Genomic DNA, 57671 nt, shown 5'->3' with positions numbered 1-57671 from the left:
AAATCCTAACATTATGGTCCCAAGGAAGATTATAATCTTCATCTTCTGATAATACTAGCTTGTTTTTATAAGATTCTGTAATTTCTTACACAACATGTATCTTTTCATCGTATAAATATAGTATAGTAATCTTGTGTTACCCATTAGCTACCATCTGATGAACGGAAGGAATGAAGAATATGGCTAAATCGAAAGCAAAGAAAATGAGAGAAAGAGTTGTTCGTGAAGGTAAACGAGATCCTATCAATGACAGAAGCGCATTTGCTCAGCAAGACATGTATAATTTTATGACAACAAAGACGACAAAATCGAAAAGGGAAAAACTAAACAACATCAAACATAAAAAGCGGCTATCATCCACTGGTTACACTGAGGATCATAGCCGCTTTTTTGTTTATACCGCTTGCTTCTGACTTTGTTGCACCTTAGAAACGAGCACTTTTTTAGACTTTGTGTTAAATAATAAATTTAGTAGAACAGCCATCAAACTTCCAGCTACGATTCCGTTTTCTGTGAGGATCTGAATACTTTCAGGAAGTCTGCTGAAAAGTTCAGGTTCAACCGTTACGCCTAAACCCATTCCTACAGAACAGGCAATAATGAGAAGATTTTCTTGTTTAGCAAGGTTAACTTCACTGAGCATTTTGATACCAGAAGCAAATACCATTCCAAACATGGCAACCATCGCTCCCCCCATAACAGCTGTTGGGATTAAGGTCGTAAGTGCGGCAACTTTTGGTATTAAACCTAGGAAAATTAACATCCCCCCTGCCACATAGATCACCTGTTTTGCTTTAACTCCAGACAACTGAACAAGGCCAACGTTTTGTGAATAAGTCGTATAAGGAAATGCATTAAAGATTCCACCTAACATAATGGCAAGACCTTCTCCTCGGTATCCTTTTGTTAAATCTTCCGGTGTTAAATCTCTGTCGCATATCTTACCTAGAGCCATAAACACACCTGTTGACTCGATCAAGCTTACGATAGCAACTAAGATCATTGTGATGATCGCTCCGATTTCAAAGGTAGGAACCCCAAAATAAAAAGGCTTTGGCATGTGAACCCATGAAGCTTCCATAACTGGTGTGAAGTCCACTAAACCTAGAAATACAGAAACTACTGTTCCAGCTATCAGACCGATCAGGATGGAAACGGAACGAATGAAACCATTGGAAAAACGATATAAAAGAAGGATGAATGCTAAAACGCCAAAAGAAAGAAATAAATTTTGTGCTGAACCAAAGTTCTCGCTTCCCGCTCCCCCTGCCATATCTTTGATGGCAACGGGGATTAAAGTAATTCCTATAATCGTTACAACGGTTCCGGTAACGATGGGTGGGAACAGCTTAAGAATTTTTCCGAACGCTCCAGCAAAAATGACTACGAATATACCTGCTGCAATAATTGAACCGTAAATGGCGCTCATCCCATATTGTCCGCCAATCGCGATCATCGGTCCTACTGCAGTAAAAGTACAGCCTAGTACAACGGGTAGACCAACTCCGAAGAAACGGTTCTGCCAAACTTGGATAAGTGTTGCTAGACCACACGTTAGGAGATCGATGGCTACTAAGTAAGCTAATTGTTCAGGAGACAATTTTAAGGCACTTCCTACAATTAATGGTACGATTACTGCTCCAGCATACATCGCAAGAACGTGTTGAATACCTAGAGAAAACACTTTCCCTTTTTTCATGATGACATCACCTCAGATTGAATGAACGTTATCCCATTTGTATTCATTTCTTTTACTCTTGCGATCGATTCTACACGATATCCTTTTTCCTCAAGTTTTTGACGACCGACTTGAAATGATTTTTCGATTACGATGCCAAATCCAGCAATTGTAGCATCTGCTTGATCAACAATGTCCGCCAGACCAAGTGCTGCTTCACCGTGTGCTAAAAAGTCATCAATGATCAACACTTTATCACCAGGTTGAATAAATTTCTTGGCAACAGAAATTTCGTTTTGTTCTTGTTTTGTGAAAGAATAAACGCTCGATGTTAATAGTCCTTCTGTTAAGGTTAACGATTTCTTTTTACGGGCAAAAACGACAGGGACTTGAAGTTTTATTCCTGCGAATACAGCAGGTGCTATTCCAGACGATTCTATTGTTACGATTTTTGTTATTTCTTCATTTTTAAATCGTTCGGCAAATTCAATACCTATTTGCATCATGAGTTCAGGGTCAATCTGATGATTCAAAAACGAGTCTACTTTCAATACGGACGAAGACAATACGATACCTTCATCACAAATTTTCTTCTCTAAAAAATTCATTTCTCCACCCCATTATCTTATTTTACACACAAAAAACCGGAGAACGGCTTCTCTCTGAACGAGTGAAGCAATTCTCCGGTATAAAAAACGGAACATATAAATAGCCCAATACATCTTATAAGAAGATGCATGGAAAGTTTGCGTCACTCGTAGTCAAACCCTTAACGGGGGCTTGGTAGAAACTTGCAGGCCATATCCCTGCGATTATACGAGCTTTATGAAGTTAACTCACATTATACGATAAAGGTTCCAAAAAGAAAACCTCTTTAAGCGACTTTACGATCTTTACTATTCTTAGGAGTATACCTATGAAAGATCGGATAAACGAGAAAACCTAAGAAAAATAATCCAATTCCTAAAGTAAAGGTCTTAGCATCTGATGTTCCAGAAATGATCACCCAACTAGAGTAGATGAATGCTAACAAAGCAATCACACCATCTCTTACGCGTGATCCTTTTATTTCGTTATAAGTTTCTCCACTATAGACAAGCTTTAAAAAGTAAACCGCCGAAATCAAATACGGAATCAAATAAGCTAGCGTGGCAGAAGTAGTTAAGAACGTGTAAGCTTCACCAATCGTACCTGATATCGTAGAGAAGATAAAAATCTGAGACATAATATTTGTAACTGCTAATGCGTTTACTGGACTTCCGTTCTTATTTACTTTACCGAAGAAAGCGGGAAAAACACCTGATTTAGCAGCTTGATACGGTACTTCTGAGCTTAAAAGTATCCAGCCGATCGTTGAACCGAACAAAGAGATAACAGCTAACAATCCCATTAAAGAAGCTCCTGTATTCCCAATCAATACGGATAGTACATCAACGAATGGTTTATCTGAACTCATCAGAACTTCTCTAGGCAGAACGTTCATCGTGAGTAAAGTTGTGATCATGTAGATGCTTAATGCAATAAGTAGACCAACAATCGTAGCCTTTTTTACATCTCGTTGCGAAGAAGCTCTTCCGGATAAGACAACAGCTGATTCAATCCCAACAAATGCCCATAACGTTGCAATGGCAGCCATATTGATCTGACTTCCAAGACCATGAGAGATGCCAGCATCATCTACAATCGGGAAGTAAGCATCAGCAAAGATCGTTGACTCGACTGCGAAAAGTGCAGCGACAATAAACAACATAAATCCGATTACTTTTGAAGCAGTTGCCACAAAGTTAAGTTTCCCTGCTCCATTCATGCTCTTTATTAAAATAAAGTGCGTAAACCATAGCAATACCGTACACACTACAAATGTAATAAGCTTACCCAACTGAATATCTTGGTTGAGTATTGTTCCTATAACCTTTGAACTTCGCATCATTGGAAAGAACGTTGATAAATATCCGGCAAAACTAGTGATGATCGCGACGTTGCTGATCCAATTTGCAACCCAGTATCCCCATACCATACTAAACCCTGCTACATTTCCTGCTTTTGGGTTTGAGAACAAAGCTCTTGCATAGCTTTGAGGACCTGCGGTTAATTCAGGTTTTCTTATAGATAGAGATCCAAAGACCAACGCTATCATCAATACTCCAAATCCAGTAACTGCCCAAGCAGCTGTAACTCCTAGTGGACTTGCTGTTTGAGCTAATGTGTTCGGCAACATAAAGATTCCCGAACCTACCATGTTTCCAACAACAAATGCTGTTAGAAGCCACACGCTCCAATTGTTATTTTTCATGCTGAAAAACCTCCTGTTGATTTAATGCCAATAAAAAAAACACGTATGGAAACAGCCCATACGTGAATATAATCAGCTTCCCCCAAAAATCTCTCATAGCTCAACGCAGACAATTCTGCGACAGTTCTGCACTTATTCAATGCAGCCCCAATGGATTTTCAAGTGGATAAAAAACCATTTCGGCATCAATTCCTTTTAAACTGTTGTCAAAAGCACCACTTGCCTCTAACAGTTCTACTCATAATTAATGCGACCTCTACCTCACCGAGATTAATGTGAGGACTTTATATGAAATTTATAAGTTCATAACGTTTTGAAGAATAACAGATTTTTTCAGCTAGGTCAATGTTTTGTTTATTTAAAATCTGAGCTTTGTCGAATAGTTTCGTAAACTCTTTTTCCAATTAACGCATAACCTTTTTCGTTAGGATGAAGTTTGTCAGAGAAATAATCACGTTTATTTTTGTCAATGAACAGGTCATCTGTACGTATATATGCTGTATTTTTGTTTTTCTTCGTTACTTCTATTGTGGATTGATTCCAATTTGATACGGCTTTGTTGACGACAGACATATCACTCCATTTAGCTTTAGGGTTATAGATACCTAAGATATAAATGGTCTTCGGATTTTCTTTATTCTGTATATTTCGAATGATTTGGTTCAAATTCTCTTTGTAAATTTCCTCGTTTGCCGTTAGCTCTTCTTTATTGAATTTCGTCAATCGATCTGTACTTTTTAGAAAATCGTTCGTTCCTATGTTTATGAAAATCACATCAGAGCTTTTAGCTGTTTCTGCTATCTCAGGATTTTTTAACCGCTTAAGTAAATCTGTGCTTGTATCATTAGGAACTCCAAAGTCATGAACAACAAGCTGTTTGTCTAAGTCTTCTTCGTATCGTTTTTCAACATCTCCTATATACCCATTATCTTTGGTATCACCTAATCCATATGCAAGAGAATCACCAATAGCTGTTACTTCCATTTCTTCGGAGTTAATAGAGTACACTCCAAAAGCAACACCTAACAAAACAATGATACTGATTGCAACAATCAATGTGATTTTTTTCATGTTTTCACCACCGGCTTTCTAGTTGTTTATACTAAGTATGTATCAGGGGGAATGACTTTAGACCAACATACATTATTGGTATTCATACCTGTTTTGATTATCTTTTAAACAAGACAAATATACGCCCGTTGTAAATGGGGTCAAAAAAAAGACAACAGAAAAGTGTCTGTTGTCTTAATAGATTATGTTAATTTTTGTGATATCAAGTCTGCGACGAGAATATACCTTTGAGGTGATGCACCAATAAAATCAAAGGGATAACACGTTGAAACAGTTAATGTTGCTCTCGGTTTAGGTACGATGACAGTTCGGTCGTCTTTATCTACGATGCGCACCTGTCGAATCTTATAAGTAAAGGTTCCTGCTGATGTTTCTACGACCAACTTATCACCCTTTCCCACCTCACCAAGCTTGCGAAAAACAGTATCTCGGTGTCCAGAAAGAACAGAATTATCATGTTCTCCTGGTAAGACACTTTTCTCGTAATGACCCACACCTCTTTCTAATTCTTCTTCATCTGTTCCATGAAAAATAGGTAGTGTAGCATTTAACTTCGGTATGAGTAGGTTACCAATATTCTCACCTTTACCTGGTCGTATCGAATAGAGAATATCTTGATCAGAACTCTTTATGTGTGGTTTGGAGAGCATTTCCGAACTCTTTACTTTCTGGGTCTGACCTGTTTGAAAGAGCATGTACCCTTTTAAAAAGGTATAAGCATTTGTAGTACTAAACCAAAGACCAACCAAGATTAAAACAAATGAAAAAATAAGAAGTGTCGTTCGAATGCTACTTCTCGTTTTCATTAGATTCCTTTTACACGAAATCTTCTAAATAGGAATATTCCTGCCGCTAAAACACCTAAACCAATTAACGAGTTCTCTAAATGGTTTGTCGCGGTTGTTGGAAGTTTTCCGCCTTTCACTGTTTTTACAGGTGGACTTACTTTAGTCGGTGTTGCAGTAACAATTTTTTCAACTTTTTGAATATCTTTACCTGTTTCTTGAATTATTTCAGAGCCAAACATTTCAGCTGTGATACGAATATCAGCCAATAATTCACTATTTAAATTATAAATTTCCATGATAAGATCATTTCCATTTGTAGTTTCCATCTTCATCAATGAATCCATTGACACAGCTTGTTTTTGTCCATCAACAACTAAATAGTATTTTGTTTCAAGTTGTAATAGCTGCTTCATTTCAGAAAAGATAGAAAGTAGTTCGGCAACTTGTTCAGAAGAAAGTTCATCAGATGTTTCAAAATCTTCAAACGCCATCATTCTTTCTGCAAGAACCATCATTTGATCAAGAAAGGCTGGATCTTCCCAATTAAGAGTTTCCATATGAGTTAAAAGCTTTTCTATTTCTTCCTCTGTTAAAGCAATCTCTGTAAATAGATCCTCGATATCATCACCCATATAGTCATCGCCATTTATATAGAAATCAACGGCTCCTTCAAGATCTTCAATGTATTCATAGTTTTCTCTTGCATCATCATTTTCTTTTAATAAAGCGTCCAGTTCAGCAAGAGAAGCTAGGTTGTAATCTCTTAATAACTGTTGAAGGTTTTCATCATTAATAAGAGTTCCTTCCCAGTCATCTCCATTGATATAATAATCAACAGACCATTCTAGGTGTTCGATATATTCATAGTTGTCACGTGAATCATCGTTTTCTTTTAATAAAGCATCTAGTTCTTCAATGGATTTTAGATCGTAATCACTTAATAACTTTTGAAGGTTTTGATCGTCTATAGGTGTGCCAATCATAAAATCAACTTCCTCAAACAATTCCTCTTCAAAAATAATATAAGTTCCGTCGAGTACATCTTGTCCTTCTTCAATATTTCCATATTCCACAAGAAGTTCATTGAGTCTATCTCGACTGATGTCAAACTCTTTTAACACTGCTTGAACACCTTTTTCTGATAATGGTGTGCCTAGCTCATCGACCGATTCAAAATCTCTTAGTGCCCACTCTTTACTGTTCAAATACGCAACAAAATCCTTCGAGTTCCAACCGATCTCTTGTAAAAACGCTTTATACTCTTTGTCGTTTGCATTTATCGCAAACGCTGACAATGGCAAGATGCCGAGGCTAATCGTAATAGCCAATAAGAAAGTTACAACCTTTTTCATCCCTGACCCCCAAAAAACTAGTTTAGTATAATTTCTAGAAAATTATACTGCCAAAATCTACTTTTGCATACAAGTTTTTTTAGAATTTTTACCTTCAGGTAGGCTATCCATAATCAGAAAAGACATAAAAACATAATGTTCGATATTTCTTCATTGTAAATACTGTCAACTTTGTTTACGATAAAAGTAACTTCTTTTTATTTAGTAAAAATTCTACGAGGTGAACAATGGGTAAACAAAAAAAGAATAAGGCATATGTAAACAGCTCAAAAACAAAGAAAAACTCGTCTCCTGTCTGGCTTTTTTGGACGATTGGAATTTTGACTCTAGGACTGATCATTTTTCTATTTAGCGGTGCACTTGATAATAATGATACGTCCACAGCTGATATTTCCTATGAAAACCAGCCTTACTTAGGTGAGAAAGATGCAACTGTTAACATTATTGAATTTGGAGATTACAAGTGTCCTGCATGTAAGAACTTTAACGAGTCAACCTTCCCGCTTATTGACAAAGAACTTATTCAAACAGGTAAAGTGAAATTCTACTTCTTAAACTATCCATTTATTAATGTAGATTCAGAACGATCTGCTATATTTGGAGAAACCGTTTATAAAGAATTAGGAAATGAAACGTTTTGGAAGTTTCATAAGACACTATATGAAAAGCAGCCTGACGATCAGAGTCTAGAACGACAGGACATCTTTACCGAGAAGTTCTTAACAGAAACTCTTGGCGAGGTTACTTCAGAAGAAGATGTTAAGAAAGTGACCGAAACTTGGGAAAACAAAGAAAACGAAAAAGCATTAAAAACAGACGAAGCACTTGTAAGCGAACTTGGTGTAACTAGTACACCTACATTGTTTGTTAATGGTAAAAAATTTGAAGGTACTTCTATTCAAGATTTAGTGGAAATGGTTGATGATGCTGCGAAGGAGAGTAAATAAAGGTGGGTAATAAACCTTTGTTGATCGCTTGGATCGCATCGATCGTTTCCATGGTAGGAAGTCTGTTTTTTAGTGAAGTCATGAAGTTTGTGCCATGTAATTTTTGCTGGTATCAACGAATCTTGATGTATCCGTTAGTCATTCTGCTAGGTGTTGCCTTTTATAAGCAGGATTATAAAGTCACACGTTATGTCCTTCCTCTATCCATACTGGGCATCATCGTTTCTGGCTATCATTATGCTCTTCAAAAAATACCTGCATTAAAAGCATTTGAGGTGTGTACATCAGGTGTTCCATGTTCTGGCCAGTATATTAATTGGTTGGGATTCATCACGATCCCGCTACTTGCGTTCGTTGGATTTACGATCATTACAATTAGTATGTTATGGATGAGAAAGCAATCGAATTAATCGGTTGCTTTTTCTTTTTGCCTAACACATGCATAGAAAAAAGCAGGCTCACTAAATGGAACCTGCTCATCATATAAAGAATTAGTTCAAATCAACATTATGATACACTTGCTGCACGTCTTCTAGATCTTCTAAGGCATCGATCAATTTCTCGAACTGAACCTGTGATTCTTCAGAGAGTTCTACATCGTTTTGTGCAAGCATCGTCAGTTCTGCTACTGAAAACTCTGTAATCCCTGCGTTCTTAAACGCTTCTTGCACAGCATGAAACTGATCAGGTTCAGCGTAAACAATTACAGATTCATCCTCTTCGATCACATCTCGAACATCTAGATCCGCTTCCATCAACAGCTCCAATACATCATCAGCTGATTTTCCTTCTAGACCAATTACAGCTGTTGCATCGAACATGTATGAGACTGCACCAGATACACCCATGTTTCCATTATTTTTATTAAAAGCAGAACGAACTTCCGCTACTGTACGATTTACATTATTCGTCAAGGTATCCACAATAATCATCGAACCGTTCGGACCAAAGCCTTCATAACGAAGCTCGTCATAGTTCTCGTCAGAACCGCCTTTGGCTTTTTCGATTGCTCGGTCGATGATGTTTTTAGGTACACTATATGTTTTTGCTCGTTCTAGAACAACTTTTAACGACTGATTGGATTCTGGATCGGGCTCACCTTGTTTTGCGGCTACATAGATTTCACGACCGAATTTTGCATAAATTCGGCTCGTATTTGCGTCTTTTGATGCTTTTTTCTCTTTAATATTATTCCACTTACGTCCCATATTGTTCACTCTCTTTCAACTTTAAATCTATGTAGAACATTATACATCAACTGAACTAATTTTTAGTAGTATAAGAGTCGAAACAAAAGCAACCCATCATGTGGTTGCTTTGAACTAGAGTCCATATTTGTAGATTCTTTCTGGTCTGCCTACTCCTCCATAGGTGATGTCCGCTTTTGCTTTTTGTTCTGAAACAAGATATTCTAAGTATCGTCTTGCCGTCGTTCGACTAACTCCCGTACGATGTCCGAGGTCTTCTGCAGTAAAGCCCTTTTTGTGTTTCATCAAAATGGTCAATATTTTATCTAAAGTAATAGGATCTATACCTTTTGGTAGAAAGGATGGTTCAACCTCGACTTTTTCGCGTTTTAATAAAGAATCGATCATGTTTTGATTGATTTCTTTGTCAGCTGACAGTTGAGTCATTAATAATTTATGCTCTTTAAATTGTAATAAAGTATCTTTAAAACGCTGAAAGATTACAGGTTTGACAATATAATCAAAGATACCGTCCTCCAGAGCGTGCTTCAATGTTTTTACTTCAGTTGCAGCTGTTACCATGACAACCTCGATTCCTCTAAACTCACTTCGAATCCACCTAAGTAGATCAAGGCCATTCATGTCTGGAAAATATATATCTAATATGACTAAGTCAGGTTTTAATATTGAAATCTGTTCTTTTGCCTCTTCTTCGTTCAATGCGATCCCACATACCGAAAAGCCTTCTACTTTTTCAACAAATTTTCTGTTGATCTCGGCAATGCGAATGTCGTCTTCTACGATAAAAACTTCCCATGTACTCATGATGTCTTTCCTCTATTCTTTTGGGATGATAACAGTGAAAAGCGTTGTATCAGCTTTTGTTCTCTCATAAAAGATATGCCCGTCTAATACTTCTACAGCTTGTTTGATCAGAAATAAACCGTATCCACGGTCTTGACCTTTTGTAGAGAATCCCTTTTCATATAACATATTAGCGATATTTTTAGGAATTCCTTCTCCATTATCTTCAACTTCAATAATAAGCTGTTCTCCAAAATCAGAAAGACTGATTTTTACCATTGGGTCATGAGTTCTCGACTCCATTACAGCATCCATTGCATTGTCTACTAGATTTCCAATAATCGTAACAAGTAACTGTCTGTCAATTGAGTCAGGAATATCTTTTAATTGACTGGCAGAATCAATGGTAAATGCAACTCTCAGCTCATTTGAACGATTAAACTTGCCGATTAACAAACCACCTATATAAGGATCAGAAATATGATCCATGATAAATTGTGTAAAGTGCTGATGAACATTTGATTCTTTCGTTATAATATCTTGTGCCTCTTGATAAGAACCTAACTGAATGAGACCTGATATTAAATACAGTTTATTTGAAAACTCATGAGTTTGAGCTCTTAAACCTTCACTATAGCTTTTTACTTGCGCGAGCTCCTCATTTAATCGATAAAGCTCATCTCTGTTTCTAAATGTCGCAACCGCCCCAATTACTTGATTATGATTATCCACTATTGGAATACGATTCGCTATAACCTTCGTATTTCCTAATTTCATTTGTTCGTCAAATTCGTTTTGGCCAGAGGCGATGACGTCAAGTAATCTTGTGTTCGGAATTGCTTTTAACACATTCTTTCCTATTAGCTTCTCACTTCCTGTTTGGAGCATCTGAAGTGCCGTGTGATTGGCAAGTGTTATTTCACCTTCTCGATTAACAGCGATAACCCCTTCTCTTATCGCTTCTAAGATCGCGCTTTTTTCTTTGTATAACAGTCCGATCTCTTTAGGTTCCAATCCATGTGTCGCTCTTTTCACACCTTTAGCGATTAATACTGAGCCCAATATTCCTAACAACAGTGTCAAGATGCCTATGATAATAATTTTTAGTTTATAAGGCCAGATATCCTCTTTGATTTGATCGGTCAGAAAACCTACTGACACTAAGCCAATGATTTCGCCGTCATTACTTTTAACAGGGGATTTTCCTCGTACTGCTGGACCTAGAGAGCCTGTTGCTTCAGTTATACTCGGTTCACCAGATAAAGCTTTTTGGTTGTCTCCACCTACCATCTTCTTTCCAATTCGTTCTTTAATGGGGTGTGAATAACGAACACCTTCTCTGTTTCCCACTACGATGTAATGAGCTCCTGTTTTCTTTCTGATCTTCTCTGCGTAAGGCTGGATCGATTTAGAGGGATCATCACTTTTAAACGCCTCAACAACAAGTGGATTGTTACTTACGGCATAAGAAACACTTAACGCTCTCTCCCCAATTTGACTCTTCATCGTGTCTTCAAACATATTTTGAAAGATAACTGCTAAAATGGTGATCACTAAAAAGATTAGGGAACAGCTGATGAGAATTAATTTTGTTTGCAGTTTCATAGTTTCCCTCCGTAAAAATAGAAAAGACCTTCTCAGAATAGAAAGTCTTCTCTACTTATCATCTTTTATCCTTCAACGTTAACAACAACATTTTTTCCTTTTAACCGAAGAACAAAAGGTATTAGAATCCATAGAACGGCACAAATCAGGAAGAATGCTGAAATGGGTTGTTGAATAAATACTGTAAAATCACCATTTGATGTTGTTAATGCGCGTCTCATGTTGTTTTCAATCATTGGCCCTAATACTAAGCCGAGTACTAGAGGAGCTATAGGATAGTCATTTTGTGCTAATAGGTATCCTGCAAGTCCAAAGCCAATCAATAAAAACAGATCAAACGTCGTTACTTGTACCGCGTAAACACCAAAGACAGAAATAGCAATAATGATGGGCAGCAAGTATTTAGCAGGTGTTTCAATGATTTTTGCAAAAATCTTAACAAGAGGCATGTTAAGGATGAGTAGCATCAAGTTTCCTATAAACATTGAAGCTATTAGTCCCCATGCTACGTCGGGATGATCACTAAACAATAAAGGACCTGGCTGAACGTTATACATGATCAGAGCTCCCATTAGAATCGCAGTTGTTCCTGAACCTGGAATTCCGAGTGTTAATAAAGGAATCATCGCTCCACCTGAAGCTGCGTTATTTGCTGACTCTGGAGCTGCAACTCCCGCAATCGCTCCTTTTCCAAACTTTTCAGGATTTTTACTTATCTTTTTTTCAGCAATATATGAAAAGAAAGAAGCTAGTGTTGCACCTGCACCTGGTAAGACTCCAATAAAGAATCCTAGAAAAGACCCTCGTGCAATTGGTCCGGCACTCTCTTTAAGATCAGCTCTAGAAGGGATGACTCTCCCAACTTTCGCCACTTTTTCAGCCTCTTCTTCTTTATGCAGAACCGTCTTAAACACCTCACCTAATGCAAACAAACCAACAGCAACCGTTAGAAATTCTAGTCCGCCAAACAGTACAGGAATGTCATAAGTGAATCGTGCCACTCCAGAAACCGAATCGATTCCAATCGTGGCGATCAAGAGGCCTGTTACGGTCATCATCCACGCTTTCGTGATCGATCCACCCGCCAAACCGCTAACTGCAGCTAGTCCTAACAACATTAAAGAAAAATATTCTGCAGGTCCAAATTTCAATGCCATCTCTGAGAGTGGTTCAGCTAATAAGACCAATCCAATGATGGAAACAATACCGGCAAAAAATGAACCTATGGCTGCAATCGATAAAGCTGCTCCTGCTCTGCCTTGCCTTGCCATTTGATAACCATCAAGTGTTGTAACGACAGATGAAGATTCACCAGGTGTGTTTAATAGAATGGAAGTAGTTGATCCACCATACATGGCACCATAATACACACCGGCTAAAAGAATAATCGAGCTTGTAGCTGCTGCAGAAGGATCCATTCCACTCGTAAAGGTAGCTGTTACAGGGATCAAAAGTGCAACACCGCTCATCGGTCCAATACCCGGTAAAACGCCAACTGCTGTTCCAATTAAAACACCGATAAAAGCAAAGAAAATGTTTTGTGGCTGTAAAGCTGTTTGAAATCCCTGCATTAAAAAATCAATAACACCCATATTAATCCTCCTAACTAAACCATATTGGCATTCCAGGCAAAGAGCCTTCTAACACAACAACAAATAAATAGTAAACAAAGAATGAGAAAGCCAAAGCTACGATTCCGTTTTTTATCCAACTTCCTCTTTCCATCGCTTGAAAGGAAACATACAAAAATAAGAAAGTACTTAAGATATAACCCAGTATCTCAATGAAACCTGCGTATAGGAGGCTAGCTAGCAGGATAATGACAAACCTTTTAATCTGTAAGTTATTCTTGTCCGTCTTTTCTTTCTGCATGTTTTTGAATGATTCAAGAAAGAGTTTAACGCTAAGTAGTATAAGAATAAGTCCTAAGAGAAATGGAAAAACGTTTGGTCCGACTTCACTTCCATAAGCACTTTTTGAAATGTTCCGGCTTTCGATTAAGAAAGCTGCTCCTAGTAAAGCAAATAAGATGCTTGCATAACGATCAAATTTACCAGTTTGCAAAGTACTTCCCTCCTTATTTGAAAAATGGAGAAGTAGAAATACTTCTCCATGTCAGATCTATTTATTCATTCCTAATGATTTCAATAAGTCTTCTACTTGTTTTTCTTGATCTTTTAAGAAGGTTTCAAATTCTTTTCCATCCTTAAATTCTGCTTCCCATCCGTTACGTTCTAGCTCGTCTTGCCACTCTTTGCTTTCATTTAATTTCTTCAATGTTTTATCCCAATAAGCGACTGCACGATCAGACATCTCTTTTGGTCCGAATACACCTCTCCAAATCGTAAAATCTGCATCGATTCCAGCTTCCTTAAATGTCGGAATATCAGCAAGGTCACCTTTTAATCGTTCCGTTGAAGAAATACCAAGCACTTTTACTTTCCCAGCTTTTAAATATTCACCTACTGCAGAAGCATCAGTTGCGATATAATCTGCATTGCCTCCTAATAAGGCTGCAATCGCTTCACCACCGCCATCGTATGAAACATACTTTACTGTCTTAGGGTCAATGTCAGATTTGTAAGCAGGTAGAACAGCTACGAGATGGTCCATGGACCCAGGTGCAGATCCACCTGCTGCTGTAACAGACTTTGGATCTTTTTTAACAGCGTCCATTAGTTCTTTTAGATTGTTATATTTTGAATCTTCTTTAACAACGATTGCTCCAAAGTCTTTTGTTAATTGTGCAAGTGGTGTTGTATCTTTATAGCCGTACGGGCTGTTTCCTTCTTTTTTCAAGTTATTGATCAAGATTGGCGGAGAGTTTACATAAAGCTTATAATCATCTTTTTTATGTTGTGTCGCAAATTCTGCAAGATAGACAGCTCCGCCTCCTCCAGGTTTGTTCTCAACAGTCATTGTTTGATCAACCGTTTTTGTTTCTCCTAGAATTTTGGTTATTGAACGTGCCGTTAGATCCCAACCACCTCCAGCACCCGATGGAGCAACAACTGTAATTGGTTTTTTCGGATAATCAGAGTCACCAGCATTTGAGCCCGAGCCTGAGGTGCTGCAAGCAGTAAGTGAAGAAAGTATAACACCTGCTACAAGCCAATTTTTCCATTTCTTAGTTTTCATCTTTCACATCCCCCTCTTAAATGGTAGCGCTTTCATTAGCCTTTTCATTATCCTACCATTCACATTTTTAAATGGAAGTTTAACCGCATAAAATGCATTTTGTTCATATTGTTCACACAAAAAAGACCACTAAATATGATAGTGGCCCTTGTAACTATAAGGTATTAGCGTTTAGAAGAATTAATATTTCTTCCGTAAAATATCTCGTCCATCTCAGCATTTATCAACCCTGTGATATGTTTTTGAGTTTCGCTATCCATTTCATCCTTTGTATAACCGAAAAGATAGTTATTGAGTTCAAAATTCTTTAATTTGCACTTCGTATGAAAAATATTCTCTTGATAAATATTTGTATCGATCATTGTATATGTCTCTTTAATATCTGAAGAAAGATAATTTTGTATCGAATTGATATCATGATCAATGAACAGCTTGTGACCTTTAATATCCCTCGTAAATCCTCTAACCCGATAATCCATCGTCACAATATCCATATCAAATGAGTTAATAAGATGATTAAGTGCTTTGAGCGGTGAAATTTCTCCGCATGTGGAAACATCTATATCCGCTCTAAACGTACTGATTCCTTCTTCTGGATGAAACTCAGGATATGTATGAACCGTTAAGTGACTCTTATCAAGTTGCATCACAACAGATTCTGGCATAGCAGTTGAATTCTTATCAAATGAATCTGTTGGTACTTCTACGATGGGTCCTTCTGAGACAAGTACAGTGACACTAGCGCCTTGAGGCACATAATCTTGTTTGGCTATATTTAGTACATGAGCTCCAATCGTATCGGAAACGGTTTGCAAAATGTTTGTAAGTCTTTCCGCGTTGTATTGTTCATCAATATATTCAAGATAAGCTTCACGCTCTTCTCTCGTTTTCGTATAACAAACGTCATACAGATTAAAGCTAAGTGACTTAGTTAGATTATTAAATCCGTGTAAGGTTATTCGTTGATCTGGTGAGATAGACATATGTTAGATTCCCCTTATATTCGATATTCATTTCAATGGTGGAAATATATCTATAATACCCATTTATACAATTTAAAAAACGGTTTGAGGATGAAATGAGGAAACAGCACTTTATGATGGTTGGTTTTCTGGCCGTAAATTAAATATTAAATTGGTGAATCCACAAATTTAGAACCCCAATCCACGAGATTTTGCTGTTTATCCACGAGTTTACAATCCTCGGCACTTATCGACACATACCCCATTGCGATTCAGCTAGAGCTAACACGATGAAATAAAAAAAACCCTCAAAAGCTATCCCAAGCTTTTGAGGATCTTTTCATTTAGGCTTTCTCAACCTCAGCCACTGAAACACCCTTCTGGCGGATAAGTGGCAGCATCGTTAATATACCGATTGCAAATAGAAGTGCTGCCCCTTCAAACATCAATACAAGTGAAAAAGTTTCTTTTAGCCAACCCGTAATGGACATCGTAAGCACCATCGCACCCATAAATAATGGATTTAATATACCGTTAACACGGCCGATGAATTTAGCCTCAGTATTCTGGAGAATGAGTGTATTGATACCGATATGAACGCATGGCATGAATAGACCACTTATAAACTCGGCCGATAAGGTTAACCAGAAATGTTCGGAGAATCCCATAATCATAAATCCGATCGCACTTGCTCCCATTCCTAGAGCCAATAATAATTGTGGTTTAACTTTGCTTGCGATTCCGATGGTCAAACCCCCACCTAGAATCATTCCAGTACCGAAAGCGGCCATGAGCCATTGAAGCTCTTCTTTCGGAAGACCTAGTTGTTCTGTTACTAAGAAGACGGTTAACGGCTGTGTTAAGCCTAAAGCTAATCCGGCTACAGCAAAACACGCACCTAGTAAGGTTAAAGAGCGTCTGTTTAGCACATAGCTGAAACCTTCTTTCATCTCTAACCAAATAGATGGTTTCTCTTCCGTTTTTTCTACTTCTTCATCAGGAGGAAGCAATAGAAGAATTACAGCAGACAATACGAACGCTATTCCCATGATTGCGATTGCAGCTGTAATCCCAAATTGCTGGTATACGTAAGTTCCGAGAATTGGACCTAGAATCATAAATACAGCAAAAAGTGTTTGATACATCGACATCCCTAACTGCACCATTTCCTCAGGTACATGAATCTTAAATAACTTCATACCTGATGGCTGAGAAAATTGAGACAAAATCGATGAAACGAGCGTTGCAAAGAATATTACCTTCCAGCTTCCAAAAAGCAGCGTTAATAATACGACAAAGATAGAAACAGCGCTTAATAAATCACACCAAATCATCGTCTTTTTTGGTTTCCATCTATCAGCAAACGTTCCACCGATAAATGAAAACAAGAATATGGGAGCAAACTCTGCTACTGATATTAAAGATACCGCGATAGGATTTTCGTTCGTTTTTTCTATCACGTACAATAGGATGGAATAGTTACGAACCCATATCCCAATCTGTAAAAAGAGTACCGAAAAAAGAATGGTACGAATTACTTTGTTTTGAAAAAGCATACCCATTGTGATCTTGGGTTTGTTTTGATCTTGTTCCACTTCATTAATCCCCCTTATTAGAAGAGAAGTTATTTCCACTCTCCAAACCAATGTTTCCATTTATTTAAAATTATATCCTTTAATGGTGGAGAATCAATTCCTTTTTGTTTCTTGAATTCATTATAACTAGCAAAACCTATGAGAAGGATACCTGTTAATAATAAGTATACCCACCATGGCATGTTCCCCCAATATGGACGTGTTTGAACCAAAACATTCAGAAGTAGTACGATCAATCCAGTAAAGAAATAACTTTTTTGTTTTGAGATAAATCCATAAATGATACTAGCGAATGATAAAGAACCTAGTATGATCGCATCCATGACTTGATAGCTATCTATCGCATCGATCATCAATGTTATCCCTATGATACCAAGCAACACATATTGAATCACATTAGCTATATGTTCCGAAATGTCCCACATTTTTCTTGTGATCACATAACTTAATAAAATCCAAGGAAGTACCATTAATTCAGTTTGAATAATCACTGGGATCTCGAATTGATCAAGAAGTGAGTAATAAGAAAACAGGACAAGTATGCTAGAACACGTTTGGAGTATTTTCTTTCCAATCAAAACATCCAACAACCGGTTTCCTTGTACATAAAAAAGAATAGCAAGTATGACTAGACCAATCGTTGTTAACACATTTTCTGATCGCACCAATCCTGTAAGTACATAAATCATTCCAAAAACTGCAAAGAAATCAAATTGAAGATAATCTGATTTTTTGTATAACGTTGTAAAGAAATACATACCAGCAAGTGAAATCGAAATTCCAGAAATGTACCAAGCGAGTGAATACATTTCTGTAGCCATATTATTCATCACTATCCAATCTTCTATATCTATCATTAAATAGATCAGCAATATTACAGATGCGTACGTCCAGTATCTCTTTAACGATTGATAGAACAAGATGAATCCGATTAAGACAAGAGCATGGATTATAAGATAGACCTCACTATACTCTCTAATCGTAATATATTCTCCCAAGAAAATGACGGAAAAAGGTACAATGAAGAGCCTTAATCGCTTTTTCCATTCATTGTTAAAAATAAAGTAGAAACCAGCTAGAAGTATACTGTAAATAACAGGACCTTCATTCGTCACCCATTCTCTAATAAAGTAATGGAAACCAATTGCTAAGAATATCAAGCTAGCATAAAGATTATATCTGATCTCTAACTCCTTGCGAGCAAGGAACACGTAAATTCCATACACGACCGCAAGTAGAATGAACGGAGCTGCTGAAGTTGTTACAAGTAAAGCATAAAAGCCTATGAGTAAGGTAATGAAGTGAGAAACTGCCTTCGTAGGATATTCACTGCTTGAGTCGATCTTTTGTAATACCTCGCTACTCATTAATAACAAATAGGAAATGATGATGAACGCATAAACGGATCCCTCAGTACCCAATGTAAATCCAAGGAGTTCCGCCACATGATTAAGTGCAAAGAATAATGCAATCTGTATACCAGAGAACCCAATCGCCCACTTAAAATGTTTAGTGAAAAACCATAATACTATCATTAGGAAAATAGACGAGAGAATCTTTAGCCATGTAAAATCAGTTTCGACTAAAGTAACCAGGAAATTTAAAGTCGTCGTTATGGTTGTTATAGAAATAAATGAAGTCGCAAGCTGCTTCTGCTTTCTTTTCCAAAGATAGACTACTAAAGTGACGACACTGGCCAAAAGTAAAGAGTAAGATAAAGTCGGTGATGGCAAGTACTTCATCCCCACAAGGCAGACAGTAAAAAAAGTAAAAATGGGTACAAGCCAGGTGGCTAATACTCTTTCTTTTCCATTTTCAATTAAGAAATGACGAACAGATAGTATGATTAAAATAACAGAAATCATACTTCCTTGACCATAATGATCGAACTCCAAGGATAATAGAAAACTAATAAATAATCCTCCACCGCCTACTATTAGGCTTGCTCTCTTCAGTGGTTTGAGATACTGTCCAATAGAATAAGATAATGCGCTTGAGATACCGATTGCTAGAGTCCAATAATCTTCAAAGCGATCACCGGTCACATGATACACTTCCATAAACGCACAGAATAGATAAAACGGTGCCAAATATTTAAAGAAGGAAAACGTAGAGTTGTAGCTTAAGAATATAAAGTTACCAGCTAAAACAAGATACCCTAATAACAACCACACACTGCCTTCTCCTACAGACAATAACACGCCTTCTACGGTTATATATAAGAAAGCAAGTATAGATATTACTCCATTAGCAAGCTGATAATATTTTTTTAATATTGTATCTGAAAAATTAGCAACCACCACTAATACGAGTGGTATAAGCACGATTAAGAACAAACGATATTCTATTAATAGAGAGTTTTGAATCAATTGATAAAGACCGTACGTGATAAAACCAATAAAGAAAAGTTCATATTCTTTTCTTTGATTTACCATTCTCATCGATAAATATAATACGGCAGTTAAGATTATATTGAAGCTTTGATAAAGTTGATTTTCAAATAGAATTAATATGAACAGCGTCGACAAAATCAAGTTAACTTGTATGAACAAAGGTATGATTTGAAGAAATATAGATTGCTTTGCTTTTTTGAAATGATATAAAAGAATAAACCCTACATTTCCTAATGCATAAACAAAGTAAAAAGCTTCCTTTGTTAAGCCAAACGAGAGGATTAAATACGCATACCCAATTGCAATAGCGACAAAAGTAAACCAGCTGAATAGTTTGGATTTAAAGTACATTCCAAAATAATAATAGATTGGGGCACAAACAACTGTCGTCATAACTCCTAATATATATCTTCCCTCGCCATAAAAACTGAGCCAACCCCCAAATAATTCAAAATAACCAGCTGAGAGTACGGTAATCGGGATAAAAAGAGCAAACAGAACAAAGAACGTAAAGGCAGTTTTTCTAATATGAAGTACTTTTTCCGAAAGTGCGCCTAGGCCACCAAATAATAAAGCGATACCTCCAACTAACATTGTTTTTGTAATGGAACTAAACACTTCCCAGTTGCTTGTAGCTAGAGTAAGTCCTCCTAATAAAAGCAGAATGACTCCCGCTGCCATAATGGTTGTAAGATTTCTTTCTCTTCTCTGTTCAGGTGTGATTTCCACTTTTGGCTTTGTTGGTGGAGGAGTTATTGTTTTTACTGTCTGTGGATTTTGTTTAGGTTCATCACTCGTAACTTCTGCTGTATGTACAATCGTATCGTTTATTTCTTTTCTTCTAACATCTTCTCTATATCTGTAATAACCATCAAGCACGTTTAAATAATCCTTCTTCTTTACATATCCTCCTTCTCTTAACTCGTTTAGATCTTTAATAAACCTGGACTGGTCCATCATACGGCCCCCTAATCTTCTCCTTTGTTGAATGTATGTAACAAAAATAAAAGAGATAACATGTAGTTACCTCTTTTCGTTATCGTACTTATAACAGTAATAATTTTACATTAATTACAATTCGGTGTCACTAAATACTGTTGATAACGTTCAGAGAATTTAACATAAAATGTTGGAACGTCAAAGAAATGTTCATACTGATAGTGGTGTATAAATTCTTAAAGGTGGCACAGAAATGGAACGTATTTATTCCATTGATTATATAAAATTTTTCGCGATTTTTGCTGTTGTTGTTATACATGTTTTTCCTCTGGATGGTTTTGCGGGTTATTTCATTATTGATAATGCAGCTAGGTTTGCTGTTCCCTTTTTCTTTGCAGCATCTGGTTACTTTTTTGCTCAAAAGATGAAACATGAAGATGTCCCTTTTCTCTATTTTAAAAGCTATTGTATAAAGCTGATTAAGCTCTATTTCGTATGGTTGATTTTTTACACCAGTTATGATGTTGTTCTTATCCTACAAGATAGAGTTCATATTGAGGAAAAACTGAGAGCATATTTTAAACAATTTACTTTATTAAATCTTCTTTATTATGGAAAAGGAACGAGCGGCTATCAGCTTTGGTTTTTGACAGCTTTAATTTGGTCAACGTTCGCTGTTTATATATTTTTTAGGTTTAAACAAATAACTGTACTCTTTATGATTAGTTTTTGTTTAAACTTGATCGGCCTATTAGGTCAGGCATATACAATGTTTGTTAAATTACCTATTAACAGCACTCGTGATGCAATGTTCTTTGGGTTGTTTTACACGACACTTGGGGCATTGTTCGCATTAAATAGTAGACTGAGCGGCTTAAATAAAGTAAGTGGTCAGACGTTTTTGGGTTTAGCTCTTATCGGTGTAGTTGTTCAAGCAATGGAGGGTTATATATTAGATAAAGTATTGTCAGGTAGCCATGGCGAATACTTTTTCTCAACGATTCTTTTAACAGCGTTTTTATTTTTATTTGCCCTTAATTATAAATCGCTAGGAAAAGGTTTATATGTAACAAAAGTAGGAGCTAATGCTTTAGGCATATATATCATTCACGTGTTTTTATTAGATGTGTTTAATAAATTTATTAAATTTGTAAATTTAGATCATATATCGGAGAACTTTTTCTGGAATTTGTGCTATACCCTTTTTATCTTTATAAGCTCATATTTCACTTATGATTATCTTCAAAAAATAAAACGCAACATAAAGCAGTAAAAGTTCCCTTCACCCCTTTTCCTCCCCATCATATTCTGTATTACATTACGAAAGGGCTAATCACCCATTTCACAGGGGAGGAATACAGATGGGCGTTGAACTTACAGCGCTGCATTGGATTTATGTTGTGTTTATCGGTTTAATTATCGGCTTTATGGTGAAAAGACGGGATACGACTCTGATCTGTATTGTTGGTATTTTTTTAATTGCTATAACAGCAACAGGTTCATTAAGTGGTTCGGTCAGCAGTATATTTAATAGTTTCATTTATGCGATCACCGAACTTCTACCTACGATTCTCGTTATCTCCATTATCGTTGCCATGAGTAGAACCCTCACCACAACAGGAATTAATGATGTGATGATCTCACCGTTTTCTAAACTTATACGTACACCGGCACTTGCTTATTGGACGATAGGTATTCTGATGATGATCATTTCGTGGTTTTTCTGGCCTTCCCCAGCGGTCGCACTTATGGGAGCAGTACTTCTTCCTGTAGCCATTCGTGTTGGTCTTCCTGCTCTAGGAGTAGCCATGGCCATGAACTTGTTTGGTCACGGTATAGCTCTTTCAGGTGATTTTATCATTCAAGCTGCTCCAAAATTAACGGCTGATGCTGCTGGTCTTCCGGTCAGTGAAGTAATAGATGCGAGTATTCCGCTCGTATTTGTAATGGGACTGGTTACTACAATAGCGGCATTTTATTTTCTAAAGCGAGATTTGAAGTCAGGTAAATTGAATAGCACGACGGGGGTAACAGCTGAAACGGTAAAGGAAACAACTGCTCAAGAGTTAAGTTTATTGTCACAGAGACAGAAGCGGTTCTTTGCTCTGTTTATTCCGTTAATGTTTGCTCTTGATGTCGCAGCCATGTCAATTCTCAATTTACAAGGCGGAGATGCAACAGCGCTGATCGGTGGGACCTCAGTCTTTATCCTTCTTTTAATTACGATGGTGAGTCATAAGAATAAGGGTTTAGAAAAAACAACTTCTTATTTAATTGATGGTTTTCAATTTGGATTTAAAGTTTTTGGTCCTGTAATCCCAATTGCAGCGTTCTTTTATCTTGGTGACTCAGGTTTTGCTAAAATTATAGGTGATTTTCTTCCAAAGACGTCTCATGGAATTGTGAACGATCTTGGTGTAGCACTTGCATCTATTGTTCCGTTAAGCAAGGAGATTGGTGCCATAACTTTAACAGCTGTAGGAGCCATTACAGGTCTAGACGGTTCTGGTTTTTCAGGAATTTCGTTAGCAGGCTCGGTTGCGAACATATTTGGAACAGCAATTGGTGCAGGTGCCGCTACACTGACAGCATTAGGTCAGATCGCAGCCATTTGGGTTGGTGGCGGAACTTTGGTGCCTTGGGCATTAATTCCTGCCGCGGCGATTTGTGGAGTCGATCCGTTTGAACTGGCTAGAAGAAACTTAAAGCCGGTTACCATTGGCTTAGTTGTTACAACGATTGTTGCGATTTTCTTAATATAAGAAAAAGAGGAGTGTGGCGATGTGCCTCACTCCTTTTCTGCTGTAACATCTTTTGTTTGATCATAAATCCTTAGAAAGTTTCTCCCGAGCAAATTCAACAAAACGTTGCATGTCTTCTTTTGAAGAAAAACCAGCTTGAGCGGATGTATCGCTTCCGCCCCCCTTACCGTTGAATGAGCTAAGGTTTTCTTTGAAAAATTTGCCGCACTGAATTTCGTTTGTTCCATTATGCATTAATATAATACGATTATCTTGTATTGAAGCAAATAAAACGAATAACTCATTTTCATTTACTATTTTATTTGCAAGCTCTTTTGTATCATCAAACGATTTTCCTTCAAATACATACGTAAGGAAATCATTTGTTACATGTGTAAGAAGTTCTTTTGCTAAATAACTATTATTCTCTTCTTTAAGTCGCTTCATTTCCGTTTCCATATCTAGCTGATCAGCTTCCCATTTTTCTATACGATTTAAGACATCATTTCGGCCGGTGTTAAATTTAGCAGATATCAATCCAAGGATCTTCAAACTCTCATTATAATCAACAAGTGCTCGTCGTCCGCATTTAAAATATAAACGTGTGGCACCTTTTTGTTTCTCAGCTTTGAATAGTTTTACGATTCCAATTTCAGCTGTTGAACGAACATGCGTGCCTCCGCAAGCATTGTGTTCAATGCCTTCAATTTCAACAATTCGTATGTGCTCTGTAACTTTGGGCATTTTCAATAATGGTAATTGTTGAAGCTCTTCATCGGTAACAAAGTAAGTATGTACCGTTCTGTTTTTATAAATTTCTTCATTAACTGCTTGTTCGAGCCTATCCATTTGATTCTGATTCAGCGTATCAATCTCGATATCAATCGTTGCATATTCTGTTCCCAGATGAAAACTGAATGTGCGTGCCTTAAATAAGGAATAACAAACAGCTGATAACAGATGCTGTCCGCTATGATGCTGCATGTGGCCAAACCTTCTTTCCCAATTCAACTTACAATTTACCGAAGATGTTTCTGGCAGCCTGTCCAATTGGTGAATCACTTCATCCTTTTCAATAAAAACGTCCAAGACATTTATACCATTGATATTCCCAGTATCATTCGGCTGGCCGCCACCTGTAGGATAAAAAGCGGTACCCTCTAAAACAACAAAAAAATTTCCGTCTTTTTCAAATGATTTCTTTATGGATGTTTCCCATTCGGTTTTATACGGTGAAGAATAAAATAGTTTTTCAGTCATGTCATGTCATCCCTTCTTACACTCTTCTCTTAGTTTAAACGAACCTGGGTAATGAATAAAACAAAAAGAAGATAACCTTAGATGGTTATCTCCTTTACTGGTCTTGCTAAATCGCTAATTTCTCTTCCCTGTATAAATGTGGATCGCATCTCTTAAAAATTTCGCCGTCCCTGGCTGCTCTTTATCATAATATGCCGTGAAACGATTGTCATCCACATACATCTGTGCAAGACCCGCATGTGCTTCTTCGCTGTATTCGTTCCAGTACAACATCAGCCATTGTTTATGAAGATCAGCTGCTTTTTGAGCCAGTTCTCCTGCAGGATCACTTGTTTCAAAGGCTTTAGCAAGTGTCGTGTGAATTTCTTCAGCAAGTTTCGTAGCTTTTTCATGCTCACTTTGAGTCATATTTAATACTTTTTTATTTGATTGATCGACAACTTGATCACCATATTTCTCACGAATCTCTTTACCATATTTTTGTTCGTTCTCTTCAACCATTTGCTTTTTAAATCCTTCAAATTTCTCTTTATCTGTCATCGTTATTCTCCCTTCGTTAGCTGCGATTGTCTGTTCCACATTCTCGATTAGACGGTCTAACTGTTCTCGTTTGTTCAGGAGTTTTTCACGGTGTTCTTGGAGCGCTTCAGCTGCATTGAATGCTGGTGATGTTATGATTTCCTTTATTTGATCTAATGGAAGCCCGAGTTCTTTGTAAAATAAAATTTGCTGTAGTCTATTCACTTCAGCCTCACCATATATGCGGTATCCTGACGAGTTGATTCTTGCCGGCTTAAGAATTTCAATCTCATCATAATAACGTAATGTTCTTGTGCTGACTCCCGCTAATAAACCAAGCTTCTGAATGGTGTATTCCATGTGATCACCTCCTGACAATTCTCACTTTACACCTTTACGCAACGTGAAGGTCAATAGGAATTCTAAAAAATTTTTTAAACAAATTCTTAAAATAAAAAAACGCATATTCATCTGTAATATGCGTAAAATGTTTTTTTGTGTGGTTGTTTGTTTAAGACATCTTAAATCTTTTTTTTGTTTTCACTGCTGCAATAGCTGCTATAACGATTGATCCTGCCGTATCGGCAATTAAATCAACCATCGTATCAAAGTTTCCTCCGCCTTGTAAGGTCATATTAAAAAATTGATCCATGCTGAATTCATAAATCTCCCACACAACCCCGCCAAAAACGGAAAAGGCAAGTACGAATAAGAATACGAGCCAATAAGAAATATCATTCCTACTATGTTGATGTGTCATTCGTTCATAAAGAGCGATTGCCACAAATGCCAATAATGCACCACTTAATAGGTGTAAGAAGGTATCCCACCAGCCTAAATGGTAAAAGCCTAATATGGACCCTAAATATTGTGAAGCAAATAAAAAGGCAAAATAAGAAATCATAATCGGCATATTAAACTTTATTTTCGTAAAAAGGATTAAGCATAACGGAATAAGTCCGCAAAATATTGCCCCAAATGCAACTTGATAACTATGTGTTTCATCTTTCGTAAAATAATAAAAACATAGGTAAGCCATAAATATGACGTACGCAGCACTTAGTATTAGGAGAAATTTACGTTTCACGACATGGTCACCTCGTTTTATTAAAAACCAAATATTTCTGTCCGAAATAATTCATTAGGGTATATAGACAAGCTCCGAACAATACGGAAGCTTCTTTATTCGTAACTAGTCTGAAGCTTGTATCGTTAAGTATTCCAGACCATAGTAAATTGCTCATACCATAAGCGCCAAAATAGGAAATTAAAATAACCGCTGTAAAGCGTATACCACTTACTCCCAATGAAGTGTTGCTTTTAAATGTGAAATTGCGGTTTAATATATAACTAACAACAGCACCACAAGTGTTGCCAATAAATGTAGACAACCAATAGCTCATTCCAATTCCGTTCATTAAGAGAAAAATGATAGAGAGCCCAATGCACGTATTTACGATGCCAACTAATAAAAAGCGGATAAAGGTGTTAGTTGGTTTCAGGAAGTTTTCGAAGGTTGATATTATATGATTCATCTTTTACTCTCTGTGTATTTGTTAGTGGAAGTGGGTGTGTAAATGTTTTTGAATCGATTTCAACAATGTACTTTGGCCGGCGCTTTGACTCTTTATATATCTTTCCTATATATTCTCCAATAAGCCCTATCCCTATGAGTTGAAGCCCCCCAATCAGCCATATGGATGTAATGAGCGAAGTCCATCCTGTTTCGGTGTCTCCGATCCATTTTAAGGAGATGAAATATATTCCGAATAATAAGCTGACAAAGAAAGAAACAAGACCTGTAATTAAGACGAATCTAATGGGAGTTACAGAAAAAGAAGTAATTCCATCGAATGCAAAATATAGCATCTTTTTTAACGGATATTTTGTCTCACCTGCTAGGCGCTCTTTTCGATCATAGAATACAGAGGTTGATTTATAACCAATTAAAGGCACAATACCTCGTAAAAACATATTAACTTCCTCGAATTTTTCAAGTTCTTGTAGGGCTCTTTTACTCATTAAACGGAAGTCCGCATGATTATAGACAAGGTTGACACCCATTTTGTTCATCAATTTATAAAAGAATTCTGCAGTACTGCGCTTAAAAAATGTGTCACAATCTCTTTTTTTCCTTACACCATATACGATGTCATGCCCTTTTTTAAACATATCAACAAATGTCGGAATTACATGAATATCATCTTGAAGATCAGCATCAATGGATAAAACACAATCAGAAGTATCCTTTGCAGTAAAAAGGCCAGCTAGTAAAGCATTCTGATGTCCAACATTGCGAGAAAGTTTTAAGCCTCTAATATGACTTTCTTTTAAACTTCCTTTATGGATGATCGACCAAGTTAGGTCCTTGCTGCCATCATCTACAAACAACAAGTTACTTTCACTTGATATCTGTTCCTCCGCTATCATTGTCATCAAAAGTTTATGCAAAGAATCAATCGTTGTAGATAATACCTCTTCCTCGTTGTAACAAGGAACAACAATCGTCAAAACCGGTTGTTTCATATGTGCACCTCCTGGCTGTTTACTTCGCTTTGTATAAATGAATTTTCCACGCTGCTGTATCAGATTGAAACACCTTTTCTAGCTGCAACCCTATATTCGCAGCATGATCGATTGGGAGAGCTGAAAATATATATTCCCCGCCTAATTGTTTAAAAGGCTCGATATTAAGCTGGAGATTGTTCAATCTTTCTGTCGAATCCTTTTTAAACATATAATGTTTCCCAAGTTGATCGGTAAAAATATAGCAGCGTCCACCCCATTCATCAAAATACGTACGAAGTCTTTTGTTTTTTTGGAGTTCCTTCTCCATTATTTCCCGAAAGGCGTATTTGTATGTTAATGGGTAAAAATTGTTATACGTATCAAGCGTATAAAAACCGTTATATTGTGCAATTGCAGGATGAATTCCAATACTAGCAACACTGTAACTTGCCAATGGTTTTGCTATGTATTCTTCAATCTCCTGAAACAAGTCTTCCGCATAAAATTCTTTAACACTCGGCTTTTTTCTATAAATAATTTCATCGTTAAACAGACAAAGGATGATAATTTGCCCTATGATAAAGTAAGGAATCGTGTTTTTTAGTACCTTGCCATGATTCATAATTATCTTCAGACCGAGAGCGAATCCCATATATATAACTAAGGGGCGTAAAAAGTGAAACCTTGCAAAATTAAACGTGTCCATAAAATGAAAACGTTCTGTTAATGGCAGCCAGCCTTTATAGAACCAAAAGGCGTACCAAGCTGATAATGCAAAATTAAAAACAAATAAAAAAACAAAAACTTTCTCCTGCTTCCATAGTCTCTTAAACAAGACTAAAAATAACGCAAGTATAGTTGCGAAAAGTATAAACAAACCATGAACTGTCATTACATGTGTATGTCCAAGCACAAAGTTTTTAAACGTGAGTCTCGTCACCCACCAAAAAGGTAATCGCGCATGAAAATATTCATCTCTTGTATTTGGTTCATCATCAAAGATAAACGAATAGACAAGCCGATATTCAATCACGAGAAAAACGGAAGTCATAAAGACAATGGAGAAGAAAAAACGCCAATTCCACCCTTTTCCTCGAATAACATCCACAAACCAAAAAATTCCTAAGGCAAATAAAAAGAAGAAAAAACCGAGCACAAAACTTGAGTAAAACGGAAGCAGTGAGAGAACTAGATAGTTTCTCCATGCTTTTTCTCCATTACGAATATTAAGAAATGCCCATAATGCTAAAGGCATACCAAGTGTACTTAGCATTCCAGACGGCCAGAATGGAGTAAGCGCAAATGCAAGTGCTGTACCGATCGTAATCAAGGTGTATTTTTGTTCAGGTAAATAATGTTTTTTTAATAGTAAATACATGCCGATAAATGCGAAAACCCGAGTGATCGCTTGGCTGATAATATAAGCGGTCATAGTTGGGAAAATGGCATGCAACCAAACAATTCCGCTAAACTCTGTTCCTAGTGCGTTTCTTTGGAGACCGTTAATAATTTGCGGAATCGTTGAATTTACATTTCCAAACAACATGCCGCTCTCTTTAAGTACCTTATACCAAGCAATGTTGGAATCAAGATTATCATGGACACGAATGTGTGCATTTTCACCCAATATGAGTAGGGGAGATAAATATAAAAGGATAACGAAAAATGCAAAATATAAACATTTACGTTCGAAAGGATTAACGTTTTTAAAAAACACTCATAACACCCCATCATTTAAATAGAGTCGATTAACAGGTTTCACATATTAAAAACTTTGTATACTCTAAATTTATCCATTAAAAAAAGACACTATGATGTGCCTTTAATGCTTCCCGCAATTCTGTGTATTCTTTTAATTAGCTGTTATCGCAACTTGTTAAGTGTCTCACCTATCTAGTTATAGTGGCTAGCCCCTCGAGTCCAAAACCAATGGTCTGTGATGAGTAAAGTGCACCTTCCTAACCGATTCACTTATTTTATATCTTTAATGAATGCGATCAAACGATTTGCTTCTTTAAAACCCACGCTCGTATGAAAGTGATAACTTGTATCATTGGATAACTCAATATCAGAACCTATTTGTTTGCATCCTTTAGTTTTTAACCAACTCTCCCCTTTAGTAATCAGTTTGTTGGATATTCCTTTCCTTCTATGATCAGGTTTTACATAAATTCCTTCCACAAAACCTGTAGGACTGGATAGGGATCCTTCCACATAGTCACTTCTAATCGAAACATGAATAAATGCAATAGGTTCAGCGTGAATTAAATATACGATCACTTTATCTTTTTTTGAGTTTAGAAGTTGTTTGAACTCTTTTCTCAATTCACTGAATGTATTGTCAGGCCATAATGCTAAAGCCAATTCCGTCAATGAATCAAGATTGTGTTCACTTGCTTCCCTAATCGATTCCATGGTCCACACTCCTGTTTTAATTGGTAGATATTTTATTTCGACAAACGCTCATGTAAAATCCTTCATAACAAAGTGTCTTTATGTCACTAAAATAGTAAGCAACTTCTTTCCATTTTTACTCATATTGCTTTATAGTCAAAGATAATTATAGGGTTATTTTGGAAAAGAGGAGTTATTGGTGAAGTTTACTATTAAGCTAATCTTCCTTTTTGTAGGATTAATAATCTTTAGTTATGGAATTGCCATGAGCGTTCAAGTGAAATTGTATGTGTAGATTTAAATTTTTAAAAAAAGGAAGTTTGTTAATTAACGAAAGCAAACATAAGAAGAAGGTTATACAATGAAATTTAAAAGTTTAAAGCAATATAAAAGTTTTCAACTCTTCATCACTATGACAATTGCCTTTTTAGGAGGTTTATTATTCAATGTGTTTAATTGGCCGATTCCTTGGCTCTTAGGTACAATGGCTGCCGTATTGATTGTAAATCAACTAAGTTGGATCCCTTTATATTGGCCAGTTTTTTTAAGAAATACGGGTTTGATCATAGTTGGTTATTCAATCGGTTTAACGTTTACAAAAGATACGTTAAAGCTTATGATCACTCACTTGCCTTCTATGGCATTTATGACGGTCTTATTATTATTAATCTGTTCAGGGATGGCCTTTATAATATCTCGTACTACATCCATCAATTTCCCGACTGCACTTACCAGTTCAATTCCTGGTGGTCTATCACAAATTATTACTTTTGCAGAAGAGACTAAGGGGATTGATATTACAACCGTTACGTTTTTTCAAGTGACACGTCTCATCGTTATCATATTCGCTGTTCCCTTTCTGATTTTCAGTCCGATTTTTTCCTCAGGAAGTTCCGCTATTATTCCTGATGTGATTTCGGAAGGAACCTCTTCTGCCTTTTTTCCACAGATTATTCTATTTGGACTATTTTCTGTTGGGATGGCGCTTGTAGGAAAAAAAATAAAACTTCCTACTGCTTTTTTACTCGGACCTATTCTTGGGATTGCAGCTTTAAATATAGTTGATTTAACTGGCCCTCCCCTTCCTGGTTCAATACTTGATGTTTCTCAATTTTTAATCGGAGGCTATATAGGATTATTATTAAAGCCTGAAAAGCTTAGAAAAAAAGCCAGTATGATCCCAATAGCGTTGATCAGCGGATTCATGTTGGTAAGTATCGCACTTCTTTTGAGTCTTTTGCTGACCTATCAATTTAACTTTTCTTTCATAACTAGTTTCTTGAGCATGGCACCTGGTGGAGCAGATCAGATGGGGATTATCGGACACGAATTAGAAGCGGATGTTACGATGATTACAGGTTATCAACTTTTCCGCATTCTATTTATCTTTTTTGCAGTACCTCCTCTCTTAAAATGGGTCTTGCGCGCTCAAATGCATAAAATGATTTCAAAAAATGATTAATACTTCACTTTGTTAGATACTAAAACATCCCATCATTCTTCAATGGGATGTTTTTTTGGAGTACTATTAAGTTTTTATTTTCTAATTCTGACGACTTGTCCACTGTTTGCTTGTAACATACTAATTGTTTCGATCCTTATCAAAGAACATGGTGAGCCACCGCCTGTGTATATGTATGGAAGCTGTGTTACATTCGGATCAACTAAAAATGTGGCTTTGAAACCAAAAGACGGAACACCTCCGGCAGGAAATCCTGTAAGAGCTAAAATTTCATCCTCAGTTGCTAGACGAGGGCGTTCAATATTCAAAGCTTTTCCAACACGTGTGGTGCTCACCCGGTCTTCTCCTTTAACAATCGCTAAGATAAGCTGTTCATTAGTATCTAAAAGGCATATATTTTTCACAAAATCATTTTCAGAACCATTTATAGCTTTGGCAGCATCCTGTACAGAATGGCATGATTCCATTAAAACTATATGATTTGCATCTAAATGATTCTCAATTATAAAACTATTAATTGCACGATGATAATGTTCCACATTTACACCCCCTTTTACTGACGAGGTAATGCTGAAATTACGGCACCGACTGCCTGAATCCAACTTCCTGCAAATATTAAGGATTCACTATAACTTTTATCTTCATTCGGATGGTCAAGTTCATATTTTCCACCTAGTGCCTGTAAGGAGTTTCCAGCTACTTGCAGTAAATTTGAAATAATGGTTATCCCTTGATTAGAGGCTGAATCGCCTAGTTCGTTTTCGAATTCAACACCTAGGACAACCCCTGCCCCAAATGCTTGTAATAGGTTCCCTTTAATATTCAAGACTTGAGAAGTATCATCTTCTAATGGTAAGACCATACCTGCGATTACCGTCGTATTTCCAATGGCTTGGACTTCATTTCCGATTCTCTTGAGGCTAAACGGGATTTGTCCATCTGCAATTAAACCATTTCCAGTAGCTTGGAGAACATTTCCTATTAAATCAAGATCTTCCTGAAACTGATCGCTCAAGACCGAAATCGGCGTGTTGGCAATTGCTGATATGACCGTTCCAATTGCCTGTATAACACCGCCAATTTGTTGTTTTTGTTGATTATCCATTCGGCAACCGTCCATTTAATGAGATGTTTTAATGTATTCGTGGACGAGAAGAAACGTTATTTTCGCTGAGACGCTAAGTTTAACTGTTTCCATATTTCAGCCAAATCATCACCAATGGCATGAATGACTTCATTCGTTTTAAAGTAATGGTTATGAGAAAGAGGTGTTGAACTGCTTATTAATCCGCCGCTATTAATTTCTTTATCAACTGCAATTGCTCCATTATAAGAGTCGTTGATTGTTTTTAATGGATAGCCGAATACGTCATCTTTATCGTACATATTTACCCACTTCCCTTGAAGATCAGGATGATGATTCCTTAAATATGGTGACGGAACCTGAATGGGCTTATCAAAATCTGCATATCGAAGACTCCACAAAGCTAGAGGGCTTCCTAACGAATAAAAGCTTGTTAGAGTCTCACCTTTTTCTAAAGGAGTCGCCTGCATATTTGGCATAACACTTTCAGAGATTCGTTCAGGAATGAATTGAAGATCATAAAAATAATTACTTGTAATAACGGTACCTAAACTATGAGCAATTACAAAGAGTGGAGCATCTTCACCAGCAACTTCACCTAATTTCCGAAGACCTCTTGCATAAACCTCATGCACTCTAATATAGTTCGGATTGTGATTAACTGCAGGCTGATAGGCGATTGCATCTCCAAAAAAGTGGATAACAAATTGTCTTAATTGCTTATAATCTAAATCGCCTTCTTTATTAAGGTTTTTCCATAAAAGTGATTCCCTTTCGTTGAATACACTTCCCCAATAAATAGGTTGGATAATTAGCTCTTCTTCAGGTGTTGCATAAAAGGGTTTAATCATCTGAGAGAATCTCTTTGTAAGGGTCTCAATAAACAAATCCGAAAATTCCTCGCTTTGATTTCCAATGCCATGAAGAATGGCCACTGCGATTTTTTTAGTCACGATCAATCACATCCTCCTATAAATGTCTTCAAGCGCTCAGAACAGAATATGTTTCTAACTTATTATAAATACTAATGTTAGATTGTGAGGGATTGCTTATGAAAGTTAACAAAATCCATGTGTTTCTATTAATTATCGTTTCCTTCTTTTTTCTATGGTCACTAATTAAACCTGCACATTATCCAATATGGATATTGGAAGTTGCTCCATCTGTTTTAGCCCTGATTATTATTTTCTTCCTATACAAAAAGCTAAAATTCACTACTCTTACATATTGCATCATTGCTTTATTAACGATTTTAACTTTCATAGGTGGACACTATACGTATGACGATGTGCCCTTATTTGATTGGCTGCAGAACCATTATGATTTGAAACGTAATCACTATGATCGCTTCGGTCATTTTATGAAAGGATTGTTGGCGATTGTTATACGAGAGGTGCTTCTTATAAACACACCTTTGTCTATTGGAAAATGGGTTCAATTTATTGCCATTAGCATAACGTTGGCAATTGCTGCTCTCTATGAAATTGTTGAATGGAGCGCGGGCAAGATTGCAAATCGCGAAACAAAAGATTTTGTAGGTGCTCAAGGAGATATTTGGGACGCTCAATGGGACATGTCACTTACATTACTTGGATCGATCATCGCCTTGCTATTGCTCACTTCATGGCATAACAAATTTATTCAAAAAAGATAAGGGTTTTGATGGTGTTGTTTCATTAGTATTAGATCAATAGGTAACAAATCCTTCTAATGTTTTCCCTTTTATTGTCCTATACAAAACTGAGGTGAGTAGATGCTGAAGCTATATTCGATCTTTTGTACATTTATTGCGGGTTTTCTGCTTTTTTTTCTTGGTCTGGTTATTTAAAAGAAGAATTTAATAGTAAAGAATTTCGCGGAAACATTGTTAAAAAAGAAAGAACTGAGAAAGTAATAAGTATTGGGAGTTCATTTGTAACAGAACCACAATACACTCTTTTTTTTGAGAATGGCAAGAAGTTACATGTACCGAACGCTATATATATAAAGGCTAAAGAAGGCAGCCATATCGTGCTGATGAAACAGAAAGATAACATCACTTTAAAACAAATAAGAGACTGAAATCTAAGTTTCAGTCTCTCATTCGGGTAAGAATCTAACATCAGTATTTGGAAGAAACGGATTATGGATAGAAAGAAAATAAGCTAGTCCTAACATGATGATAAAATAACTTATGAAAAATAGATCATTTCTCGAAAAACCGATCTCATAATAATAAGTTCTCTTTCGATCCGTCTGAAATCGTTTTGCTTCCATTGAAACGGCAATGCGATAAGCTCTGCGAATACTCTGCGATAATAATGGAATCGCGAGCCTCTGCATTCTTTTTAGGAAGTGATTCTTTTGTTCTAATCCTCTCACTCTTTGAGCATTTATAATGATTTGGTATTCCTCAATCATAATAGGAATTAATCGTATGGCCGCCATAAAACTATAAGCAAACTTGGGAGGTAGTTTAAGCTGTTGCATGAGAGAATAAAACAATCTGACTGGTTTAGTAGTTAAAGCGAATAGTAAGCCAAGCATTGCAAATGACAAAGCTCTAAATCCTAAATGAATTCCTCTTATCAAACTCTCTTCTGATACTTGTACATATGCCCATTTATAAAGAATCGTTTCTCCCTTTCCAAATAAGATCATGGAAGAAGAAGTTGAAAGAAAAACAAGCAAGAAAGGCAGAGATAGAAAAAGTAATTGCTTGTAAGAATATCCTGTGGCAAAGATAAACAGAAATAAGATCACAAATGAAAAACCAACCATATAATTCAGATCATGAATGGTGATGGCAAATACGAACAAACCCAATATCGTTAATAGTTTTAAAGAAGGATTTATGCTGTGTAACCAGGTGTGTTTGCCATTAAATAATGAGTTCATGCAGAATCTCCTTCTCGACTTTTGTGCTTTTGTTGAGTTGATGATCAGTTACAATTTTACCGTTCTGTACCTCCCATAAGCGTGTTGCAAACTGATCTGTAATATGGCGATCATGTGTGACCATTAGAATGATCGTTCCTTTTTGACGCTCTTTCTCAATCCATTCTAAAATTTCGAACGTGTTTATGGAGTCTTGACCAAAAGTTGGTTCATCAAGAAGTAAAATGATTGGTTTTTGCAAAAAAGCGGTTGCCACACTTAGACGTCTCTTCTGACCGACAGAGAGGTGGTAAGGATGTTGGTCCTTCTTACTCATCAATTCAAGAGAAGAGAGTATCTCTTTTGCATTTGTTTCAATTTCCGGCTCGTTTTGTAAACCATAGGTAACTTCGTCGAATACCGAATGAGTTAAAAATTGATATTCTGGATTCTGAAATACGAGGTAAACCTGTCCAGATATATCTTTCGTTTTTTGAATACGTTTCTCATTCAAAAGATAGATTCCAGATGTTTTAATGAGCTGCATTAAAGCTAACAATAATGAACTCTTTCCTGCCCCATTTTCACCCATTATCGTAATCCATTCTCCTGATTGAACTACAATATCATCTACCTCTATTTTTATTTCTCTATTTTGATACCCTTTAAAATTTTGTAGCTTCAGAGCGTTCTGATATTCAATCTTATTTACCGCGATCGGGTTTCGTTTATATTCGGTCCATGCACCAGGGTACCAAATTCCATACTCTTTGATTTTTTCCTTATAATGAGTAAAGACCATCGAAGTGTTGCCATCAGCAAGAACTTCACCATCTGGTGTAAATACAATAAGACGATCAGCTATATCCAGAATTTTGTCAATTTTATGTTCAACAATAATCAACGTTTTATCTTTCCATATTCTTTTAACCGTTTCCCAAATTTGTTCTGTTCCCTTTTCATCAATAAAAGCGGTTGGCTCATCTAAGAATATGACATCCGGTTCTAGCGCTAATACAGAGGCAATCGCTAATCGTTGCTTCATTCCACCTGATAGATGTTGAATCGGTGTATGAATGTTATCAAGTTCAAGCCCAACCTCTTTTAATAGGGAACAAATCTTGCTTTCCATCTCCTCTCGTGGCACTTCCAAGTTCTCAAGTACAAATGCTAATTCTTCATCAACATATGGCATACAGAACTGGGTATCAGGATCTTGAAATACAAATCCCCATTGATCAGGGATTTGTATTTCCTCACACTTCATAGGAATGTCTATTGTTCGTGGTACTAAGCCTGAAAGAACTTGCAATAGTGTGGACTTGCCACATCCGGAGGTGCCAAGAAGAAGCACTTTTTCACCACGATTAAAAGACAAACTCAAATCTTTAAACAGCATTTCCGATTCACCTGGAAACTTTAATCTTAAATTCTTAACAGATGTTATACTTGTCATCTAACCACCTCTGTTATTGATTTAATGCGTCATGATCCTTTTTTGACGAAGATCGTACTAAATTCGTCACACCTGTAGCTTCTAAAGCTTTTACGATAGAAACGGCAAACAACCCTGTAAATAATATAGAACCGATTAATCTAAAAACGATAAATAAGGTAAGGTTCCATGTTGAAAGATCCCCAATATATCCCTTGTAAAAGTCCATGATTAAAGATCCTGCACATGAACTTAACGCTGCGAGCGAAATGACAAAAAGGTCAAACCGTTTATAGCCAAATGCGAACAGGATAAATTCTGCAAACAATCCTTGAATGAGTCCGTATAGTAACACTTCAAGTCCAAACTCAGAACCCATTAAAAATTCTCCAGAAGAGGCAGCGATTTCCGCTAATAGTGCAACTCCAGGTTTACGAATAATTAAAAACGCAACCGTCGCTGCCATGAACCACATCCCATATATCAACTGATCGATGTGTAGACCAATTGGTTTAACAGCATAATAAAGAGGTCCCCAAATCTTATACAAGATACCAAATGCAATAGAGATGACTACCGTTACAAGGATATCCGTTAACTTTAACCCTTTTTGCATTCTACCCTTCACTCCCGATCGTGGCTGGATTCAGACTGAATGGAATCGGCCATTTTTCCAATGTATAAGCCATCTCCCAAAAAGAATATTCGTACTGACAACTGATTAAGAAATGTTGAATCATTTTGCTTTTTTCCTGGTCACTTGCGTTTTCAGCCAATTGATTCAATCTATCGATCTGTTCATTTACCAGTTCTGAGAACCATTCACCGCCATATGCAGCGATCCACTCCTGATAGATCGGCTCTTGTGGTTTTGCTCCTTTAAACGTTTCACCTATTTCTTGATAGATCCAATAACATGGTAGAATGGCAGCGATAATTTCTCCTAAGCTTCCAGACTCTGCCACTCGGTAAAGGTGTGATGTATAATGATAAGCAGTTGGAGCGGGTTCAAAACTTGTCAGTTCTTTCTCTGTCACCCCCAACTGTTTCATAAACGTCTCATGAAGTCCTAACTCAGCGTCACTAGTACCTTGTGCATGTACCGCCATCCTAGAAGTCGTATACAAATCCTCAGCTCTTGCAGCGCCCATCGCTTGTATTCTTGCAAAATGAGATAAGTAATATGAATCTTGTAAAACGTAGTATCTGAAGCATTCTAATGAAAGGTCACCATCTGCAATTCCTCTTACAAATGGATGTTGAAGGTTTGCTTCCCAAATAGAAGCGGCTCTTTCTCGTAAAATATCGGTAAATGTGTTCATATGAATCCTCCTTGTTTTATCCAACAAAAAAACCACTCTCAGCTAAGAAAGTGGTTGTATTTGGAGAATTCAAGAAATAAATAAGACTCCGCAACACCACTTCCCTACGCTGGTATAATCCAGATCAGGTTCTAAGAGTCTCAAAGTTACACTTTGATCTCAGCCTTATAAAAGGCACCCCTAGTGGTTCGTTTTTATGTAGTTGGTTTCTGTCTTAAATGATAGCAGTCTCATTTAGATTGTCAACTGTTTTTAAGAAGCACGACATTTATATAGCAAAGAAAGGGCAAAGCCTTAGTATGGCTTTACCCTTTAGAATCTTCATTTATTTGCTCATCGCTTCTGTTAAAACAGGCACGATTTGTTTTTTACGAGAAACAACACCTTTAAGAACTGCTGTATTGTTTTCTAATTTAACGTTATATGCTTCTTCAACAGATTGTGATCTCTTACCAAGAGCTAAGGCTGTAGAGTCATTTGTTAAAATATCGGTTACAACAAACATAAATAGGTCTAGACCTTTGTCAGCAATAACTTTAGTGATCGCTGATTCCAAGTCTTCTTGATGTTGTAATACATCGCTAGCATCAACCGTATTTACTTGAGCAACTTCAATTTTGTTTTCTCCAATGTTAAATTCTTTAGCATCAAGTGAAATCAATTCTTCAACTGATTTATCACTTAGGTCTGCACCTGCTTTTAGCATTTCTAAACCGTACTTTTCCGCATCTACTCCAGCAATTTCAGCAAGCTCGCGTGCCGCGGCAACATCTTCTTCTGTACAAGTAGGCGATTTAAACAACAAAGAGTCAGAAATAATTGCAGAAAGCATAAGTCCTGCAATGTTTTTCTCAACTTGAATACCTTTCTCTTTGTACATCTTGTTTAAGATTGTAGCTGTACAGCCAACAGGTTCAGCACGATAGTATAAAGGGTCGCTTGTTTCAAAGTTCGCGATACGATGATGATCAATAACCTCTAATACTCTTACTTTATCAATGTCATTTGCACTTTGTTGACGTTCGTTATGATCAACTAAAATAACTGCGTTTGTTTCAGCAGAGACATGTTCAACTAAACGTGGAGTCTCAGCTTTAAAATAATCTAAAGCATATTGTGTTTCACCGTTAATTTCACCTAAGCGAATAGCTTCTACATTTTGTCCTAATTTAGACTTTAAGTCAGCGTAAACGAGTGCTGATGTAATCGTGTCAGTATCTGGATTTTTGTGTCCAAAAATAAGTACTTTTTCCATGCGTCTACTCCTTATAAATAAAAGAATTGTTTTTTAGCCTAAGCCTTATTTTATCATATATATAAAGCTTTTGGCTTTTGGAGTTTATTGTAGCATGGAAAAAAGCCTTAAGGCAAAACCGTACTTCCCATCAACGATAGATCAACTTGACGTGCACAATCACGTCCTTCTTGAATCGCCCAAACGATTAAACTTTGACCGCGCCTAGAGTCACCTGCTGCAAATACTCCATCTACATTTGTTCTATAATCACCATGTTTAGCATTGACTTTGTTGTGTTTGATTTCCACGCCAAATTCTTTTAAGACTGGCAGTTCTGTCCCTTCAAAACCAATAGCGATGAAAACAAGATCTGCTGGCCAGATCTTCTCAGATCCCGGAATTTCTTCAAAAACCATATTCCCGGCATCATCAGATGTTCGTTTCATTTGAATCGTGTGAAGTTCTTTTAGACGACCGCTTTCATCTGATACTATTTTTTTTGTTTGGACAGAATACTCTCTTGGATCATGACCATATTGAGCAGTTGCTTCTTCATAAGCATAATCCATTGTAAAAATGTTAGGTTGCTCTGGCCACATGTTTGCATCACTGCGCACATCGGGAAGTTTAGGATGCTTACCAAATTGAACGACACTCTTACACTTTTGCCTCAGAGCCGTAGCTACACAGTCAGCACCCGTGTCGCCACCGCCGATTACGATTATATTCTTACCTTCTGCATCAATAAGTGGCTCAGAAACTTCGATATTTAATAATCTCTTCGTTGCCTGGGTTAAATAGCTCATAGCAAAATGAACACCTTCAGCTTCTCTTCCTTGAAGAGTTAAATCTCTTTGTTTCTGTGCACCTGTACAGAGAATTATAGAATCATACTCATTCTTTAGTTCTTCAGAGGTAATATCTTTTCCCACCTCAGTGTTAAGAATGAAATCAATGCCCTCTTGTCTTAATAATTTGATTCGTCTCTCCACCACATCTTTATCCAATTTCATATTAGGAATTCCATACGTTAACAAACCACCAGCTTTATCTGCTCTTTCATAAACTGTAACAGAATGACCCGCTTGGTTTAGCTGATCTGCTGCGGCAAGTCCAGCTGGTCCTGATCCAACGATAGCAACCTTTTTCCCTGTTCTTTTTTCTGGAATTCTAGGTTGAATCCAGCCGTTTTCAAAGCCTTTATCAATGATTGCTTTTTCTATATTCTTTATCGTTACAGCAGGTCCAGCTAACTCAACTGTACATGAGCCTTCACAAGGAGCAGGACAAACCCTTCCTGTGAATTCTGGAAAATTGTTTGTTTTCATTAAACGATCAAGTGCTTCTTTCCATTTTCCGCGATAAACCAAATCATTCCACTCAGGTATCAGATTATTAATAGGGCAGCCTGCAGCAGCCCCATTAATCTCAAAACCGATATGACAAAAAGGTGTACCACAATCCATACATCTTGCGCCTTGCCTTTTTAACATATCTTCAGGTTGTTTTTCGGTATATTCTTTCCAATCTTTAAGACGTTGGAGAGGCTTTCTCTCTATTGTTTCTTCTCTTGGGTATTCCAAAAATCCGGTTGGTTTGCCCATTTAAAATCTCTCCTCTCATCTCGATTTATTTCAGAATTAATTTTGTCGGCCCAGGTCTACCACTTGCTTTTGATGGGCTAGATCCAGCTTCAAAAGCGTTCATGATCGCTTCATCTTCTGTATAACCCGCTTTTTTCTCTTCTTCTATTTTCTTAATCATCTCTTTATAGTCATGTGGAATGACTTTCACAAAGTGCGACTGTTCCACTTTCCAGTTTTGTAATATTGCAGAGGCTTTTTTACTCTGAGTGTATGAAAAATGATTAATAATCATCTGCTTAACTCTTTCTGTTTCTTCAGAATCCATTAATCTCTCAAACTCAATACCTTCTTTGTTACATAACTGTTTTAATAAAAGAGGCTGATGGGTGTAGATATAGGCGATTCCTCCACTCATACCTGCTCCAAAGTTCTTGCCAACATTTCCTAAAACAACCACTCGACCGCCGGTCATGTACTCACAACCATGATCGCCAATGCCTTCGACAACAATGTTAGCCCCACTGTTTCTAACTGCGAATCTTTCACCAGCCAAGCCGTTAATGTATGCTTCGCCACTCGTTGCGCCATAAAAAGCAACATTACCAAGAATGACATTATCATCAGCTAAATATTCTGCTGATTTAGGAGGTGCGACAATTAATTTACCCCCTGATAATCCTTTTCCAAAATAGTCATTGCTGTCTCCGTTCAGATAAAGCGTCATGCCACGTGGCACGAATGCTCCAAAGCTTTGTCCAGCAGACCCAGAAAAATTAAGAGTTACGGTATCTTCAGAAAGCCCTTCTTCGCCAAATCGTTTCGTTATTTCACTACCAGCAATCGTACCTGCTACACGGTTCGTGTTTTTAATCGGTAGGTTGAGTGAAACAGTCTTCTTCATTTCTAAAGCTGCCTTTAGCTTCGGTAAAATCTCATTCATATCGAGTGATTGATCGATCTTATGATTTTGAGAAGTCTGTTTCGTACGAACACCGTCTACTTGATAAAGAAGCTTTGATAAGTCAAGATGCTTCGCTTTCCAGTGGTTTTTTGCACGATCACCAACTGTTAAAACGTCAGTGCGCCCGACCATTTCCTCCATCGTATGGAAACCGAGTTGAGCCATGATCTCACGAATTTCTTCAGCCACAAATCTCATATAGTTGACCACATGATCAGGGTCACCCATATATTTTTTTCTTAATTCAGGATTCTGTGTAGCTACACCGACAGGACATGTATCAAGATGACAAGCACGCATCATGACACAACCTAATACAACGAGAGGCGCTGTAGCAAAACCATATTCCTCAGCACCTAACAACGCAGCAAGCACAACATCTTTACCTGTCATCAGCTTCCCGTCTGTCTCTAGCGTTACGCGTTCACGAAGACCATTTAGCATCAACGTTTGGTGTGTTTCAGCAAGACCTAACTCCCAAGGAAGTCCAGTATGTTTGATACTTGTTTTTGGTGAAGCTCCTGTTCCACCATCATAACCACTGATTACGATTACATCAGCTGCGCCTTTTGCGACACCGGCAGCAATCGTTCCAACACCGGATTTCGCAACAAGCTTAACGCTAATTCTTGCTTCACGGTTTGCGTTTTTCAGGTCATGAATCAGTTGCGCCATATCTTCGATTGAATAAATATCATGATGCGGTGGTGGAGAGATTAATCCTACACCTGGAGTTGATCCACGAACATCTGCTACCCAAGGATATACCTTATTACCAGGCAACTGCCCACCTTCACCTGGTTTGGCTCCTTGTGCCATCTTAATCTGCAGTTCATCTGCATTTACTAGATAGTGGCTTTTTACACCGAATCTGCCTGAAGCAACTTGCTTAATGCTGCTTCTTCGGTTATTGCCAAGTTCATCTGGAATAAATCGAGCAGGATCTTCTCCGCCTTCACCACTATTGCTCTTTCCACCTAAACGGTTCATTGCGATAGCAAGTGATTCATGCGCTTCTTGACTAAGAGAGCCAAAAGACATCGCGCCTGTTTTAAAGCGCTTTACAATCTCTTCTACAGGTTCAACTTTATCAAGTGGTATTGCGGTTGTTTCAGGGGCAAATAAGAATAAATTTCTTAAGAAAGTCGTTCTCTCGTCATCCGCCAGTTTTGAGAACGTTTTAAAAAGTGAATAATCATTCTTACGACAAGCCCATTGGAGCGTATGAATCGTTTTTGGATTAAAAGCATGATGTTCACCAGTATTTCTCCATTGAAAATCACTTCCTGAATCTAATGTCTCATCAATGGTCTCTTTAAAGCCTTGCTGATGTCTCAAAATAGCCTCTTTTTCAATCTCAGCTAACGTGATTCCATCAATTTGAGAAGCTGTGGCTGGAAAATATTGATCGATTACTTCTTTACCGATTCCAACTGCTTCAAAAATTTGAGCCCCTCGATAACTTTGAACCGTTGAGATTCCCATTTTTGACATTACTTTAACAATGCCGTCCGTTATTCCTTGTTTATACGTTTTAATCGTCTTTGATAACGATAGGTTAATATGCTCATCTTCAATCGCTTCTTCAAATGTCTTATACGTCAAATATGGATAGATAGCATCTGCACCGTATCCAATGAGCGCTGCAAAATGATGAACTTCTCTAACTTCACCTGATTCAACGATCAAACTTACTTTGGTCCGAAGTCCTTCTTTTACAAGGTGATGATGTAGAGAACTAACAGCAAGTAAGACCGGAATAGGAATATTTAACTCATTCATTTCTCTGTCTGACAAAATTAATAAAGTTGCTCCACCTTGTATACCTTCTTCTGCACTTCTAAACAATGCTTTTAAACCGAGTTCTAAATCTTCCGAAAATAAAATCTGCAGAACTGCCGTTTTAAATTCATAAATCATGTTATCTGTAATTTGATTAAACTCATTTGTTGTTAACACAGGAGAATTCAATTGAATTCTCTTAGCGTTCTGCGGTCCAGGATGCAAAAGATTTCCTTCAGCTCCAAGCAGCGTCATCGTAGACGTGACAATCTTCTCACGAATGGCATCGATTGGTGGATTGGTAACTTGCGCGAATAGCTGTTTAAAATAATTGAATAATGATTGAGGATTATCAGACAAAACAGCTAAAGGTGTATCATTACCCATAGACCCAATCGGGTCTTTTCCTTCTGTAATAACAGGTATTAAATATTTGTGAATGTCTTCATACGTGTATCCGAACGCTTTTTGTTTACTCCTTATATTTTCTACGATGATTCCCGGCTCTTCGCCATCTTCATCTAATTGATGAAGTCCATTGGTAAGCCATAGTTCGTATGGTTCTTTACTCGACATTTCTGTTTTGATCTCATTGTCCGTGATGATTCTGCCTTCTTCTAGATCAATTAAAAGCATTCTCCCAGGACTTAAACGCTCTTTGTACAGAACATTCTCTTCTTCAACTTCAATAACTCCTACCTCTGAAGAGAAGATAATGTAATCGTCTTTCGTTACATAATATCGAGCCGGACGAAGACCGTTTCGATCGAGTATCGCTCCAATTTGTTTTCCGTCTGTAAAAGAGATGGCTGTCGGCCCATCCCATGGCTCCATTAAACAACTATGATACTCGTAAAAAGCCTTTCTCTCTTCTTCAAGATGAGGGTTCTCACTCCATGGTTCTGGGATAAGCATCATTGCTGTATGTGAAGGTTTTCTTCCAGCAAGTACAAAAAATTCAAAGGCTTGATCAAGGATAGAAGAATCGCTTCCATCTGCATCAAGAATAGGAAGCAGCTTTTCGATATCTTCTCCGAATGCTTCAGAAACGAACTGCTTCTCACGTGCTTTCATCCAATTCATGTTGCCTTGTAAAGTATTGATTTCTCCATTGTGAATAATGTACCGATTCGGATGAGCGCGTTCCCATGTTGGAAACGTATTTGTGCTAAAACGGGAATGCACTAAAGCGAATGGAGACACAAAATCCTTATCTTGTAGATCATAGTAAAAGGCATCTACTTGTTCTGGGGTTAACAAACCTTTATATACAATTGTTTGTGAAGATAAACTAGCAAAATATGTTTGAAGTCCCTCTTTCCTTGCCCAATGCTCTGCTTGCTTTCTGATTACAAATAGTTTTCTCTCAAAAGCTAAATCTTCAGAAATAATATCATTGCAAGCGATAAAGACTTGTTTAATTAGAGGGCAGGTTTCTTGAGCCTTTTTACCAATCGTTTTGACGTCAACAGGTACCGTTCTCCAGCCTATAAGTTTTTGTCCTTCTTGGTTAATAAATTGATTAATTTGTTTTTCTAATTTCTGCTGAGCTGTTGTATCATTGGGGAAAAAGATCATCCCTACCCCATAACGTCCTTTTTCAGGCAGATCAAAAGCAGTAACCTTTTTAAAAAAATCATGCGGTATCTTTGTCATTAAGCCTGCTCCATCCCCCGTTAAAGGATCACTTCCTTGTCCTCCACGGTGATCAAGCTGGCATAGCATATGAAGTCCTTTTTCAACAATCTCATGGGTAGCATGCCCTTTTAAATGAGCATATAGACCAATTCCACAAGCGTCATGTTCGTTCTTTGGATTATATAAACCTTGTGGTTCCGGAAATTGACTAAAGGTCATTTTGAACTCCCCCTTAAGTTTTTCAATTGAAATATTCGAAACTTTCTTTCATTTAGTTTAGGTTTTATAATTAATCGAAACAATATATAATTTAGATTAAAATGATCTCAAATTGAGAATGATTGGTTGTGACAAGGCATGGAAATCAGACAGTTACAGTATTTTATTGAAGTTGCAGAACGAGAACACGTTTCAGAAGCAGCGATTGCTTTGCATGTTGCACAATCAGCAGTCAGTCGTCAGATTGCAAATTTAGAATCTGAACTTGGTGTAGAATTGTTTGAAAGAGAAGGGCGGAATATTAAGCTCTCTCCTGTTGGAAAACTGTTCTTAATACATGCAAAAACAGCTATGAAAGCAATCGATCATGCAAAAAAACAAATTGATGAATACTTAGATCCAGAAAGAGGAACGATCAAGATTGGATTTCCTACCAGTCTCGCAGGACATCTATTACCGACTGTCGTTTCAGCTTTTAAACGGGAGCATCCGAATATAGCCTTTCACTTAAGGCAAGGTTCTTATCGGTTTCTTACTGAAAGCGTCAAGAGCGGTGATATTGATCTCGCTTTTCTAGGACCAGTACCTACGAATGATCCTGATTTAGAAGGACATATTCTATTTACTGAAAAGATTTCTGCACTATTACCTGAACAACATCAGTTAGCAGAAAAAAGAAGCTTATTATTGAGCGATTTAAGAAATGATGAATTCGTGCTATTCCCGGATGGGTATATTTTACGAGATGTTGTAGTGAATGCTTGTAAAGAATCAGGCTTTGTTCCTAAGATAGCATGTGAAGGTGAGGATCTGGATGCGATAAAAGGTCTAGTGACAGCAGGTATGGGTGTTACCCTTTTACCCGATAGTTCTTTTTATGAAACGAAGCCACGTTTTACAGTTAAAATACCGATTGAAATACCAGATGTAAAACGTACGGTGGGAATCATCACCCCTCGTAGTCGTGAACTAGCTCCTGCTGAACAGGTTTTCTTTGAATTTGTGATTAAGTTCTTTTCAGTTTTGGAGCAATATCAATAGATTTATGCGATTTCTAGAAGTTAAGAAATGAAGCCATATTTCTTTTGATAAATAGAAAAGTTATCAGAAAAAGCTTGGCAAAAGTGCCAAGCTTTTTTTTGAATCTTATTCTTTTAGGCTTAACTTGCAACATGAGATTGACTGTTTTCATTTCTGACGTTTCTAATATTGATGCGTATAAGCAGCGAGATGGCAAGTGCTACAACAAATGCACCTGTAAAGATATACAGGGTCAAGGAATAACTGTTGGTTGATTCTCTTATCCATGAAACAACTAATGGACCCACTAGTCCAGCGGCAGCCCACGCAGTTAGAATATACCCATGAATAGCTCCAAGTTGCTTCGTTCCGAATAGATCTCCAATATATGCTGGTATCGAAGCAAAACCACCACCATAACAAGTTAGGATTAAATAGAGAAGCAGCTGAAAGAAAATGGCATTCGTAACATTCGGTAAAAGTACGAATGCCACCGTTTGTATCGCGAAAAACGTAGTGTATACATTTGGACGACCGATATAATCTGAAATCGACGCCCAACCGATTCTGCCAAACCCGTTAAACAATCCCATAATTCCAACCATTGTAGCTGCTGAAGCAGCGCTTAGACTTGCAATATCTTGTGCCATTGGAGATGCTACAGAAATAATGGCGATACCGCATGTAACATTTATGAATAACATTGCCCATAACGCCCAAAAACGAATCGTCTTAACCGCTTCATTAGCAGTTAATTGAGCAAGATCTTTTGAGTTATTTTCTTTTTTCTTACTTTTTTCGTTCATACTTTGTGGCTGCCAATTCTTTGGAGGTGGTGAAAGATATAATGAAGAGAATAACATGATTGTAAAATAAACAGCACCTAATACGTAAAAGGTATTCGATATACCTATAACTGCTATCAACCTTGCAATTACCGGACTAGCAATAAGTGAGGCGAATCCAAACCCCATTATAGCAAGACCTGTTGCTAACCCTCTTCTATCTGGAAACCATTTTACAAGAGAAGAAACAGGCGTAATATAGCCAATGCCAAGTCCGATTCCACCTAAAGCACCATAAAAAAAGTAAAGCAGATAAATAGAACTTATTTGATCAGCAAAACCTGAACCTAACAAACCGGCACCAAAACAAACTGATGCTATGATGCCAGATTTGCGAGGTCCATACCGTTCAACAAAATGCCCCATAAATGCAGCGGATAAACCTAGAAACAAGATTGCGATACTAAATGTTAAAGAGATTTCACTTAGCCCCCAATTGTGTTCTTCCCGAAGCGGATTTGTGAATACACTCCATGAGTATACAGACCCGATCGAAATGTGAATACCTACAGCAGCTGCAGCAATCAACCAGCGGTTTTTCACTTTTTTAACCATTCGTTTTACTCCTCTACTGTTTTTACTCTAAGGTTTTCTCCTTGCTCTGATTTACCCGTTTTTGAGGTGTAGCTCCTGTTGTTTTTTCATAGTGTTCTGTTTCTTGGCCCATGCCTTTTAAGAACTGCATGAGTATTGTTACTGCTTTATTAATCTCTGGATCTTTTAACGAACGTACTAAATCGAAGTAACTCGTTTTTTCTTCTGTATCTTTGTATTCCGCCACTCGGGCGATACCTGCATCTATTTTTAATAAAAAAGGTTCAAGTTGTTTGACATTAATCATACCTAAAGTCCCTAGGAGCAAGAGAAGATTTTTTAGTGTGTTTGTGTTCTCAGGCTTGTCCATCGCTTTTACAGCAATATCCATTACCTTATCACCTTGTCCGAACAAGCCATTTAAAAGAGGGAGAATTCCTTTTTCGTTCATATGGTTCATGATCTCAAGTGTTTGAAGAATAGCAGTCTTATTCTTTATAAGTGCATCTTCTACTTCACGGAGATCATTAGAACGTTTTTCCTCTCTTGTTATCGTTTGTTTTTGAACGTTTTTAATCGCTTTAGCCATGTTGATTTCGCTCCTTTTTCACAGCATCGCCTGGAAAGATATAATCCTTTCTCGCCCACTTCTTCTCTACGTTAACTCCTACTTGAGGTTGTGGATTTCCGTACCTGAAGTTTGTTCTTGGCAATGGATTCACACCTTCCTCCATTAAGATCTCAAGTTTTGCACTTGTCTCTTTGTATGCAGGTGTATCCGTATCTTTATCTGAATAACTGCTAGTAAGTAGATTTATAGCCGCTTCCCCGCTATCGTTCATGGGTAGATAAACTTCTTTACCTTTTACACGATTCGTTATTAAGCAATGTACTTTCACACTTCCATAAGGCGATGATAATCTTACTAGCGTACCGTCCTTTAGGCCGCGTTCCTTGGCTAGTTCAGGTGAGATCTCTAGAAAAGTGTTTGGTGTCTTTGAAGTAATCCCTTCTGACTGATAGGTCATATTCCCTTCATGAAAGTGTTCTAATAGCCTTCCGTTATTTACATGAATATCATATTCTTCACCGAATTCTACCGGTTCTGTCCAATTTACAGGAAATAAACGAGCTTTCTTATCTTCGAAAGGAAATCCATCTTTGAAAAGTATAGGTGTATCTGTTCCGTCCTCAGCCACTGGCCATTGAAGGCTTTTGTATCCTTCTAACCTTTCATAGGATACACCGGCAAATAATGGCGCTAGTTGTGCAGCTTCTTCCATAATGTCACTAGGATGTTTGTAATCCCATCCAGCTCCAAGTCGATTTGCGATATCACGAATAATCTCCCAATCTGGTTTAGAATCTCCTAGTGGTTCAAGTACCTGATACAATCGTTGTATTCTTCTCTCCGTGTTTGTAAAAGTACCTTCTTTTTCGAGACTTGGGCTTGCTGGTAAAACAACGTCAGCGAACTGAGCCGTTCTTGTAAGAAATAAATCTTGAACAACAAAAAATTCTAGTTTCTCATAAGCTGCGTGAACATGGTTTATATTTGAGTCAACGATTCCCATGTCTTCACCTTTTAAATACATCGCTTTTACATGGCCATCATGGATGCCTTGTACCATTTCATGATTATTAAGACCAGGTTCTTCTGGTATCTTCACACCCCATGCTTTTTCATACTTTTCTCTTACCTTGATGTCTGCGACTTTCTCATATGATGGTAAACGATCTGGCATGCTACCGAAGTCACTGGCTCCTTGAACATTGTTATGTCCCCGTAAAGGGTAAGAGCCTACACCTTCGCGTCCATAATTTCCTGTTACTAAAAGTAAGTTGGATATGGCCGTACTCGTATCACTTCCTCCCATATGTTGAGTGACGCCCATTGCCCAGAGAACACAGACACTTTTTGATTGTGAGATTGTTTTTGCTAATTGGATGAGGGTATCTTGAGAAAGTCCTGTTACTTTTTCAGCGTAATCTAATGTGAACTTTTCAAGGTTTTCTGTAAAAGTATCTAATCCATTCACATGCTTTTGTAAAAAATCATGATCTGCCAATCCTTTGTCTAAAATATATTTCGTTACTGCAGACAGCCACACGAGATCCGAACCAGCCCGTGGCTGAATGAATAGGTCTGCACGCTCAGCCATCTCATGTTTTCGAAGATCTGCCACAATTAGTTTTTGGTTGTGTAGTTTATGTGATCGCTTAACACGCGTAGCTAAAACGGGGTGAGATTCTGATGTGTTTGAGCCGATTACGATAACAAGTTCTGATTTTTCAATATCCTTTATCGATCCTGAATCACCCCCATGTCCTACAGTACGAAATAATCCCATTGTGGCTGGTGTTTGACAATAGCGTGAACAGTTATCAATATTATTAGTTCCAATAACACCACGTGCTAATTTTTGCATCAAATAAGATTCTTCATTTGTGCACTTAGATGAGCTAATAAACGTCAGGGCTTGCGCACCATTCTTTTCTTTGATCTCAGTAAATTTAGAAGCGATTAAGTTGTAAGCTTCGTCCCAAGAGGCTTCTCTAAACACATCACCTTCACGGATTAAAGGTTTGGTTAACCGTTCTTCAGTGTTAACAAAATCCCAACCAAACTTCCCTTTAATACATGTTGAAATTCCGTTTGCAGGTGCATCAATCTGCGGATCCACTTTTAGAATTTCTCTGCCTTTTGTCCAAACATCAAAGCTGCAACCTACGCCGCAGTATGTGCAAACGGTCTTTGTTTTCTTAATTCTTTGTTCTCTCATCGCAGCTTCCATATCTGATATAGCCAGAATGGAGCCGTATCCGGTCTCAACACCTTTCGTGATCTCAATCATCGGACGAAGTGTCTCTCGATTGATCCCAGTCATATAACCCGTTTCACCCTCCATCCCTTTTTCCATCATGGCATTACACGGACAAACAGTAGAACAGTGCCCACATGATACACATGAAGATTCATTGATCGGAACATCTTTATCCCAAATCACTCTTGGGCGCTCTCTTTCCCAATCGATCGTGAGTGTCTCTGTTACTTGAACATCTTGGCATGCTTCTACACATCGCCCACACAATATGCATTGATCAGGATCGTATCTATAAAATGGGTTAGAGTTATCTACTTCATAAGGTTTATGTTCAAACGGGATACTCTGATGATTGATCTTCATTTCTTTAACCGTGTTATGTACTTCACAACCACCATTGTTATAATCACAAACCGTACAATACAACTCATGATTAAATAGAATTCTATCCATTCCAATAATTTGAGCTTCTCGTACCTCATCGGAATTTGTATCAATGTTATCTCCGTTATTAACTGTCGTGGAACATGCTCTCACAAATTCTCCATTCACTTTAACGATACAAGTATCGCATGTTTCAATCGGTCCTAAGCTCGGATGATAGCAAACATGAGGGACTTGTTCTGGTGAACCATCTAGCAAATTCAAAACGGTTTCTCCACTACTAACTCTAGTTTCTAATCCGTTTATTCTAATCGTTAAATCTTTCAAATGACCTTCACCCTTTCTGAAAACAAACATACAAAACATTCTGACATCTCAAACACCCGTTTCCCTAAACCTTATTTCCTTAAACAAATGGCATATAACTCATGTTTTATAAACAAAAAGACACTCTACTTGAGTGCCTAAAGGTCTAGTTGTCTAAATCAATCTCAATAAGATCATAAGAAGTAAAAATTCCTAATGGTTTTTCGTTCTCACTTCCATTTAATGTGATGATGATCGCCTCAAGCTTTTTTCCTTCTTTATGAATGTTTTCGAAGATTTCCTCTGCTTTAAAAATACTTGAAGTTTTTGAAATAAATGCTACCAGTTGTTTTTGTTCATTGTCTGCAATATCTGATATTCTTGCATTATTAAGATCGATCACTTGATCAGCAAGCCTGTCAGTCAACCAATTCAATAAGTATGTAGCCGTTAGAAGCCAAAGGTACTCTCCTTTTTCGTTATAGATAGGAAAACGTGAATACGATGTTTTTCGAATACAGCTTAAAACATCTTCCAACCGGTCACTTTCTTTAAAATGATGTACCTTTTTGGTTGCAATGTTAAGCGCTGTTTCAGGTTTCATGAAATAACCCGCTATTTTTTCTATTCTCTCTACGATCTCTAGATGAGGTTCAGCAATGTAAAAATCATGATCTACCTTCTCATGAACAATAGCATTTCTTAGTTTTGCAAACTGACCGAGCTCATTATAAAAAGATCGGATAAGTGAATGCTTTTTCATTCCTGTTTCCACTAGGTTTTTAAACCGATCATCTTTCGTATCTTTTACTTTGTCGATTAAGCATTTGTGAATCTGATTAAAAGCAATTTCAAAGCGTTCAGAAAGACTATTTTCTGTATTAGATTTGATATGAGTGACGGTCATGATCAATCTCTCCTTCTCTCTTGCAATACTCTTTAAGTACCCAATTTTTTAACAACTTCAAACTAAAACTTCTACTGAGTTTAATGATTTTAAGCAAATAAAAACGAACCCAAAATGGATTCGTTTGTAAAAATTATTCACTTTCAGGGAATCGAGGTAACGGGTCGTTAAACTTACCCCAATCTTCGTTATTCATTTCAGAGTCAGTTAATAAGCAATGATCTAACTGTTCTAACAGTTGTTCTTTGTTATAATCAATTCCTATAAACACTAGTTCGGTAATTCGATCTCCGAATTCATCATCCCAATTTGGATTTTGACTCTTTTCTTCCTCTATAATTTCTTCTTGTTCTTCTTTTGGAAGAGCTGCCACCCATTGACCTGCCGGCTGGAAGATAATACTCGTACCTGCTTGACTTAACAAAATTACCCAATCGTTTCGAGATGCTACCCAAATAAATCCTTTTGCTCGAACAATTTCTGCTGGCCAATTCTCTAAAAAAGCAAATAGTCTTGCTGGGTGAAAAGGTCTTTTCTTTCGGTATACAAAAGAAGAAATTCCGTACTCATCTGTTTCTGGAATATGTTCTGTTTCAAGTTCTTTCATCCATCCCGCAGATTCACTTGCCTTCTCAAAATCAAAAAGACCTGTTGAGAGAATATCCTTTGGATTTATTTTACCGAATTTTGTTTCAATCAGTTTTGCTTGTGGTTGTAATTTTTTCAATACTCTTTTGAGTTCTTCACGGTCCTCTTTCTCCAATAAATCACATTTATTTAAAACTAAAACATCACAAAATTCTATCTGATCAATGATCAGGTCGACTACTTCTCTCGTATCGGTCTCATCTAATGCTGCTTGTCGATCTAATAAACTTTCTCCGGATGCAAAATCGTTCCAGAATCGATTTCCATCAACTACTGTTACCATCGTATCCAACTTGCATAAAGAAGCAAGATCAACACCTGATTCTTCATCTAGATAAGTGAAAGTTTGTGCTACTGGAATCGGCTCACTTATGCCCGTTGATTCTATAAGAATATAATCAATATCACCGTTTTTTACGATTCTTTCTACTTCTATCAGCAGATCCTCTCTTAGGGTGCAGCAAATACAGCCATTTGTCATTTCAACGAGTTTTTCTTCTGTTCTAGATAACTGCGTCTCATTTTTTATTAATGCAGCATCAATATTAATCTCACTCATGTCATTAACGATTACAGCTACCTTTAAACCGTCTCGATTTGATAAGACATGATTCATTAACGTGGTTTTACCTGCACCTAAAAATCCACTCAACACGGTTACTGGTACTCGTTTTGTCAGTGTATGTAACATGTTTTAAAACCCCTTCTTAAATCGTAATGATTACGATTAATATCGTAAATCACGTTCTAACTCAAGTCAAGACTTAAAGTGATAAAGTTCGCAATTTAATGCTTAATTATTGAAAAATGAGATCAAAAAAAGACGTGTTTTCATTACGATACACGTCTTTTCCTTAAAAATCGTTCCATTCAATTTTTCCGCATTTATTTTTCGGGTCAAGTTCAATAGCAAAATTATGCTTTTCATAAAAGTGAATGAGTCGATCTACATGTCCCCAGTCTCTCTTTGCTATATCGCCTTTTATCGTTGGTATGTTTTTATCCGAAGCCGTTTCTTTTAAATAATGCATACAGATTGATCCGTATCCCTTATTAGCAGGTCCTTTGATATCACCGATATGAAGCGTGTTTTCATCTTCATAAACGGCATCTATTGAAAAATCCCAGCCATCATATCTTGATTCACAATCATTAATCATTATTTTACATTGATCTAGTTGTTCGGATTTATATACGATCACAAGGTTATCATCTTTTGTTTGATCTACACCGATTACATCATAACTTTTTGCAATTTGTTTCATATCGTTTTGCATGCGCAATAATTGAAACTGGAGTTCGTTGCGATCGAGTTTTGTTTCTTTATCTTGTTCCTGTCCAAGCAATAACATTTTATCTCTCCCCTCAACAAGCTGAAACACACAGTTTCTCATTGTACTAGAGGTGAATAGATATTTCAAATGTATTTTATTACCACCTTGGATCGATTATATAAAAATCTGATTGTCTCCCTGTAAAATATCGCATCATACCTTCTTTAAAGCAGACGGTTTCTTCAAGATAGATCGGAACAACTTTGTTCCATTCAGGTATGAAATGTCTAATGTTAAATTCCAATGCATAGCACGTATTATTCTCAATCTTTAGTTCTCCTCGAACAGGAATACTTTCTTGTTTATCATACAGTCCGATAATCGGGCCTGCTCCGTGACAATGATAGCCGATCGGATGTGAATAAAGCATAGCGTCTAAATGGTTTTGCTTTGCTTTTTTTAATACATTTAAAAATATATCATTACCCGACATTCCTTCTTTGCAGATTTCAAAGAAAAGATCTTCAAATGTGTTCGCAGCCTTTAGTGCATTTTTTAGACCAGATGGAGGTTCTTTCTCATTGCGACTCAGAACATAAGCCAATTGTTGAGTATCTGTGCAAAGACCTAGATACTCTATACCGAAGTCTAAATGCAAAATATCTCCGGGAAGAATGGTGCCCTCCATTCTGTCTGAAGATCCATCTTTCCTTTGAATATCAACAGTAGGATAAAAGGAAGTTTTCAAACCTAAGTCTCTCACACGTTGTCTAATCCATTCAACAATATCCTGAGTTGAGGATTTATGAGGTGTGATGAGTTCGTTGGTAAACGCTTGCTTTACGATTTTTTTAGTGATCTCTTCAAGTTCTTTATACATATCAAGCTCAGACTCTGTTCTTGATTGAAGCCAATCAATCGCAAGGTTTTCAGATGAAATCAGCTTTGGTAAATGTTGCTGCCCTAACACCTTTTTAATTCGCTCATAATTCGAATGACTTAATCCATCACAAAAAGCGTAATTCAATGAAGTATTAACAGCTATAGAATCAGGATCAAATTCTTCAACCAACCTTTTTAATCCTGTAAAAGAATCTTCGCCAATTTGAAGGGGAAAGCATATATAAAAAGGTTCAAATTTTTTGTTGGAAGATATAACATACCTTTTTATTTCATCACAATGTTTATCAATAACGAATGCAAAAATGGTTTGTCTTCTTGAACTATCAATCGCAGAAGGAAAGAAAGTCTTTCCTAGTGGGTCTTCATTATATTCTTTTCCAATTGTAATCCACATGTCTACGTTATGTTTCTTCATTAATAATGGTAATAGTTGTTGCAGTCTTTCTAAAAGCCATTGATCCATGATTTTTTCTTGCTCGTATAATGATAAGATTTTAACTGAGTTTTTTTCTGTATGTAATGTCAAAATAACCTCTCCTTGTTCTGCTATATGCTTAACTTTCTCCTTCAATGTTTAAAGTCCTTTGAGGTCTTGTTTCATTTTTTTTTGCATATGAATAAAAGGACAACGTGTACAAGGAGATGCACTTATCGTATGAATATATTTTTCAGAGGGGTATTACTGCTTGCTGCTGCCGCATTAGTCGGTGAAAGCTTAGAATTTATAGTAAACATGGTGTTAGCTAGAGAATTGGGGGAATTAGGACTCGGGCATTATATGTCGATCTTTCCAACTGTCATCTTAATCATTATTATAGCGAGTTTGGAATTACCGATCTCCATTTCAAAGTTCGTTGCTGAAAAAGAGGAGAAACAACATTACAGCATGTTGAAACATGCTACAAAGATGACGATTTTGTTAACTGTAGCTATGATTGTGCTCGCTTTAGTGATTCTGCCTTTTATACCTGTTTTCAATAGTTATCATCCGTTAGTCAGATGGCTTATGGTCTTATTAATCCCGTTAATTTCACTAACTTCTATAGCTAGAGGGTTTTTTATGGGGAAACAGCAGATGGGCAAGTTAGCCTTCTCGAACTTATTTCGAAAAATGGCTCAGCTCATCTTGTTAACAGGAATTTATCAATTGTTTTCTTTTGATAATGAAACGGCAATCCTTATAGCATTAGCAACTTTTGTAGGGAGTGAACTCGTCGTTTTCGTCTATCTCTTCACGGCTTATTTAATACAATACAAAAGAATGCAAAGTCACAACAATGAGCATCTTTCATCAAATGAAGTTACCAGAAGTCTTATGGCAGTTACGATTCCTACTACGGGGTTACGCCTCTTCCATGCTGTCACAAACGCCATACAACCGTTCTTAATCAAATATTCATTGTCACTTGCAGGGTTTTCAGGGGTTGCAGCAACAGAAGAGTTTGGTCTACTGGCAGGTGTGGCCATATCCATCGGTTTTTTCCCTGCATTTATTGCGCATTCTCTTTTGGTCGTCTTGATCCCTACAGTTTCAGAAGCTACTGCTAAAAAAGATGTAGAAAAATTAAAAAGCCTGCTTATTCGTGTGATGGGCATAACTGCATTATATGGCTTTCCAGCAGTTACAATCTTTTTAATGTTTTCAGAAAAACTTACCTTAATGTTCTTTCATTCACAATCCGCAGCTACATATTTAGAATTATTGTGGCCCAGCTTTTTATTTACTTTTTTTCTAATACCACTGCAAGCTTATTTGATCGGTCTTGGCTTAATTACAACTGCATTTGTTCAGTCGGTTTGGTCAACAACATTATCATTTGTTCTCATGTACATGCTAGGTTCACAGCCATCATTAGGGATGCATGGCATCATCATTGGAATGAACGCAGGGTCAGTGCTTTTAATGCTTCTTCATTATTTCTCTGTGTGTAAAGCGATCGGAATCAACACGTGGTTGAGTGCAAGAAATAACTATCAGGATTAAAAGAGCGCTTAAGCAGGAAACGTATCCTGCTTAAGCGCTTTAGTCTTGTCTACACACTCGTTGAGTGGTTTGAGCTAAGAAAGCCTGAACGTCGTATTGTTTTTGTTCTTGCTTTTTAAATACCCATTGTGAAGGAATTCGTGAACGAAGAAAATCGAGCTGTTCATCTGAGAGTTTCATGTCTATTCCAGATTCATTCATTAAAAAGTCTTCGTTCTCTTTAAGCTTATATTTTGTCTGTATTAAGTTCAACAATCCCCTGATCGTAATAAACTTAAAGGTATA

At 37.1% G+C, this 57671-nt stretch carries 49 protein-coding genes and 3 riboswitches (1 of these 52 only partly in view); of the genes, 9 read left to right on the top strand and 40 right to left on the bottom strand.

Translation table 11 applies throughout. The features are described from left to right. Positions 1–179: 179 nt before the first annotated feature. Positions 180–413 carry a hypothetical protein gene (locus I5J82_RS07145; protein WP_198767255.1) on the top strand — a complete coding sequence of 78 codons (234 nt, stop codon included), beginning with the start codon at positions 180–182 and terminating at the stop codon, positions 411–413. Here I5J82_RS07145 and I5J82_RS07140 read toward each other — a convergent pair. The 6 genes from I5J82_RS07140 to I5J82_RS07115 form a co-directional block, all read right to left on the bottom strand. Continuing rightward, positions 395–1699 carry a nucleobase:cation symporter-2 family protein gene (locus I5J82_RS07140; protein WP_198767254.1) on the bottom strand — a complete coding sequence of 435 codons (1305 nt, stop codon included), beginning with the start codon at positions 1697–1699 and terminating at the stop codon, positions 395–397. The genes I5J82_RS07145 and I5J82_RS07140 overlap by 19 nt on opposite strands. Then, the gene (locus I5J82_RS07135; protein WP_198767253.1) at positions 1696–2286 is read right to left on the bottom strand and encodes a xanthine phosphoribosyltransferase; all 591 of its coding nucleotides are present in this window, start codon (positions 2284–2286) and stop codon (positions 1696–1698) included. The genes I5J82_RS07140 and I5J82_RS07135 overlap by 4 nt, the downstream gene beginning before the upstream one ends. A 130-nt stretch (positions 2287–2416) precedes the next feature. Further along, a riboswitch (purine riboswitch) is annotated at positions 2417–2518 on the bottom strand. Positions 2519–2552: 34 nt separating this feature from the next. Then, positions 2553–3971 (bottom strand): amino acid permease, encoded by a 1419-nt coding sequence (locus I5J82_RS07130; protein ID WP_198767252.1) that lies wholly within the window; start codon positions 3969–3971, stop codon positions 2553–2555. Between the two features lie 88 nt (positions 3972–4059). Next, a riboswitch (Lysine riboswitch) is annotated at positions 4060–4238 on the bottom strand. 87 nt (positions 4239–4325) lie between these two features. Next, complete coding sequence (locus I5J82_RS07125) at positions 4326–5042, bottom strand: GDSL-type esterase/lipase family protein (protein WP_198767251.1); 717 nt, start codon at positions 5040–5042, stop codon at positions 4326–4328. Positions 5043–5224: 182 nt separating this feature from the next. Next, complete coding sequence (locus I5J82_RS07120) at positions 5225–5848, bottom strand: class D sortase (RefSeq protein WP_198767250.1); 624 nt, start codon at positions 5846–5848, stop codon at positions 5225–5227. Next, entirely contained in the window at positions 5848–7182 is a 1335-nt protein-coding gene (locus I5J82_RS07115) for a processed acidic surface protein (RefSeq protein WP_198767249.1), read from the bottom strand. The genes I5J82_RS07120 and I5J82_RS07115 overlap by 1 nt, the downstream gene beginning before the upstream one ends. Before the next feature lie 227 nt (positions 7183–7409). Here I5J82_RS07115 and I5J82_RS07110 point away from each other — a divergent pair, with 227 nt between their 5' ends. Together I5J82_RS07110 and I5J82_RS07105 are read left to right on the top strand one after the other, a co-directional pair. Continuing rightward, complete coding sequence (locus I5J82_RS07110) at positions 7410–8129, top strand: DsbA family protein (protein WP_198767248.1); 720 nt, start codon at positions 7410–7412, stop codon at positions 8127–8129. 2 nt (positions 8130–8131) lie between these two features. Continuing rightward, entirely contained in the window at positions 8132–8539 is a 408-nt protein-coding gene (locus I5J82_RS07105; protein ID WP_198767247.1) for a disulfide oxidoreductase, read from the top strand. Positions 8540–8620: 81 nt separating this feature from the next. Here the strand turns inward: I5J82_RS07105 and I5J82_RS07100 are convergent, their stop codons facing one another. From I5J82_RS07100 to I5J82_RS07060, 9 genes are all read right to left on the bottom strand, one after another. Beyond that, positions 8621–9337 carry a YebC/PmpR family DNA-binding transcriptional regulator gene (locus I5J82_RS07100; RefSeq protein WP_198767246.1) on the bottom strand — a complete coding sequence of 239 codons (717 nt, stop codon included), beginning with the start codon at positions 9335–9337 and terminating at the stop codon, positions 8621–8623. Between the two features lie 114 nt (positions 9338–9451). After that, positions 9452–10141 (bottom strand): response regulator, encoded by a 690-nt coding sequence (locus tag I5J82_RS07095; protein ID WP_198767245.1) that lies wholly within the window; start codon positions 10139–10141, stop codon positions 9452–9454. 12 nt (positions 10142–10153) lie between these two features. Beyond that, the gene (locus tag I5J82_RS07090; RefSeq protein WP_198767244.1) at positions 10154–11725 is read right to left on the bottom strand and encodes an ATP-binding protein; all 1572 of its coding nucleotides are present in this window, start codon (positions 11723–11725) and stop codon (positions 10154–10156) included. Between the two features lie 65 nt (positions 11726–11790). Continuing rightward, entirely contained in the window at positions 11791–13317 is a 1527-nt protein-coding gene (locus tag I5J82_RS07085) for a tripartite tricarboxylate transporter permease (protein ID WP_198767243.1), read from the bottom strand. A gap of 10 nt (positions 13318–13327) precedes the next feature. Next, positions 13328–13789, bottom strand: a complete 462-nt coding sequence (locus I5J82_RS07080; protein WP_198767242.1) for a tripartite tricarboxylate transporter TctB family protein — start codon at positions 13787–13789, stop codon at positions 13328–13330. A gap of 57 nt (positions 13790–13846) precedes the next feature. Beyond that, a complete protein-coding gene (locus I5J82_RS07075; RefSeq protein WP_198767241.1) occupies positions 13847–14863 on the bottom strand; it encodes a Bug family tripartite tricarboxylate transporter substrate binding protein in 1017 nt (338 codons plus the stop codon). A gap of 164 nt (positions 14864–15027) precedes the next feature. After that, positions 15028–15846: an adenosylmethionine decarboxylase gene (gene speD / locus I5J82_RS07070; protein ID WP_198767240.1), complete on the bottom strand. Its 819-nt coding sequence runs from the start codon at positions 15844–15846 to the stop codon at positions 15028–15030. 323 nt (positions 15847–16169) lie between these two features. After that, on the bottom strand, positions 16170–17387 hold the full coding sequence (locus tag I5J82_RS07065) for an MFS transporter (protein ID WP_198768942.1): 1218 nt from the start codon (positions 17385–17387) through the stop codon (positions 16170–16172). A 62-nt stretch (positions 17388–17449) separates the two neighbouring features. Beyond that, a complete protein-coding gene (locus I5J82_RS07060) occupies positions 17450–20770 on the bottom strand; it encodes a hypothetical protein (RefSeq protein WP_198767239.1) in 3321 nt (1106 codons plus the stop codon). Between the two features lie 235 nt (positions 20771–21005). On the opposite strand from I5J82_RS07060, the gene I5J82_RS07055 reads away from it, so the two are divergent. Both I5J82_RS07055 and I5J82_RS07050 read left to right on the top strand, forming a co-directional pair. Next, positions 21006–22025 (top strand): acyltransferase, encoded by a 1020-nt coding sequence (locus I5J82_RS07055; protein ID WP_198767238.1) that lies wholly within the window; start codon positions 21006–21008, stop codon positions 22023–22025. A gap of 88 nt (positions 22026–22113) precedes the next feature. Further along, positions 22114–23514, top strand: coding sequence for a hypothetical protein (locus I5J82_RS07050; protein ID WP_198767237.1), 1401 nt, complete (start codon positions 22114–22116; stop codon positions 23512–23514). Positions 23515–23574: 60 nt separating this feature from the next. Here I5J82_RS07050 and I5J82_RS07045 read toward each other — a convergent pair whose 3' ends face one another. From I5J82_RS07045 to aac(6'), 7 genes are all read right to left on the bottom strand, one after another. Continuing rightward, on the bottom strand, positions 23575–24753 hold the full coding sequence (locus I5J82_RS07045) for an alanyl-tRNA editing protein (RefSeq protein ID WP_198767236.1): 1179 nt from the start codon (positions 24751–24753) through the stop codon (positions 23575–23577). Between the two features lie 114 nt (positions 24754–24867). Then, positions 24868–25632 carry a MerR family transcriptional regulator gene (locus I5J82_RS07040; RefSeq protein ID WP_198767235.1) on the bottom strand — a complete coding sequence of 255 codons (765 nt, stop codon included), beginning with the start codon at positions 25630–25632 and terminating at the stop codon, positions 24868–24870. A 151-nt stretch (positions 25633–25783) separates the two neighbouring features. After that, entirely contained in the window at positions 25784–26359 is a 576-nt protein-coding gene (locus tag I5J82_RS07035; RefSeq protein WP_198767234.1) for a DUF2238 domain-containing protein, read from the bottom strand. A gap of 7 nt (positions 26360–26366) precedes the next feature. Further along, positions 26367–26690 (bottom strand): GtrA family protein, encoded by a 324-nt coding sequence (locus tag I5J82_RS07030; RefSeq protein WP_332873680.1) that lies wholly within the window; start codon positions 26688–26690, stop codon positions 26367–26369. A 70-nt stretch (positions 26691–26760) separates the two neighbouring features. After that, positions 26761–27798 carry a glycosyltransferase family 2 protein gene (locus tag I5J82_RS07025; protein ID WP_198767232.1) on the bottom strand — a complete coding sequence of 346 codons (1038 nt, stop codon included), beginning with the start codon at positions 27796–27798 and terminating at the stop codon, positions 26761–26763. 19 nt (positions 27799–27817) lie between these two features. Continuing rightward, a complete protein-coding gene (locus I5J82_RS07020; RefSeq protein ID WP_198767231.1) occupies positions 27818–29497 on the bottom strand; it encodes a DUF6044 family protein in 1680 nt (559 codons plus the stop codon). A 254-nt stretch (positions 29498–29751) separates the two neighbouring features. Further along, on the bottom strand, positions 29752–30195 hold the full coding sequence (aac(6'), locus tag I5J82_RS07015; RefSeq protein WP_198767230.1) for an aminoglycoside 6'-N-acetyltransferase: 444 nt from the start codon (positions 30193–30195) through the stop codon (positions 29752–29754). 340 nt (positions 30196–30535) lie between these two features. On the opposite strand from aac(6'), the gene I5J82_RS07010 reads away from it, so the two are divergent. After that, positions 30536–31636, top strand: coding sequence for an AbrB family transcriptional regulator (locus tag I5J82_RS07010; protein WP_198767229.1), 1101 nt, complete (start codon positions 30536–30538; stop codon positions 31634–31636). A gap of 74 nt (positions 31637–31710) precedes the next feature. Here I5J82_RS07010 and I5J82_RS07005 read toward each other — a convergent pair whose 3' ends face one another. From I5J82_RS07005 to I5J82_RS06995, 3 genes are read right to left on the bottom strand one after another with little or no spacing between them, the layout of a single operon-like run. Beyond that, positions 31711–32175, bottom strand: coding sequence for an aminoacyl-tRNA deacylase (locus I5J82_RS07005; protein WP_332873636.1), 465 nt, complete (start codon positions 32173–32175; stop codon positions 31711–31713). A gap of 14 nt (positions 32176–32189) precedes the next feature. Next, positions 32190–32741 (bottom strand): DUF6944 family repetitive protein, encoded by a 552-nt coding sequence (locus I5J82_RS07000; protein ID WP_198767228.1) that lies wholly within the window; start codon positions 32739–32741, stop codon positions 32190–32192. Between the two features lie 56 nt (positions 32742–32797). Continuing rightward, positions 32798–33673 carry a chemotaxis protein gene (locus I5J82_RS06995; RefSeq protein ID WP_198768940.1) on the bottom strand — a complete coding sequence of 292 codons (876 nt, stop codon included), beginning with the start codon at positions 33671–33673 and terminating at the stop codon, positions 32798–32800. A 98-nt stretch (positions 33674–33771) separates the two neighbouring features. On the opposite strand from I5J82_RS06995, the gene I5J82_RS06990 reads away from it, so the two are divergent. Next, entirely contained in the window at positions 33772–34374 is a 603-nt protein-coding gene (locus tag I5J82_RS06990) for a DUF2238 domain-containing protein (RefSeq protein ID WP_198767227.1), read from the top strand. A 425-nt stretch (positions 34375–34799) separates the two neighbouring features. On the opposite strand, the gene I5J82_RS06985 is transcribed toward I5J82_RS06990, so the two are convergent. The 7 genes from I5J82_RS06985 to gltB form a co-directional block, all read right to left on the bottom strand. Beyond that, positions 34800–35597 (bottom strand): energy-coupling factor transporter transmembrane component T family protein, encoded by a 798-nt coding sequence (locus tag I5J82_RS06985; protein WP_198767226.1) that lies wholly within the window; start codon positions 35595–35597, stop codon positions 34800–34802. After that, positions 35581–37032 carry an ABC transporter ATP-binding protein gene (locus I5J82_RS06980; RefSeq protein WP_198767225.1) on the bottom strand — a complete coding sequence of 484 codons (1452 nt, stop codon included), beginning with the start codon at positions 37030–37032 and terminating at the stop codon, positions 35581–35583. Before I5J82_RS06980 ends, I5J82_RS06985 begins: the two co-directional genes overlap by 17 nt. A 13-nt stretch (positions 37033–37045) precedes the next feature. Then, positions 37046–37627 carry an ECF transporter S component gene (locus I5J82_RS06975; protein WP_198767224.1) on the bottom strand — a complete coding sequence of 194 codons (582 nt, stop codon included), beginning with the start codon at positions 37625–37627 and terminating at the stop codon, positions 37046–37048. A gap of 1 nt (position 37628) precedes the next feature. Beyond that, positions 37629–38333 carry a thiaminase II gene (gene tenA / locus I5J82_RS06970; RefSeq protein ID WP_198767223.1) on the bottom strand — a complete coding sequence of 235 codons (705 nt, stop codon included), beginning with the start codon at positions 38331–38333 and terminating at the stop codon, positions 37629–37631. A gap of 84 nt (positions 38334–38417) precedes the next feature. Next, a riboswitch (TPP riboswitch) is annotated at positions 38418–38525 on the bottom strand. A gap of 133 nt (positions 38526–38658) precedes the next feature. After that, the gene (locus tag I5J82_RS06965; RefSeq protein ID WP_198767222.1) at positions 38659–39588 is read right to left on the bottom strand and encodes a manganese-dependent inorganic pyrophosphatase; all 930 of its coding nucleotides are present in this window, start codon (positions 39586–39588) and stop codon (positions 38659–38661) included. 107 nt (positions 39589–39695) lie between these two features. Further along, positions 39696–41174, bottom strand: coding sequence for a glutamate synthase subunit beta (locus I5J82_RS06960; RefSeq protein WP_198767221.1), 1479 nt, complete (start codon positions 41172–41174; stop codon positions 39696–39698). Between the two features lie 25 nt (positions 41175–41199). Beyond that, positions 41200–45756, bottom strand: a complete 4557-nt coding sequence (gene gltB / locus I5J82_RS06955) for a glutamate synthase large subunit (RefSeq protein ID WP_198767220.1) — start codon at positions 45754–45756, stop codon at positions 41200–41202. A 138-nt stretch (positions 45757–45894) separates the two neighbouring features. Between gltB and gltC the strand changes: the two genes are divergently transcribed. Further along, positions 45895–46797 (top strand): glutamate biosynthesis transcriptional regulator GltC, encoded by a 903-nt coding sequence (gltC, locus tag I5J82_RS06950; RefSeq protein ID WP_198767219.1) that lies wholly within the window; start codon positions 45895–45897, stop codon positions 46795–46797. Positions 46798–46916: 119 nt separating this feature from the next. Here gltC and I5J82_RS06945 read toward each other — a convergent pair whose 3' ends face one another. The 7 genes from I5J82_RS06945 to I5J82_RS06915 all read right to left on the bottom strand — a co-directional run bounded on the left by I5J82_RS06945 (position 46917) and on the right by I5J82_RS06915 (position 55928). Next, complete coding sequence (locus I5J82_RS06945; protein ID WP_198767218.1) at positions 46917–48176, bottom strand: L-lactate MFS transporter; 1260 nt, start codon at positions 48174–48176, stop codon at positions 46917–46919. A 22-nt stretch (positions 48177–48198) separates the two neighbouring features. Continuing rightward, positions 48199–48744: a helical membrane plugin domain-containing protein gene (locus I5J82_RS06940; protein WP_198767217.1), complete on the bottom strand. Its 546-nt coding sequence runs from the start codon at positions 48742–48744 to the stop codon at positions 48199–48201. Continuing rightward, entirely contained in the window at positions 48737–51721 is a 2985-nt protein-coding gene (gene fdhF / locus I5J82_RS06935; RefSeq protein ID WP_198767216.1) for a formate dehydrogenase subunit alpha, read from the bottom strand. The genes I5J82_RS06940 and fdhF overlap by 8 nt, the downstream gene beginning before the upstream one ends. Positions 51722–51836: 115 nt before the next feature. Next, on the bottom strand, positions 51837–52577 hold the full coding sequence (locus tag I5J82_RS06930) for a CBS domain-containing protein (RefSeq protein WP_198767215.1): 741 nt from the start codon (positions 52575–52577) through the stop codon (positions 51837–51839). A 133-nt stretch (positions 52578–52710) separates the two neighbouring features. Beyond that, positions 52711–53916, bottom strand: a complete 1206-nt coding sequence (locus I5J82_RS06925) for a GTP-binding protein (RefSeq protein ID WP_198767214.1) — start codon at positions 53914–53916, stop codon at positions 52711–52713. A gap of 163 nt (positions 53917–54079) precedes the next feature. Beyond that, on the bottom strand, positions 54080–54577 hold the full coding sequence (locus tag I5J82_RS06920) for a hypothetical protein (protein WP_198767213.1): 498 nt from the start codon (positions 54575–54577) through the stop codon (positions 54080–54082). 79 nt (positions 54578–54656) lie between these two features. Beyond that, a complete protein-coding gene (locus tag I5J82_RS06915) occupies positions 54657–55928 on the bottom strand; it encodes a M24 family metallopeptidase (protein WP_198767212.1) in 1272 nt (423 codons plus the stop codon). A 129-nt stretch (positions 55929–56057) separates the two neighbouring features. On the opposite strand from I5J82_RS06915, the gene I5J82_RS06910 reads away from it, so the two are divergent. Continuing rightward, positions 56058–57386: an oligosaccharide flippase family protein gene (locus tag I5J82_RS06910; protein WP_198767211.1), complete on the top strand. Its 1329-nt coding sequence runs from the start codon at positions 56058–56060 to the stop codon at positions 57384–57386. Positions 57387–57425: 39 nt separating this feature from the next. Here I5J82_RS06910 and I5J82_RS06905 read toward each other — a convergent pair whose 3' ends face one another. Further along, on the bottom strand, positions 57426–57671 hold the 3' portion of the coding sequence (locus tag I5J82_RS06905; RefSeq protein ID WP_198767210.1) for a hypothetical protein. The gene runs 204 nt beyond the window's last position; only the last 246 of its 450 coding nucleotides appear in the window; its start codon lies beyond the right edge, outside the window — the gene reads right to left on this strand; the stop codon is at positions 57426–57428.

Source organism: Fictibacillus halophilus, assembly GCF_016401385.1.
GTDB classification, from domain to species: Bacteria; Bacillota; Bacilli; order Bacillales; family Fictibacillaceae; genus Fictibacillus; species Fictibacillus halophilus.
This window is presented reverse-complemented; position numbering and strand designations above follow the sequence as displayed.

Bases quoted from the DNA above. Each gene is read 5' to 3' on its own strand.
- I5J82_RS07145 (WP_198767255.1), top strand. From the start codon at position 180: ATGGCTAAATCGAAAGCAAAGAAAATGAGAGAAAGAGTTGTTCGTGAA.
- I5J82_RS07140 (WP_198767254.1), bottom strand. From the start codon at position 1,699: ATGAAAAAAGGGAAAGTGTTTTCTCTAGGTATTCAACACGTTCTTGCG.
- I5J82_RS07135 (WP_198767253.1), bottom strand. From the start codon at position 2,286: ATGAATTTTTTAGAGAAGAAAATTTGTGATGAAGGTATCGTATTGTCT.
- I5J82_RS07130 (WP_198767252.1), bottom strand. From the start codon at position 3,971: ATGAAAAATAACAATTGGAGCGTGTGGCTTCTAACAGCATTTGTTGTT.
- I5J82_RS07125 (WP_198767251.1), bottom strand. From the start codon at position 5,042: ATGAAAAAAATCACATTGATTGTTGCAATCAGTATCATTGTTTTGTTA.
- I5J82_RS07120 (WP_198767250.1), bottom strand. From the start codon at position 5,848: ATGAAAACGAGAAGTAGCATTCGAACGACACTTCTTATTTTTTCATTT.
- I5J82_RS07115 (WP_198767249.1), bottom strand. From the start codon at position 7,182: ATGAAAAAGGTTGTAACTTTCTTATTGGCTATTACGATTAGCCTCGGC.
- I5J82_RS07110 (WP_198767248.1), top strand. From the start codon at position 7,410: ATGGGTAAACAAAAAAAGAATAAGGCATATGTAAACAGCTCAAAAACA.
- I5J82_RS07100 (WP_198767246.1), bottom strand. From the start codon at position 9,337: ATGGGACGTAAGTGGAATAATATTAAAGAGAAAAAAGCATCAAAAGAC.
- I5J82_RS07095 (WP_198767245.1), bottom strand. From the start codon at position 10,141: ATGAGTACATGGGAAGTTTTTATCGTAGAAGACGACATTCGCATTGCC.
- I5J82_RS07090 (WP_198767244.1), bottom strand. From the start codon at position 11,725: ATGAAACTGCAAACAAAATTAATTCTCATCAGCTGTTCCCTAATCTTT.
- I5J82_RS07085 (WP_198767243.1), bottom strand. From the start codon at position 13,317: ATGGGTGTTATTGATTTTTTAATGCAGGGATTTCAAACAGCTTTACAG.
- I5J82_RS07075 (WP_198767241.1), bottom strand. From the start codon at position 14,863: ATGAAAACTAAGAAATGGAAAAATTGGCTTGTAGCAGGTGTTATACTT.
- speD (WP_198767240.1), bottom strand. From the start codon at position 15,846: ATGTCTATCTCACCAGATCAACGAATAACCTTACACGGATTTAATAAT.
- I5J82_RS07065 (WP_198768942.1), bottom strand. From the start codon at position 17,387: ATGGGTATGCTTTTTCAAAACAAAGTAATTCGTACCATTCTTTTTTCG.
- I5J82_RS07060 (WP_198767239.1), bottom strand. From the start codon at position 20,770: ATGGACCAGTCCAGGTTTATTAAAGATCTAAACGAGTTAAGAGAAGGA.
- I5J82_RS07055 (WP_198767238.1), top strand. From the start codon at position 21,006: ATGGAACGTATTTATTCCATTGATTATATAAAATTTTTCGCGATTTTT.
- I5J82_RS07050 (WP_198767237.1), top strand. From the start codon at position 22,114: ATGGGCGTTGAACTTACAGCGCTGCATTGGATTTATGTTGTGTTTATC.
- I5J82_RS07045 (WP_198767236.1), bottom strand. From the start codon at position 24,753: ATGACTGAAAAACTATTTTATTCTTCACCGTATAAAACCGAATGGGAA.
- I5J82_RS07040 (WP_198767235.1), bottom strand. From the start codon at position 25,632: ATGGAATACACCATTCAGAAGCTTGGTTTATTAGCGGGAGTCAGCACA.
- I5J82_RS07030 (WP_332873680.1), bottom strand. From the start codon at position 26,690: ATGAACGGAATTGGAATGAGCTATTGGTTGTCTACATTTATTGGCAAC.
- I5J82_RS07025 (WP_198767232.1), bottom strand. From the start codon at position 27,798: ATGAAACAACCGGTTTTGACGATTGTTGTTCCTTGTTACAACGAGGAA.
- I5J82_RS07010 (WP_198767229.1), top strand. From the start codon at position 30,536: ATGAAATTTAAAAGTTTAAAGCAATATAAAAGTTTTCAACTCTTCATC.
- I5J82_RS07000 (WP_198767228.1), bottom strand. From the start codon at position 32,741: ATGGATAATCAACAAAAACAACAAATTGGCGGTGTTATACAGGCAATT.
- I5J82_RS06990 (WP_198767227.1), top strand. From the start codon at position 33,772: ATGAAAGTTAACAAAATCCATGTGTTTCTATTAATTATCGTTTCCTTC.
- I5J82_RS06985 (WP_198767226.1), bottom strand. From the start codon at position 35,597: ATGAACTCATTATTTAATGGCAAACACACCTGGTTACACAGCATAAAT.
- I5J82_RS06980 (WP_198767225.1), bottom strand. From the start codon at position 37,032: ATGACAAGTATAACATCTGTTAAGAATTTAAGATTAAAGTTTCCAGGT.
- I5J82_RS06975 (WP_198767224.1), bottom strand. From the start codon at position 37,627: ATGCAAAAAGGGTTAAAGTTAACGGATATCCTTGTAACGGTAGTCATC.
- tenA (WP_198767223.1), bottom strand. From the start codon at position 38,333: ATGAACACATTTACCGATATTTTACGAGAAAGAGCCGCTTCTATTTGG.
- I5J82_RS06965 (WP_198767222.1), bottom strand. From the start codon at position 39,588: ATGGAAAAAGTACTTATTTTTGGACACAAAAATCCAGATACTGACACG.
- I5J82_RS06960 (WP_198767221.1), bottom strand. From the start codon at position 41,174: ATGGGCAAACCAACCGGATTTTTGGAATACCCAAGAGAAGAAACAATA.
- gltB (WP_198767220.1), bottom strand. From the start codon at position 45,756: ATGACCTTTAGTCAATTTCCGGAACCACAAGGTTTATATAATCCAAAG.
- gltC (WP_198767219.1), top strand. From the start codon at position 45,895: ATGGAAATCAGACAGTTACAGTATTTTATTGAAGTTGCAGAACGAGAA.
- I5J82_RS06945 (WP_198767218.1), bottom strand. From the start codon at position 48,176: ATGGTTAAAAAAGTGAAAAACCGCTGGTTGATTGCTGCAGCTGCTGTA.
- I5J82_RS06940 (WP_198767217.1), bottom strand. From the start codon at position 48,744: ATGGCTAAAGCGATTAAAAACGTTCAAAAACAAACGATAACAAGAGAG.
- fdhF (WP_198767216.1), bottom strand. From the start codon at position 51,721: ATGTTTGTTTTCAGAAAGGGTGAAGGTCATTTGAAAGATTTAACGATT.
- I5J82_RS06930 (WP_198767215.1), bottom strand. From the start codon at position 52,577: ATGACCGTCACTCATATCAAATCTAATACAGAAAATAGTCTTTCTGAA.
- I5J82_RS06925 (WP_198767214.1), bottom strand. From the start codon at position 53,916: ATGTTACATACACTGACAAAACGAGTACCAGTAACCGTGTTGAGTGGA.
- I5J82_RS06920 (WP_198767213.1), bottom strand. From the start codon at position 54,577: ATGTTATTGCTTGGACAGGAACAAGATAAAGAAACAAAACTCGATCGC.
- I5J82_RS06910 (WP_198767211.1), top strand. From the start codon at position 56,058: ATGAATATATTTTTCAGAGGGGTATTACTGCTTGCTGCTGCCGCATTA.